This window comes from Holdemania filiformis DSM 12042 (genome assembly GCF_000157995.1).
Taxonomy (GTDB): domain Bacteria; phylum Bacillota_I; class Bacilli_A; order Erysipelotrichales; family Erysipelotrichaceae; genus Holdemania; species Holdemania filiformis.
The window spans coordinates 20592-66818 of the sequence record NZ_GG657561.1 but is presented as its reverse complement, the minus strand read 5'-3'; the positions used below and the strand labels follow the sequence as shown (position 1 = coordinate 66818).

Below are 46227 nucleotides of genomic sequence, written 5' to 3'. Positions count from 1 at the left end.
CGTCGTGCATATCTTATTTAAGATCGTCGGCGTCATCGTTTATCTGCCGCTGCTGAACGTCATGTGCAATTTCATCAAGAAGCTGATTCCGGGCAACGAACCGGAGCGGATTGAAATCAACCTCGACGACATGGACGCCGGGATCGCGCATCAGATGCCGACGGCCGCGCTGGCCATTGCCAAACAGGCCGTTCTGAAAATGAGCACAGTCGTCGATGCCGCGGTCGACAAAGCCCGCGACTTCATGAATACGCGCGGCGGTTCCGATGAGAAGGAACTCGTCAATCAGACCGAGGATTTGATCAATTCCATCGACACCAAGATCACCAATTACCTGATGAGCGTTTCCAAGGAAAACCTGAACGATCGGGATATGCAGGATTTCAACCTGCACCTGCAGGTCATCAAAAACCTGGAGCGCATCGGCGACCTGTCGGTCAACCTCGTCGAATTCTTCGACATGGTGCATGAAGATAAAAACGACTTCAGCGACGGCGCGAAAAAAGACGTGCTGGAAATGTTTGAGCTGTTCAAGCACATGCTGAACACGTCGATTGCAATTTACCGCGATGAAGACTACGCGCAGTATTCCGCGCTGATGGAAGATGAGAATTACATGGATTTGCTGGAATACAAAGCCCGGCAGAAGCATTTCGACCGGATGGCCCGCAACGAATGCGCAACGGCTGTCGGCGGCAGCGTCTACTGCGATATTCTGGGAAACCTGGAACGTATGGCCGACCATTGCTGCAACATCGCCCGCTGTTCAATCGAAGCCTCCTCAAGCAAGGAAGCGCCGGTGCTCGAGCATCACTGATCCCGTCTACAAAACAAACAAAAGAAGCTGCCTTGACCGGATCGCTCCGGAAAATCAGCTTCTTTTTTTCATACCTTTCCAGTTTCTTTTTATAATCGCCAGACCGCTCAGATCCTGCGCTTCCTACAATAAACCGATTATGAATACCGGCCAGAGCGTGCCGTCAGCCATCCAACTGCGGCGCAGAGTCCAAAGCCCGCCGCGATCCAGCCGTACAGATGAAACAGATCGGTATACAGGAAATTCGTGTAGTAATTCCAGGCTGCCCCCTGCAGCTGGTTGACCAGGATGATCAGAACCGGAATTTCAAGCACCGCGATCAGACCGGTCATACCGCAGCTGCGCCCCAGGATATTCAAGGCGGAAGCCGCAGGCGTCTGTTTTTTCTGCCGGCGCACTTCGTGGAGCGTCAACGCCAGCGCGGCCAAGGTGATTCCGGCAGCAATCCCGATAATCTGTCCTGACCGCTGGTTCGCCAACGTATCAGAAACCGTGCTATCCACGGCGATCGGCTGCTTGATGAATGTCATGTCTGGAAATTCCTGACGCAGCTGATAAATCAAGGCGATCCAATCCGACGGCTGTTCCGCAAAGAACCACAGAATTGCGGAAGTCCCGCTTTGTTCCACGCTGTTGTAAAACGGTTCGACCCGAACGTCCGCGCTTTGAATCATCGTCATGTGCGGCGCCGATAAATCCTTCCGGTCAGCCGTATAATAGACCGGCTGCGCCTGGTTGAAACTGATCTGCGGCGTTCCGGAAACCGGAAACAAATCATGCAGCGGATTTTTCATCCCGCCGTAATAAAAGCTCAGCCCGGATTCAGCGTCCGGCTTGACCTCCATTACCGCCAGCTTGCGGGCATTCAGCCGGTCTTCCTCGCTGGCTTCACTTTCCTGACCGACCGCGATCAGTTCCGCGATCCGCTCGCGCTGACGCGCCTGCTGCCCCGCGGTAAACTGAACTTCGTAACAAGCCGACGCATACCCCGCCGACGCCCATTTTAAACGCGGCATTTCCGCCATCATCTGCTTTTGCGCACTGGACTGGAACCCTTCAATCGTCGCAATCAGCGCCAACGTCAGTCCCAGCAGAAAGAGTTTTTTCATGTCTTCACCTCTTGAGTTTACCCTCAGTATAACGAACCCGACCCGCGGATGTCAATGTTCTGCGAAGAAATTCCCGCGAAGACCCGGAAGCCCGTTCCCCGTAAGACATGATCTCAAAATCCCACTTGACGCGGGGTTATCCTTTGCTGAAAGCAAAAAATCCCGCGCTTTAGCGGCCGGGATTCCTTACGGGCCTTCATCCGAAATCAATGTGCTGCCCTTTTACCTGATAGATCAGGTGCTCGCAGATATTTTTAGTATGATCGCCGGCTCGTTCAAAGTTGCGCAGCATCGCGACTAACGGCACGACATGTTCCATCTGCATTCCCTGCATAACGGCGGTTTCAATCTGTCCGGACAACTCGGCAAACTGATCGTTGATCTGTTCGTCCTGCTGCGGAATCCGATACGCCTGCGCGACATCCTCCTTCTGATAGGCGTCCATCGCCGCGTCCAGCATGGCCAGAAACAACCGCCCGATCGCTTCCGCCTGTTCGCCGACAAACGGAGGTTCCGCCGGGCCTTTTTTGATGACGTAGTCCGCGATGTTCTTGGCGTAGTCGCCGATCCGTTCCAAATCCGATGCGATTTTAATCCCGGCGATCACTTTGCGCAGATCCGTGGCCACCGGGGAAAGCAGCGCCAGCACCGTCTGCGCCTGATCGTTGATTTCCTCCTCCAGATGATTGACGAAGTCATCCATGTAGATTAACTGCAGCGCCTTTTCTTTATCGCCGCTTCGAAGAATGTCCAGCGCCAGCTCGTGCATCGTTTTCACCTTGCGGTACATCTGCAGGATCAAAGCCTGGAATGCGGCGAGCGATTCATCCATTTTCATAACTTATTCCTCCTGATTCCTAGCCGAACCGGCCGGTGATATAATCCTCAGTCCGCTGATCCGCCGGTTTGGAAAAGAGCTTGCGGGTCGTGTCGGCCTCTACGATTTCACCGAGCAGAAAGAACGCTGTATCATCGGAAACCCGCGAAGCCTGCTGCATCGAGTGCGTTACGATGACGATCGTATAGGTTGTCTTCAGCTGCTCGATCAGCTCTTCGATCTTCGCCGTGGCAATCGGATCCAGCGCGGAGGTCGGCTCGTCCATCAGAATGACCTCCGGTTCCATCGCGATCGCCCGGGCGATGCACAGCCGCTGCTGCTGACCGCCCGAGAGCGCCAGCGCCGAGTCGTGCAGGCGGTCCCTGACCTCCTCCCACAGCGCCGCCGATTTCAGCGAGTGTTCCACAACGCCGTCCAGCACTTTCTTATCGCGGATTCCCTGACAACGGGGACCGTAAGCGATGTTGTCATAGATCGACATCGGAAACGGGTTTGGCTTCTGAAACACCATTCCAACCTCCGTGCGCAGCTGGACGACATTGGTTTTCGAATCATAAATATTCTCGCCCAACAGGCGGATTTCACCGCTGATCCGGCAATTTTCAATCAGATCGTTCATCCGGTTCAGACACCGCAGAAACGTCGATTTGCCACATCCTGAAGGACCGATCAGCGCGGTGACCCGGTTCTTGCCGATCGTCAGATTCAGCTGTTTCAGCGCCTGTTTTTCACCATAATATAAATTCAAATCTTTTACTTCAAAACAAGTTTCCATAACGATTCCTTTCTAGCGGAAGCTTTTCTGCAGCCGCCGCGAAAGCAGCTTGACCGTCAGATTTAAGATCAGCACAAAGATCAGAATGATGATTGAGATCGCGCAGGCCAGTTCAAAGTTAGGCTGCTCGCCCGACATCACCGACCAGATGTGAACGGCCAGCGAAGTACCTTGCTTTAACAAGCCCGGCTGATCGTTAATAAAGGTGCCCATCGTATAGATCAGCGCCGCCGATTCGCCGACCACCCGGCCGATGCTTAACAGAATCCCGCTGAGAATACCCGGCATCGCGCAGGGCAGCGTGATCTTGAATATCGTCTGAGTCTGGCTTGCACCTAACGACAACGACGCGTCGCGCAGACCCTGAGGTACAACCCGCAGCGCTTCCTCAGTTGAACGGATGATCGTCGGCAAAAGGATGATCGCCATCGTCAGCGCGCCCAGCAGAATATTCGTCGTCTTTGCCCCCATGGCCGCGGTAATCGGAAACAGCACGCTGACGCCCATTAAACCATAAACGATCGAAGGGACGCCGGTCAGCGTTTCAATCCCGGTGCGGATCGCGGCATTCACTTGTTTTTTTTAGCCATTTCGCTTAAATAGACAGCGCTGGCAATGCCGATCGGCAGCGCGATCAGCAGCGATACCAGAATTAAGTACGCGGTGCTCACCAGCGATCCGCGGATGCCCCCGCCCGGTGTCTTGATAAACATCGACGTCAGCTTCGCCGCGGACTGATCCAATGTTTCCGCCACTTCAGCAGCGCTTGCGGAAGCGAGCATACCGGTGAAGTCCGCTGTTCCGGAAGCGTTGGTAAAATCAATTTTTTCCACCTGCAGCCCGGCGCTCATGGCGACCGGTTTCCCCTGGTTCGCCCCGGCGCTGGTATCCACAGCTGATGCCAGCGGCGAATTCTCCGCCACGGTTTCGATCAGGACAAGCTGTTTCTTTTCATGGGAAAGATGGTCGACAAAGCCCACACCCCACTTTTCGCTCCACGCCACCTCAGCACCGAGATTTTCCGGACGCGGATAGCTCCCGGGCTGATTGCTTGTTTCATCCAAAGCCACGATCTTGCTGAGGGACCAGTAATCGCTGCGCAGCAGATCCGCGTTGATCAAGGACAGACCATGACTGAAAATATACACAAACAGACTGGTCAGCACCACAACGGCCAGCGCTGCGCTCAGCACCGTCAGCAGCTGCAGAAAACGATCGCTGATCACACGCGGCATCCGATTGGTTTTCACTGTCCATTCCCCACTTTCTTCTTTACCCAGTTCAGACTGAGATTCGACAAAAGGATTACGACCATCAGCACCAGACCGACGGAGAACCGGATATCGTAATCCAGTCCGGTTGTTTCCTTCAATCCCGCCAGCATCGTCGAGGTCAGCGTGCGAGTGATGTCGAACAGATTGAACGTCGGGCCGAACAGCTTGTTGCCGGCCACCATCGCGACCGCTGTCGCTTCGCCAAACGCCCGGCCCAGCCCCAGAATTGCTCCGGCGAAAATCCCTGACTTAGCGCTGGTCAGGACAACTTTGAAATGGGTCTGCGTCGCCGTTGCTCCCAAGGCCAGCGACCCCAGCTCCAGATCCGGATCGACCGCTTCGATAGCCGTTACCGCCAGCGAGGTGATCGTCGGGAAGATCATGATCGCCAATAACAGAATCACCGCAAGCAGCGAACTGCCCCCGGCTGTACTGACCCCCGCCAGCGACGCCAGCCCTTTCACCAGCGACGTAATCACCCCGGCCGCAAAGACACCGTAGACGACGCTGGGAATCGACGCGAGCAATTCCACCACCGTTTTCATCAGCGGTTTAACCGGCTTGGGTGCGATCTTGACGATGAACAGCGCCGTCAGCACCGCGATGGGAAAGGCCAGCAGCAGCGCTCCAAAAGCGGAGATCAGCGTATTGATCACGATGAATCCAACGCCGTAGACGCCCTGATCCTGCCGCCACAGCGTTCCTAACAGGAAATCTTTCAGCGATACGGAGCCATAGGCATAGCCGGGTAAAAACGGCTGGATTCCTTTCATCAGAATAAACAGCGTGATCAGCACGATACAGCTGCCGGAAATCAGCGCCGCCAGAAAGAAAACGGCTCTGACCGTCCGGTCCGTTCTCTGCTTACGCCGGGCCTGGCCGGGGCGGATTCTCGCTTTCAGATTGCTTTCCATAACCTCATCCTTCCTTCGAAACGAAACCGCTCCGCCGGCAAATCCGCCGGGGAAGCGGTCGCATCCCGTTTACAAATTACTGAATCTGATCCCAGGACGTCACCGTGCCGGTAAAGATATCGTGAACCTGAGCCTGCGTCAGATTGGCAACGGCCGTATTTGCTTCATTGACAATCGTCACCACTGCGTCAATGCAATACTGACCTGAAGCCATCGCCGTTGATGTGTCTTCCTCGCCGCTTTTGAAAGCCCGCGAAGCAAAGCCGATATCCGCGCGGTTAGCACCGTCTTTTTCCGAACCGAGGACGCGCTTGTAGCCGTCGCCCGAACCGGTCTGGTTCATCGTGAACTGGAAGTTACCCGCCAACGGCTGGAACGCTTCCAGCGCGGCTTTCAGCGTTTTCTCCACAGATGTCGAACCACAGGTCGCGATTATGATCGCCGAATTGTCTTCGTTGACGATCGGATGATTCGCCGCCAGTTCCGCCCAGGCTTTCCCCTGGCTCTTATCGACAACGCCGCCGGCCTTTTCCACCACCAGCATGCCTTCTGTGGAATTCTGCAGGAAGTCTAAGAACGCTGCGATCAGCTGTTCTTTCTCCGCACTTTCATAGTCACCGGCCGCCCGGGTTGTGAAGGCAAACGGACGCTGCATGCCATAGGTTCCGTCCAGAACCGTCGCTTCGCTCGGCGCCACGCCTTCAAAGTTCAGCGGCTTCACGCCGTTGGCCGCAAAATCCGTGGACAGCGACACATAACCGATGCCGTTTTCATCCGCTCCAACCTTGGTCGCCATATCCCCGTTGCTGGAAACTTCAATGGCAGAGGACGTCAGCTGTTCCGCAAAATCTCCGGCTTTTTCAAACGCTTCCCGTGTACCGGAAGTCGCGTCGCGGGTATAGACGTTGATGGCTGCCGCTGCGGACGGCGTGGCCGTTCCTCCCTCGGATGGCTCTGTCTTGGGTGCTGTGCTGCAGCCAGCGACAAGCAGCGCTGTCAGTACGAATACAAATAATTTCTTCATTTCAATTCATCCCTTTCTTGAACAGTTCCCAGTTTACTGCGCTACGATTAACAGAAAATGAAGCTTGCGTTAAGAAACGGTTAAAAAATAAATTTTCCGAAACTCTCCCAAGGGGAAAAACAGCTTTCAGTTGGCAGGTTGGCTGCCAAATCATGAATCAAGGCTGAAAAACGAATGTTTTCTATCAGAACATTTCTTTTTTCATTTACATCCACCGCTCCCAGCGGAAAACAAGCACAAAAAAAGCCAGGGAATCCCTGACTGAGGACGATCGTTTCCAGCGGCTTTCAGCTTGAAGCGCCGGCGTTTGTGTTCTGCGGCGAAGGTTCTGGAAGGTGTGGAGAATGTTCCGCAGGCAAAGGGTGATCCGCCGCGTCGGAACGAACCGGCAACCGGATGACGAACTGACTGCCGCAGCCAACCTCGCTGTCAACCTCAATCTCGCCCTGATGCGCGCTCACGATCGCCTTGACGATCGCCAGACCTAAACCGCTGCCCCCGCTGGCCCGGGACCGGGATTTATCCACCCGGTAAAAGCGCTCAAAAATCCGGTCCAGATGTTTGGCGTCAATCCCGCAGCCGTCATCGCTGACCGTCAGCACCAGCCAATGATCCTGGCGCCGCGCCTGCATGCGGATATGCTCAGGCTGGCTGTGCGCCAGCGCATTGTTCAATAAATTGGCCAGCGCCTGATGAATTTTCTGTTCATCCAGCCAGAACGTTTCATGGGTTTGATCCTCCGCCTCCACGATCACGCCCTGACTTTTTGCCTGCGGCGCCGCCTCCTTGATCAGACTGTCAAACAACCCGCTGAGCTCACAGGGCGACAGCTCCAGCGCCAGCGTACTCATGGATAAGCGCGACAGCTTCAACAGATCGGCGACTATCATTTCCAGCCGCTTCGTTTCCTTTTCAATCTGGATATGAAAATCCTTCATCGTCTTGGGATCATCAAAATCATCCCGATTCAGAATTTCAATCATTCCCTTGATCGCCGCAATCGGTGTTTTCAGCTCATGCGACGCATCGGCGATGAAGCGTTTCTGCATTCGTTCCTTTTCCATCGCCTGCGTAATATCCTGAAACACCAACAGACATCCGGTAAACCGGCCGTTCTCCTGAATCGGCACGGACAGGCACTGGAAGTCGACATTGTTATAGCACAGATTGCGCACGATCGCATTCTCACTCAAATACGCTTCCTTCAAAAACAACTGCACCTCGCCGGCGATCCGCTCGTCGCGATATGTGAATTCATCCTCGCCTTCTTCGCTCAGAAACCGGCTGAATCCTTCATTGTATAAAATCAGATGACCATAGGAATCCATCATGGCTAACGGGGAGGGGATATTCGTCAGGATCGTCATGATCTGCTGCTGCTTCAGCGAAGCATCCTTGGCCGAGCTGCGAACCTGCGTTTTTAACGTCTGTTCTTTCGTCCGCATCGTTTCGCGCAGCGTGTCCTGACTGTGCCACAGCAGCGCCATCGCGACCAGTCCGAGCAAGACCAGGGCGCTCCAGGCTTCCAATAAGCCCTGGGCGCAGAACAGCGCCAGACCCGCGACGGTGACGATCAGAATTAGAGCTTCACTCGTTTTCATGCTTGTCCCCGCCGTTTATGCCTGGACTTCGAGTTTATAGCCGATCCCGCGCAGGGAGGCAATCTTCACGCCGCTGCCCTGCAGCTTATTGCGCAGCTTGAAAATGTGGACGTCAACGATCCGGGTATCCCCGTCGTAATCAAAATCCCAGATCTCGTTGAGGATGTTGTCGCGGGATAAAACGATCTGCGGATTGCGCAGCAGATATTCCAGCAGCTCAAATTCCTTTTTCGTCAGGCTGACCGGCTGACCGTTGACCGACACTTCCCGGCTTCCCAGATCCATCGTCAGGCCGCCCATTTCCAGCACCCGCCGGCTTGTTTTGACAATCCGTTTGACATGCGCCTGGATCCGCGCTAAAAGCTCACGTGGGGAAAACGGTTTGGTGATGTAATCGTCGACGCCGGCCTCGAAGGCTTCCAGAATGTCTTCTTCCTCATCCTTCGCCGTCAGCATCATCATGACGCTGTCAATGCCTTTGCCGCGGAACAGCCGCACCAGCTCAATCCCGCTGATTTCCGGCAGCATCCAGTCGATGATCATGATATCAAAGCTTTCGTTCAGCCCCTTTTCCCGGGCGCTGGCGCCGTCCGGGCAGCCGGTGACGTCAAACCCGGCGTTTTTCAAATCGTAGCTGATCAGGTGGCGGATGCTGTCCTCATCCTCAATTAAAAGAATCCGCGGCATGCTCTATTCCCCCTTTTCACCATAGCGGTCAATGATTTTCTGCACCAGCGGATGCCGTACGACATCGTCGCTGGACAGCTGCAGCACACCGATTTCCTCAATCCCTTTCAACAGGCCGACGGCGTCCATCAGACCGCTGCGCTGGGATTTCGGCAGATCCACCTGCGTCACATCGCCGGTGATGATCATCCGCGACTGAAAGCCCAGCCGGGTTAAAAACATTTTCATCTGGGCCGGCGTCGTGTTCTGCGCTTCGTCCAGAATAATCACGGCATCGTCCAGCGTCCGCCCGCGCATATAAGCCAGCGGCGCGATCTCAATCGTACCTTTTTCGATCAGCTTCTCTGTCGTTTCCGCGCCCATCAGATCATGCAGCGCATCATACAGCGGGCGTAAATACGGATCGACTTTTTCCTTCAGATCACCGGGCAGAAATCCCAGACTCTCCCCCGCTTCCACTGCGGGCCGGGTCAGAATGATCCGGTGAATCTCACCTTTCTTCAGCATACTGACGGCGTAGGCCACGGCTAAATAGGTCTTGCCCGTGCCGGCGGGGCCGACCGCGAAGACGATTGTTTTCTTTTCCATCGCTTCGATGAAGCTGCGTTGACCCTCGGTTTTCGGCGATATCGCCTTGCCGCTATGGGTGCGGGCCAGCACCTTGGACTTCAGATCGCCCAGATCGACCGCCTGCTGCTTGCGCTGCGTGCGGACTAAGTATCGGATTTCCTGCTCGCTGATCTGTTGGGAACGCCGGATCATCTTCAGCATTTCCTGCAGAATCTCCGCCACGGCTTCGGGATCCTGGCAGCGGATCGTAAACTGATTGTCGCGGAAGACAATCTCCGCGCCGTACAGTTCGCATAAGCAGTTCAGATTGCGGTCTTGGTAGCCGATCAGTTCAGCCGCTTCCGACGCGCTCAGATGTTCCATCGACAGGACATAGGTCATGGTTTTCCTCCTCGAATTTAAGGTCGTGTCAGATCCTCCAATAACGTATAGTGGATCTTCATCGTTATTGTACCCGCATTCCTGTCAAAAAGTAAAACATTTTCTTTGATAATTTTCTCATCCTCCTGCAGCTGCTCAGCGATCTGACTGCGGCAGTCCATCAACAGACGAAAAAACGCCAGCGCGTCATGCAGCGGAAAATCCGGTGCGTCTGACAGCGAGCTTTCCACGGTATACCAGGTGTAGCCGTAAACCTTACCCTTGACATAGAGCGGCTGAGGCACCTCGAAGGCGTCCTTCAGTTCATTGTCGATCAACAGATCCCCGGGGTGAACGATCTCGTTGATTTTGACCTTTTTCTCCCCGTGCTGAACGTCAAAACGCACGACCATGCCTTCCTTTTGGGCATAGATGGGATCGTTAGTCAGCTGCGGAGTTTCAACGTATTCCTTATCCGTAAACTGAAGCTGAATCCGCGAGCCTGTGCGGGTGACCTCAGTCCAGCCCAGGCGATCCTCAAAGCTTTCCTTGATCAGAAATTCAATCGTTTCCGCCAGATTCTGATCCACGGTGAAAAACGGCGCGGCATAACCGTTCTCCGCCAGCTGCTGCTCGATCTGGCGCTGCAGGGTTGGATCGGTGCCGGTCACACTGACCTGAACGATGCAATGGGAATAAAACATCCACAGCGCTGCCGCCAGCGCGACAGAAAACAACCGCAGCGGCTGATGGAACTGGTGCAGCAAAAAACCAGTGACGCCGCTGGTCCCCAGGCATTCCGCGTCCTGAAACAAGCTGGTAATCCGCCGCCGGCTCGTCACCGGCGACCAGAAAACAAGCCCTTCCGACGTCAGTTTCAGTTCCATGACCTCGATATCCTGGCGCAGGCATTGATTGAGAAAAAACGTCAGCGGTATTTTCAGCCGCCAACAGTCCATGCCGAACAGAAAAGGCAGTCTATTCCGCATCGAACTTCACCCGCCTGATCTGCCCGGAAAGAATGATTTCGTCGGCGCTGAACACCCGGATATGAAGGCCGCTGCCTTCGACGATCATTCTGCCCTGTTTGGACTCGGTAATAATTTGTTCGGGACTGACGAGGATCAGCCGCTCGAAGTCTTCGATCATGGCCTGTTTTTCACTGACTGTGATCATCGCGCACACTCCTTCCTCTGATGTAGGTTATGCGCCAGGACAGGCAAACATGAAAAAAGCGTCCGCAAAGGACGCTGAGAGGTTAAGATCCAGTGAGATCAATAGGACGGCGAGGCGTCCGCCGTTAATTCATCGATTCCGGAGTTGCCAGCGGCGACAGGGCGGCCGCCAGTTCTTCGCTGAGCTGTTCCGTCAGAATCAGATGCTCCACATGAACGATCCGGATCCCCAGCCGCTGGGCCAGATCGGCCAGAATGAATTCATACAGCCCATGGTTGACCTGAAGGCGGGCAGGAATCCCGGCGATCAGGATAAATTCACGCAGCGCCTCTACCAACGCCGTACACAAATCTTCACGTTTGCGGAAGCTGAATTCAATATGCGTCTGATGCCGGTTGGAGCACACCAGCACTAACATCCTGAATGCGACCGCGGTGCCGTGTTCCGCTTCCAGCGGATCGATCAGGCTGACCACATCCAGCTGTGCGGTTTCCCGCGTATGTTTGAGCTGACTGAGCTTATCGGCTGCCGCTTCGTCGATCATACAGGCCGGGCCTTCGATCCGCACAGCGCCCTCTTTCGGCACTAAACGCCAGCTCTGATCGCTTAATTGAGCCGCTTCCACCCATTGTTCATCCGTCGTTTCCGGACCGTTGTACGCTGCGAGGATTTCGCTCAGCGCTTCAACGAGCATGCGGGTTTCCTCAATCCAGCGGGAGGAAGGACGCACCTCCAGCAGACCGCAGTGAATATCGTTGATAAAGACCTGCAGGCCGTCCTGCTGAAATAAAGCGACCTCCGCTTCCTCCGCGCAAAACGGCCGCCACATGATCCGCCGCGACGCCTGAACCGCCATGTGGTAGGAATCCTCCTGGGCCAGCGAATTGCCAACCAGCTGATCCCAGTCGTCATCGCAGATTTCCAGCACTGTTTCTTCCCCCATCTGTAAAAACGAAGCGCACACCGGCGCGTCAAACAGCGGCAGCTCCAATTTGATGTTCATCATTTCCCATTGCTTATCCCGCCACTGCTGATAGACATGCGCTAAGGCCTGCTTAAACTGCTGGAGTGCTTGTGTTGAACTTTGCATTGTGACCGTCCTCCTTGATTTTGATGATATTCTCGATTCTGGTTCAGATCGTTTTTCGATCTGCCTTGATCACACTTTCTTTATTTTAATTCTTTTTCCTTGGATCCCCGGCTGCCAACACTGAGGATTGAATAATCATCCTCCGCTGGCCAATCCACATCATACGAAAAAAGAAGCTTGCGCTTCTTTATTTTGAACGTCTAGCCTTTCTTGCAGCCTCCGACTTCAATTTACGACGGACGCCTGGTTTTACATAAAACTCTCTTTTGCGAGCCTCAGCAAGGGTTCCGTTGCGAGAAACCTGACGCTTGAAACGACGTAATGCGTCATCCAATACTTCGTTCTCTTTTAAGACAACTCTTGGCATACTTACCCTCCCTTCTGATGCAAGCAGATATATTATAACCAAACCATCCGAAAAAAGCAACCTTTTCGGAACGATTTGAGGAATGTTTTTCAAGAATTTTCATTCGTTATTTCTTACAAGTAGACTTAGCCGAGCCAGCTTCAAAATGACAGCGCTTTCAACCAATAAAATTCCACTCTCCGCCCTGGCGATTGACGGATTCTACCAGAGGTCGATTGTAATCTTTCCGCCAATCTTTTATGATAGAGGCAATGACGGAGGACAAAATCATGCAGAATCTGACTGAAGAACGAACCGGACAGCTGATCCGTGAGCTGCGGTTAAAAGCCGGCTGGACACAAAAGGAACTGGGAATGAAAATCGGCATCTCCGACAAAGCCATTTCCAAGTGGGAACGGGGATTGTCCTTTCCGGACATCACACTCTTACCGCGTCTGGCGGAGGTCTTCCATGTGAGCGTCGGCGAGATCATCAGCGGGCAGCAGCTCAGTGAACCCGCATTGAATCCGGAGCAGCTCGATGACGTAGTGGCCGACACGCTGGCCTATTCCCAACGCGACAGCTTTTCCAAAGTCAAGCGAATCTTCTGCCTGATCTTCCTGCCGCTGATCTTTTCCGCCATGTTTCTGTGCGCCGTGATCAATCTGGCGGTCAATCATCAGCTCAGCTGGGCTCTTTATCCGATCGGCGCGCTGGCGATTGTACTCGCACTGACGCTGGCCTTGATTTTGCCAAAACACTGGCGGTTGGAAATTGTGATGGGCACCCTGGAAATTTCATTGATGATCTATCTGGCGATGATCGAACAGCTCAGCGGCACTTCCGGCTGGCTGATTCCGCTGGCTTTGCCCATCAGCCTGGTCGCCGTGGTCTGTCTGTATCTTCTGCTTAAACTGTGGACCTGTCTGAAACGCAAATGGCAGATTCTTGCCGGATCAATGCTGATCCTGGCGCTCGGCCCCGCCCTTTCGATCCAATTCCTCTTAAGCTGCAACGGGATCTCGCGGCCGATGACTTCGGACTGGATTCTCTTAGGCAGCCTGTTGAGCGCTGCGGTCCTCTTTCACTTCATTGATCGGGCGCGACGCTGATTTATTCCAAGCCTTGCGTCAGGAAGCTTCCAGGCAGTCTCGGTCAATCTTGAAAGTCCCAATCTAAAAAAGAGGAAGTTTTCAGCTCCCCCTTCGTTAACCGGCAATGCCGGTTTTTTATTTCTCCTGGCTTACGAAATGCAAGAACAGCGGTTAATAACCCGTGGCTTCCTGTCCTGCTAACAACGCGACACCGCTGGAGGTTCCGATCCGGTCGGCGCCCGCTTCGATCATCGCCTTTAAATCGTCAAAGCAGCGCACGCCGCCGGCCGCTTTCACCTGGCAGACATCGCCGACCGTCTGTTTCATCAAACGCACGTCTTCCACGGTTGCGCCGCTGGTCGAGAATCCCGTCGAGGTTTTTACAAAATCCGCGCCCGCTTCCATGCAGGCCTTGCAGGCAAAAACCTTTTCTTCATCGCTCAGCAGACAGGTTTCAATAATGACTTTCAGCGTATGCGAGCCCGCCGCTTCCCGGACCATCTTGATATCCCGGACAACGCCGTCATGATCGCCGTCCTTCACGCCGCCGATGTTGATGACCATGTCAATTTCATCCGCGCCTTTTTCAATTGCGTCGCGGCATTCAAACGCCTTGGCTTCGCTGGTCATCGCCCCCAGCGGAAAGCCGATAACGGTGCAGACCTTGACGTCGCTGCCTGCCAGCTGCTGCTTGCAGAAGGGAATCCAGCAGGGATTGACGCAGACGGTCGCAAAATCATGTTCGCGGGCTTCGGCGCACAGCTTTTCCAGCTGGCTGCGGGTACTGGCAGGTTTCAACAGGGTGTGATCAATGTACTTATTCAACGGTTTCATCTTCATCTTCCTCCTCCGTTTCAAAATAATACTTGCGCAGGGCGTCGCGGACCGCTGCCGGATCGCTCATCCACGGCTCCCGGCCGAATTCCCGGTAAATAAAGGTTTCGTCGCCCTTGCCCAAAATCAGGATCGTATCTCCGACATTGGCCACTTCCACCGCCTGACGGATCGCGTCATAGCGGCTTTCAATGATAATGCGGTTGGTCTTCTGGATGCCTGCGGCAATTTCTTCAGCGATCTGAATCGGATCCTCGTCGCGCGGATCGTCTTCGGTTAAGATAATCAGGTCGCAGTATTTATCCGCAAGCTGACCGAAAACCGGCCGTTTTTTCGTATCCCGCTTCCCCGCGGAGCCAAACACGGAAATAATTCGTTTCTCCTTCGGCGTGATGGCGGACGCAAACTTGAAGATCTGTTCCAGGCCGTCCGGAGTATGCGCAAAGTCGACGATGATGTTGAATGGCTGACCTTCCTCGATCCGTTCCATCCGGCCTTCGATCTGCGGAATCGTGTTGAGCTGTTCCAGGATCTGTTCGATCGGCAGACCGCCCTCGTGCAGCGCGGCGATCACCGCCAGCAGGTTATACAGATTGAACATTGCGACCAGATTGGTCTGGACTGGATATTCGCTGCCATCATGAACTAAAGTAAAAATCGTTTTATCCGCGTTAAGCTGAATGTCCTTCGCTTCATAATCCGCTTTTTCCAGTACACCGTAGGTAACAACGCGGGCCGGACAGTCGGCGACGATCGCCATGCCGTGAGGATCATCCTTGTTGGTAATCGCTGTGCCATCCGGCTTCAGCTGGTCGAACAGGCGTTTCTTCGCTTCAAAGTAATTCTCCATCGTCCCGTGATAATCGAGATGATCATGCGTCAGATTCGTAAAAATCGCGATGTCGACATCCACGCTGTCCGTGCGGTGCTGTTCCAGACCGATGCTGCTGATCTCCAGCGCACAGGCCTTCATCCCGGCCTGCGCCATGTCGTGCAGAATCTGCTGCAGCGGCACGATGTCCGGCGTCGTCAGTAACGGCGGCAGCTTTGTGTCGCCATACTCGATCGAAATCGTGCCGATATAGCCGCAGGCATAGACCGGATTCAGCAGATTGCGGATCATGCAGGCGATTGACGACTTGCCATTGGTGCCGGTCACGCCGTAAACTACCATTTTCTTTGACGGATAGCCGTAAAAGCAGGCCGCGACCTGATTGAGGGCCGCGGTGACGTCGCGCACCTTGATGTAAACGACATTCGCGTTGTTGCGCTTGATATCTTCGCTGTGAACAACGCAGACCGCGCCGTTTTTTATAGCTGCGTTAACGTAACGGTGACCATCGTGAATCATTCCTTTAATACAGAAGAAGATGGAGTTGGGCAGCACATCCCGGCTGTCCACCATCAGATTTTCAATTTCAATGTCCGGAGCGTTGTCAAACAATGCGGATAATTTCATTTTTCCTGACCTCCTTGCGCCTGCGCTGCCAGCTGATCCCCAAGCATGTGCGTGCAGCGGGCCACAATCCGTTGTCCGCTGGCAAATTCGCCGTCGATCTGAACCGGCAGATACTCACTGCTGTGTCCGAACGCAACGCCGTTTACACAGGTTTCGATAATTACGTCGACATCCTTGCCAATCCAGCTGCTTTTTACCGCATAATAACTGTTGCGGGAGAATTCGCCGACCTGCCGGGCCCGCTGCTTCTTCACCTCTGATGAAATCTGACCGCTCATCCGCTGCGCCGGGGTTCCGGTTTTCGGGGAGAAAGGGAAGACGTGGATGAAGCTGAACTGAATCTGCTTCAGAAAGGCCATCGTCGCGGCAAACTCCGCTTCGCTTTCCTGCGGAAAACCAACGATCAGATCGGTGCTGATTGAAATCCCGTCAATCCGGGTGCGGATTTCTTCGACCCGCGCCATAAACTGCGCCGTCGTATACGGCCGGCCCATCCGTTTCAGCGTCGCGTCGCAGCCTGCCTGCAGCGGAATATGCAGATGCCGGGCGATCTTCGGCTGTGTTTCCATCAGTGTCAGCAGCTCATCAGTGATCTCTGTAATCTCGATCGACGAGATCCGGATTCGTTCCAGCGGTTCGATCTCACACATCCCGCGGATCAAATCGCACAGGCTGGTGTCTCTATCTTTCCCATACCGGCCGGTATGTATCCCGGCCAGAACAATTTCCTTATGCTTCTGCGCCAGCCGCCGCGCTTCCTTCAGCGCTTCGTCCAACGGCAGCGAGCGTTCCCGGCCGCGGGCATACGGGATGATGCAGTAAGCGCAGAACTGGTTGCATCCATCCTGCACCTTTAAGTACGCGCGCGTCTGATGTTCAAATTCATCCAGCGGCAGCATTTCAAACTCGGCAGATGTCCGCACGTCATGCAGCTCGACAATCGGCTCACGGCGCTGGCGCAGCGCTTCGTCGATCAGCTGCGGCAGTTTGTCCTTGCCGCTGGAGCCGACCAGAATATCGATCTTTTCCTGCTCGGCCATCTGATCCGCCTGAATCTGGACGTAACAGCCCACAGCGCATACCAGGGCGTCCGGGTTCTGCCGGCGGGCCTGATGGATTTTCTGCCGGCTCTTGCTGGCGGCGGTATTGGTCACCGCACAGGTAAATATGATGTAAACGTCGGCTTTCTCCTTGAAGTCCACCGTCTGATAGCCGCGCTGCCGCAGCGCCTGAGCGGTGCTTTCCGACTCATAGGCGTTGACCTTGCAGCCCAACGTTGATATTGCGACACTCGCCATGAATTCGTCCCCTTCCATGATGGATATTATACCAAACTTTTAACCCCTGAGGTAGTCTTTTAACGGTCATTCTCACTCCGCCAAAGGAAAAGGCCTTACGGCCTTGAAATGCGGGCGATTTTTGATTTCAGTTTCGGCAGGATATACCCGCTGGCGCAGCACGCATCGCGGATCTGAAGCGGATCCTGGCTCAGCACCGCGGCCGCCAGCGGCGCGCCCTGGGCGGGGTCGAGTTTCTCACCGGTACAGACCAGTGAAAGCGGCAGCTCGGTTTCCGTGCCGTCAAACGCAAAAACTTCCAGGCAGTGCACGCGGCCCTCGTAAACCGCAAAACCCTGATCATTCTGGAAAATCACCTGCGGCGAGGCAAAGCCCGCGTCGTAGGGCAATCGTCCATAGATTAACGGATCAACGATCTTATCCGCAAAGCTTTTGACCATCTTGAAAAACTGCGGCAGCTCCAGCACCGCGGTTTCGTGATCGTACAGCGCATTGATCAGCGGATCGAAGAACGGGATCATCACAAGCTTGTCCTCGACCGTAAACTTCTTCATGTCCGCAATCGCGGCCTGAATTTTTGGCCGTACAAATTCATTGCGTTTGGGATAATCGATGATCTCCCAGATATCCAGCATTTCCGTCCGCGTCTGTTCGTACAGTTCCTCAATCTTCTGTTTGTTTTTCAAGCCTTCTTCCAGAATGCTCAGCGTATACACATCCCGCACCGTTTTTACCGGACGATCCAGCTGATAAGGTTTCAGCCGGGCGTTGATGCGCGCGGTTTCCTTGCGGACCTCATTCAGTTTCAGAAATTCCCGGTCATTGCCTTTGCGCAGAATTTTAATCATTTTCGGATTCATCATTTAACCCTCCAGCACGGCTCCAGCCAGACAGACCGCCGCAACTGCGGCTGTTTCCGCCCGCAGAATCCGCTTGCCCAGCGAGCAGCAGCGATAGCCCTGTGTCTGCAGCCTTTCAATCTCAGCCGGACTGAAACCACCTTCCGGTCCGATCACCAGCGTCACGCTGCGGCCCTTTTCCAGCTGAGCGCTCAGCAACCCGCCGTGCAGAGCTTCATCTTCATACGCCACAAAGTTCTGCTCGCTCCGCCATGCGCCGGCATCGGCCAATTCGATCGGTGCGCACACCTGCGGTCTTTGCGTGCGCTTGCATTGTTGGCTGGCTTCCTGGACAATCTTCTGCCAGCGCTCTAATTTTTTATCCACTTTATCCGATTCCAACTTCACGACCGTGCGGCTGGATTGAAACGGAACAATCCGGCTGACACCCAGCTCCGTGCATTTCTGCAGCAGCCAGTCCCAGCGCTCACCTTTGATCAGACCGGCGACTAACGTCAGCGTTACCGGAAGCTCGCGGTCCTCGTCCAGCAGTTCTGTGATCTGAATCTGACCCGCGCCGTCCAGCACGCCGCAAAAAACGGCGCCTTCCGCGTCGATCACGCGCAGCGTTTCCCCTTCCTTCATCCGCAGGACACGCTGTAAATGATGGCGCTGCTGCGGATCCGGTTCGATCACGCTTCCGACGTGGGTTTTCTGTTGTATAAATATCTGCTGCATGTTATCACCGTGCTTTATTTTACCAGAAAACCTCTCAGAAGGGAATGAAAATCCCGCTTTCATACATTGTTGTTCTTAAAGCAGCATATTTAAAAGTAATTAAAGCAAGTATGTTAAATACTCTTGTAACAAAGATAAATTATTTAGAAATTCTTCCCACTAAATTATAAATGATTCCACAAATGTTAATAAGAACAAAGATATACTAGGTTTTAAATTTCTTACACAAACATAAATAGAAAATAAAAATCAATTTCAATTATCTCCCTAAAGCTAGAAAGAACTGGTCCATCAATTTATTCTCAATAATAATATTTTTACAATTTATTACACTTGCCTCCGTGCTTCTACCATTAAATTATTATAGATTATCCTTTCTGTTACATTCTATTATCTATAACTTAACAGAAGTTGATTAACATAATTGTGCTCTATGGCAATAAAGAGCACCTATTTAGATCATTTAATTTATTCATCATCTACGTCAAACATCAAATCAGCTTAATTTAAATTCCAATTGATTTCAAAGCTTTATTAATTTGCTTTTAAGTCCTTTAAATGTTCATCGTAATCTTTAACAGTATATTTATTTTTGCTAGAGAAGATTTGTTGTAAAATATTTACTATTTCATTTTTATTTTTTTCATAGAAAGCCACGTCTTTATACTGATTTATAAAATTCACGTAACTAACAACATATATTAGTGAATTTTTATTATTTTTAAATGCAAGCTCATCTAATTCATAATCTTCAAAATACAAAGTAAAGCTTTCCTTTAAAAATTTTTTGTTTATACGCTCAGCAACTAATTTCATTGAGTTAGATTCGCTAATTTTAGCGTTTGAGAGTATGAATTTCGGATCAACTTCAACTTTTTGACCATCGAAAATGAAATTTTTATACCGAGCTATAAATTTAGAACTATTAACTTCTAGTTTAATATTTGGGTTTTCATTAAATATCAATGTAAATCTAATACCATTTCTTGCAATTAATTGCATATTCGAGTTTTTTAGTATCGTTTCATACTTGATAATCGCTCTATTTAAAAAATCCGGTTCTTTTATTAAAGAAATTGTATTTGCAGTTATCTTGCCTTCTTTTTTTATCTCAAACAATAAATTAGTGTCGCAATGATTTAAAATCCATTTTGCTACTTTAGGATTTAATCCAAATAGACTTGTATTTGAATAGTTTTTATATTCTTCCATTTTTTCAAAAAAAGATTTTATCTCAGAATGCCGTAAATCAATCAATTCATTTTGAGTTAAACTAGAAATTTTTTTCTTCTCCATCATTTTCATATATTTATCCATCTTCTTTTGTATATTATTAAATGCTCGAGTTAAATCATCTCTTAGTATAACTACTTCATTTTTAATATTTTTAAATCGTTCAAAATCTTTAATATAGCCTGGATCTAATTCTTCTAATAAGTATAAGTTATTATCTAAATAATTATGCTTACTGATTTCTTCTTTATTTTCTCCATTTTCACCTTTAATCTCACGATAGTTTTGAATACATGAACTACCTACTATCAATTCAATGTTTGTTTTACTATTTTTTATTTTAGCAAGAATATCAATTGGGCACTTTCCACAGAGTTGGCAACTCATATTTTTCTTTCTTAAGGGAATATCCCTCAATTGTACCCATTCTTCTTTGGCAGCTTTAAAAACAGAAATAAAGCGATACTCTAGAAAAATTTTGAGCTGTTCAGGCAATTGAGCAAACTGTTTTTCAGTTAATCCTGGTGGCAATGGGCTATGATCTAAGATTGAGCTTATCTCTGGATACTGATCCTTGAGAGAACTATTAAGAAATAATGTTGCATCTTTTCTACTTATCTTCATATTTCTTCACCTCATCCAATATTGTTAGCGATTGAAATACCTTTACAACTTATTTAGTTTAACTGTTATGAAATAATTGTAACACATTTATTAAGTTCACATAAAAAAAGAGAGAATAATATAGTATTTTCTCCCTAAATAATTTACATTCGTTAAGCCATTTTCTCAAGCATTTATATTTTATTTCTTCTCCCGCGGCAGGATCAGGTTCAGCACAATGCCCACGGTCGCCGACAATGCGGTGCCCGACAGGGTGACCAGTTTGCCTAACGGCAGAACGGCGCCGCCCAAGCCGATGACCAGCATGGCCGAAGCGATGATCAGATTGCGCTGCTGTCCAAAATCGACCTGATTGTCGATCAGGACCCGCAGACCGTTGGAAGCGATGACGCCGTACAGAATGATCGACATTCCGCCCAATACGGCGTTGGGAATTGTTGAGATGAACGCCGATACGATCGGGACGCAGCTCAGTACGATCGCGATGCAGGCCGCGCCGACAGTCACGTACACCGAGGATACCTTCGTCATCCCGATGACGCCCGTATTTTCACCATAGGTCGTATTCGCCGGACCGCCCAGCAGTGCCGAAATGGATGTCGCGATACCATCGCCCATCAGCGTCTTATCCAAGCCCGGTTCTTTCAGGAAGTTGCGGCCGCAGATCTTGCCCAGCACGGTGTGATCGCCGATATGCTCGGATATGGTCACCAGCGCCACCGGCAGGATCGCGAACGTTTCCGGTCCGAAATACAGATGATAGCTCTTAAATCCCGGCACGGCAATCGGCAGAATGAATTCCGGCAGCGACAAGAACTTTCCTGACTGCAGAACTTCCTGCAGCGGCGCAAAGTCCACAATGCCTAAAGCCAGCGCAAACACATAGCCACCCAAGATTCCGCACAGAAACGGAATGATTTTGAAAAAGCCTTTTGCTTTCGTGGAGATTAAGGCGGTAAGAATAAACGTGAAGACCGCTGTCAGCATGACTTTCCAATCCCCGCCGGTCACAAAGCCGGCGTTGCCGACCGCATTGGCCGCCAGGCCCAGACCGATAACGGCGATCATCGGACCGATGACAATCGGCGGAAGCAGCTTGTCAATCCAGTCCTTGCCAATGAAACGGACAAGAATCGAAACGACGACATAGACCAGACCGATCAGGATTAACCCGGTCTGCGCCGCGCTGACGTCGCCGCTCATCGCCGCGACCGCAATTTGGACAGCACTGATGTAGGCAAAGGAAGAGCCTAAGTAGACCGGGACTTTAAACCGGGTGATGCAGCTGTAAATAATCGTTCCGATCCCGGACGCAAACAACGCGACGGAAATCGGGAAGCCGGTCAGCACCGGAACCAGGATGGTGGCGCCAAACATCGCAAAGACATGCTGGAAACTTAACAGAATCCATTGAGCTGGTTTTGGTTTTTCGTTGACGTCGAGGATCATTTCTACTCGCTGTGACATAAATACCCCTTTCTGGGCTTAAATAAAAAGCCCTTTTGATTTTGTGCAAAAGGACTTTCCCCATAAATGTGTTCAGCCTTGCGATCTCACTGGATCCGCTTAAAAGCCCCATGCGGTTTTTATTATAGCATAAGCCGCCGGTGATTTCATTAACTTCCGAATAACTTCCAAACAAAAGCCAAAATGACTTTTATGACATTTTCGAACAGTTTAGCCCAAAATTCTCATGAAGCCGTGTCAAACCAGGACAGATCCGTCAGAAGTTTCTGTCAGTCCAGCCGAAGCGGCAAGGATTCTTCCGTGAGTTGCCGGTCAGACCGCTGACTCAATAATCTTCCAGCATAGAATAAAACTCGTTGCGTCCGTCTTTTTTTGCCTGTGTCCTGAATTTCGCGATATCCGCCGAATTCAATTCATAGACAACCATCTCGAAATAACGGATCCGCTGATCATCGTAGGCCTTCTGCGCCAGCGAGAGAACCTGGTCATGCGGAAGATCGTAAATCAGGTTCGCCAGAATATCCAAATTCTGATTCTCATAGGCCCGGTTGGCATACTCTGCCTTTTGTTCACTGGTCAAATCATTGCACAGATTCATAAACACATCCGTGCGATGATCGTTAAAGGCCTGTTCCACCAGCGCCTTCAGAGTTTCGTTATCGACTTGGGAATACAGCCGGTAGAGCACTTCCGTCCGGTTATCGGCATACGCCCGCTCAAGCAGCGTCTTCGCCGTTTCCTTAGAAAAACCCCAGTAAATCCGGTCAAACAGCTCATCCTGCTTTTCATCATAAGCCTGGATCGCCAGCTTATCCATCAGCTCGCTGGGCAGATTATCATCAAAGACAAACAGATAATCCCGATAACGCTGATCGTCGATCACCCGCTGAGCATACGCTGCGACGCTCTCTCTTGGCAAATCATAGAAAGCTTCTTTGAAATATTCGACACGGTTATCGGCATAGGCCTTTTCTGCCAGAGCTTCCCGCTGACTGGTATTCAGCGAACCCACGATTTCTTCAAAGAATTCAAGGCGCTGATCGGCATAAATCCGGTCAGCCCACACGCCGAGCTGATCTGTCGGCAGATCCTGAACCGTTTCTATAAAATATTCCAGCCGGCTGTCCGCATAGGCTTTTTCCGCCCATTCAGACCGCTGCTGGGCCGGCAGGGAAAGCAGCGCGATTTCAAAATAATCAAGCCGGCTATCCGCATAGGCCTGCTGCGCCAACGTCTGAATCTGATCCTGCGGCAGCTTCGGCACCAACAGATCAAACGCGTCCTCATACCGGCTCTGGTAAGCCTGTCTGCTCAAATCAAGAATTTCGGATTCCGGAAGTGCATCGACCAGCACCGCAAAATAATCCATTTCCTTCGCCGCATAGAAGGTGCGGGCCATTTTCACAGCCGCTTCCTCGTTCAGCTGGGCAGCCACGGCTCTAAACTGTGACATTTTCTTTTCCTTATGGAAGCGGACAGCCAGTTCCTCCACGGATTCGGTATAAGGGCCTTCGATCGAGGTCAAAAGCGGCGTACGCGAAGCCAAGGAACTGTTGTTGCGGACTAAGCGCGCATGTTGTTCAGAAACAGCCTGACGAACAGCTTCCATCTGTTCCTCATTGTCCATGACCGCTTTCATGCTTTCGTCAAAGGCGACGCTGATCAGCGAATCCTGATACACGCTGCCCTCTTCCGATCGGTCGGCTCCCGCCCAGTTCAGCGTCACGATGTAGCCCTGTGTATAGACGCTCCCGGAAAAATAGAAGGTTCTCTGGTTTGTCGAGGTCGTCGTGGTCACCACTGGCGCCGCGGCCGGTTTTGGCGTTTTCCAGCTCAGCGCGGAACCGCACAAAATACCGCTGGCAAACAATACAGCTCCGGCAGCCATCGAGATCAACGTCCGCGTCGTTCCTGACTTTTGTTCATTCATAATTGCACTCAGCCTTTCCTTCAGCAAGCTCAAATTTTCATTTAACGTAATCGATACGATAATATCGCCATAGGTTCCCTTATCTTTTAATGAATGGATCAACGTGTCGCCGTAGCAGCGTTTTTCTGAAGCTGAAAGGGAACTCAGCACCTGTTCATCGCAGGCCAGCTCACATAGACTTTCCATATGACGGCCGATCAGGCGGACAGCGGGATTAAACCAATGTATGCAGATCGCCAGCTGGACCAGCCATTTTGTAAAGATATCCCCGCGTTGATAATGCGTGAGTTCATGGCGCAGGATCATCCACATTTCCTCGGGACTGCAATCCTCCGTGGTCAGAATGATCATCGGATGAAAGACGCCCGGCAGCATCGGCGAGACCGCCAGCTTGTTAATCCAGACTGGCAGCGGACGGCGGATGCTCATCTTTTGACGAACCTCGTCCAGACATTGCCGGGTATCCGGACTGGACGCAGGAAAACTGCCGGCTTTAATAAACCGCAGAAATCCTTGATAGCTCGTGATTCGCCTCACCATCAGCACCACGGCAACGCTCAGCCACAGTACCCAGGCAGCCTGGATCAGATCGTCCAGCCAGGCAGGTTGTTGAAACTGCCAGGTTGATTGGGATGGCTCCGGTGTTGATCTGGTTCGGATATCCTGAACCGGATCGCTTTGGGCCTTCTGTTCCGGAAGTTTAGTCTGTTGATCCGCAACAGGATTTCTGATCGTTTCCGGCGCTTTTGCCGCGAGCTGAGTTTGCGGCTGCGGATTCCAGGTTTCCTCAGAAAACAAAGTACCGACAACCCCGGCTACCGGCGATACCGGAATTAAAAGCCGCAGAATCACAAACAACCAGAGTCCGTAACGAAAGCGGAAGCTTAAATGATTTTTCAGCAGCTTTTCCAGCAGTACAACGATGCCGGCCATGCACAATCCGGAAACCGAAACTGAAAGGAAGCTGATCATGAAGGTATTCATTTCAATTTCTCCTTCCCCTGCTCCCAAAATTTTTCCAGTTCTTCAATATCCTTGGATTCCAGGCATTGCTGCCCGAACAGCGACGTCAGCAGCGTGCTGACATTCCCGCCGAACACCTGGTTTACAAACTGAACCGACTGGGTTTTCAAATATTCTTCCTCGCTGATGCGCGCGACATACCGCGCGCCCCGGCCTTCCTTCTGGCTGATCAGCATCCCTTTGTCGATCAGTCTGGAGATAAAGGTTCGCACGGTCGTGCGTTTCCAATCGCGTCCGGTTCGTTCAATCTGGTCCAGCAATTCACTGATCGTCATCGCGCCGCCATGATCCCAGATCAGCTTCATGATTTCCTTTTCGGAATCCGACATCAGTTCCATGGTCTCCCTCCTTTTTATTACATCTTGTAGTCAATTATTATACTACACTTTGTAGTCATTAATTGCAAGCCCTTTTGTTCAATTTCTAACTTATTCTTCCTTTTACAAAAAGTTCAGAACTTTCCTAGTGTTCCCTCTTATCTCGGATATTTCCCCTCGGAATCAGACGAATAAAAAATCCGGCTCAGGCAACATAGCCTCGGTCCGGATTCATCATGATTTCAATTTAGTTTGATTGCCAGCGTTCCTCAAACCATTCCGGCTTTTTTAATTGTTGGAAATCGCCGGATTCAAAAAGCGCATGGAAACGGCAAGCCTGCGAAGAAGTTAACGTTTTCAAGCTGATCGATTTGGTTTCCCGATTCAGAGATTCAGTTAACCCAAAGTGATCCAGAATGGCGGTCACGTCTTCCTTTGTGGGATCAAAGTCGGAAGCCGCAAAGTTAAAGTTATAGAAAACCACACCACCTTCTCCGGAATCCGTGTAATGCACGAGGAAGAAGGATTCGGGATGCTGCTGAATTTCAAAATAATCACCGACGCCTAATTCTTCCAGCCAGTTCTTCTCTTCATCAAGCTTAATGGATTCCAACTGACTTACATTCGTAATGACAAGCATCCGCTGAACTTTGTCTGCTTTTACACTGAGCTTAATCGAACGATCGGGCTGCGTATACCAATAGTATTGGACAGAAGCACATCTGGAGAGAACCAAGCCGCAAAGAAAAATCAGAATTACCGCTGCCCTTCTTCGCCATGGACTTCGTTTCCTCATCGCCCATTTCCCTCCCTTTCATCTGTCGTTAAGTTTGCCGCTTATTCCTTCTTTTGATTTAATGGAATAATTATGACTGAGTTACTTCTGCTTATTTTGATACATTGCCTGATCAGCCAGCGTAAACCAGGTTTCCCAATCCTGGATTTCCGGCTTGTATTCTACAATGCCGACACTGATCGACATGTGATAATTCCGCGCGGCTTCGCTGAATTGAAGCTGCGCCATTTCCTGGCGGAATGTCTGGATCACCTGTGCCGCCTGATCCTGATTTAAACCGTTAAACGCAATCAGAAATTCGTCGCCGCCCACCCGGCATGCCCAGCCGTTATGACTTTCTGCACAGGCCTTCAAGGCTTCTGACAAGGCCAGAATCACCCGATCCCCCATCAGATGGCCATACGTATCATTCACTGCCTTGAACTGGTCAATATCAAGCAGCGCGATCGTCAGTGGTTTTTCTTCCTTCCATTCTGAAATATCCCGTTTCAGCTCATGCTCCATGAAGCGTTTATTATACAGACCTGTATAAGAATCATGAGTGGACAGCTCATTCATCTTGTAGATAATGTCCGTCAACATCACGTTGTTTTTATGATCAGGATCTGTAAACAATAAGTTATCGGTCACCTCACGGATTAATTCCATTGCGTAATGATCGCCCAATTCCCGAAGTGGAACCGACTCAATCAAAAAAATCCGGTTGTCCTGCGTTGTTTCCATTTTGATGATCGGACGGTTTTCATCTACGGCTAAACGGGATACGCAATTCCGGCAGGCGCAATTCCGGCTCCATACCTGAAAGCAATGCTCGCCGTTCGCTACCAGCTGCGACTTTTTCCATTCATGGACCTCATACGTGTTCACGTCCACAATCCGGTAATATTCAAACAAAGGATGCGTCTGAATTTGTTTTTGTATAAACTGATCCGCCTTCTCCAAATCAAACATCATTTTTACTTCCTTTCCATGACGCTGGATCGACCTGTCTTTCTTTACTTTCCAGCATCCCGTCCACTATGAATCCATTTATTCCTTCTCATCTCATAGTTTATGCGAATGACCTGCCGCAGTCTTCGATAACGTTTTTAATCCTTATCTGGCCACATGGTCAAATTATAATACCTCTTGAGTTTCATTATACCATTAAATTTATCGTGAAAGTTAAAAATTAATTCTTAATTTCCTCTGACTTAGGATAAAGAAAAAGGATGAGTGCTTTATGCGCTTCATCCTGATTTTCTATGTTTAGCTGGCGGAATAGATCTCGATGACAATTTCCGTCGATGTTTCAATTTCTGCGCCTAAATCCACAGAAACTGATTTTACAACGCCGTTGATACCATCTTTATTGTCTACTTCCCCGGTCACCTTCACAAATTTCAAATTGTTAAATCCTGCATTGTTGAATGCATTCTGAATTTTTGCTTTGCAGTCATCATAACTCGTACCATTATAAACCGTTAATGGAGCGTCCGGAACCTTCGCGGTTGTAACCGGCTTCGGTCCTTTTGACAATGTCAATGTAATTTCAGTTCCCGAAGAAACAACAGTACCGGCGCCAACCGACTGATCGACAACCTGCCCTGCAGGAACGTCGCTGTAATCTGACTGATAAACCTGCTTAATCGTCACGCCGTCGACAGAACAGCTGTTCGTGGAACATGGCGCGGTGCCTCCAACGTAGTTTTTAACCGTGATTCCTTTACCTTTAGAAACCTTACAGGTAACCGTTTTACCCGAAATGGAACAGCCGAAGGTATTGCCGGAGGCAACGCTGTCGTTAAACTCGCTGGCACCTTCTGAGAAACTCCAGCCTGCGCCGGAATTATTGGCATTTTCAATAATCTTCCGGGCTTCCGCGACCGATTTGTTTTCAAAGTCGCCGGCTGCCGGACTGAACTGACCTAACGACACTTTATACCAAACCGTAGATCCTGCGGCTTTCTTGCCGGTTTCATTCTCAAGAATCGTTCCGGCAGCCTTATCCGAATATGCCGTTGAACGGGTGCCCAGACTTAAGCCTAAGCCACTGATATATTTCTTGAATTCATCTTCGCTTACGCCTGCTTTGTTCTCAACGGTAATTGATTTTCCCTTGGAAATCTGGAAGTTAACCGTTGTTCCCGGAGCCAGGTAAGTTCCTGAATCATAACCCTGGGAAACAATCGTTCCCACCGGCTCTGTGCTCTCTACTTCACTGTACGTGAACGTCAGATTCGCTTCAGAATTGTTCACTTTCTTCTTGAAGCTTTCAGCATCTTCTTTCTTCTTGCCGATAAACGATTCCAGCTTGATCTTGCCCAGTGAAACCTTCACTTTCACCGTGCTTCCCTGCTTAACGTCGCCCTTTTCCGGCGTGTTGGAAATGACGTAGCCGTATTCGATAGATCCGCTGTACGCTTCGCTGAACTCGCCGACCAGACCGTTGTCATTCAGCCACTTCTTCGCTTCATCCTTGCTCATTTTCGCTAACGATTTCATCGTTACCGTTTTCCCTAACGACATTGTTACGGTGATCTTATCGCCGGTCTTGATCGTTTCACCAGCCTTTGGATCCTGCGAAATCACTTTGTCTTTCGCAATCTTATCACTGGCTTCTTCCTTCCAGTTGATCGTCACTTTATTGGCCTTCGCCCAGTTTGTGATCTTCGCTTTTGTATAATCGCTGAAATCCGGGACGATGATCTGCTCACCCGTTCCGTCTTCGCCCTGGGAAATCGTAAACACCAGCATCGTGCTGCGCTTGACGACGGTATCGGTCACATTAACCTTAATGAATTTGCCCTTCTCGATCTTTTCATCAACAGCGTATTCATACGTGACATCCAATAATTTATTCGTTTCCACGAATTTCTCAATTTCTTCTTCTGTCATGCCCTTGAAATCCGGCAGCGTTACTTCGACATCCGGATCCGGACCTTTCGAGAATACAACCGTCAGAACGCTGTCTTTGTTCAGCTTCTGTTCTGAGGCAATACTCTGCGAAATCAGCTTATCCTTATCCACGGTATCGCTGTATTCGTATTCGACGACCAATTGACTGTCACCCAGCTTTTTCTCAGTCGCCCACTTTTTGATTTCTTCCACGGTCTTTCCTGAGAAATCTTCTACCTGTATCGCTTTGCCAGGCAGCGTCAACAAAATAACGACGGCCGCAATCGTCGCAACGGCTAAGATGCCGACAGCACTGAGCAGCGCGATCGTCTTTTTATTCGTAAAATCTATATTCATATTGCCCTCCTGTACTTTAACAAGTATAACATATTTCCCATCCCTAAAAAACGGCGATTGTAGACTTTCTTTGGAAGTTACTGGTCTGAATTCTTACAAATTTTTGAAGCTATGAAAAGATTTTCGTGTTATGATAAAAATCATCACGAGGAGGAATGAATATGGAAACTGAACAGCTGATTCAGCCGGTGGCGGCTTCACTAAACGTAGAGCCGTCCCAGGTGCGAAATACATTAAAGCTTTTAGAAGAAGGCAACACAGTTCCTTTTATCGCGCGTTACCGCAAAGAAATGACAAAGGGACTGGATGAAGAACAAATTTTATTCATTCAGCAGCAGGTCCAGTATTTAAGCAATCTGGAAAAACGCAAAGAAGACGTATTGCGGATTATCGAAACTCAGGGCAAGCTGACGGAGGAACTGCGTCAACAGGTTTTAGCCTGCACCAAGCTTTCGCAGGTTGACGATATTTACCGACCATATCAACAAAAACGCAAAACCCGCGCGACGGATGCCGCAGCCAAGGGGCTGACGCCGCTGGCGGATTGGATCGCTTTCTGTCCGCGGTCGGGCGATCCGGCGCTTCAGGCTGAAAAATATCTGAACGATCAGATCCCGACAGTGGAGGAAGCGCTGCAAGGGGCAAAGGATATCCTGGCTGAGCGAATCAGCGACCAGGCAAAGCTGCGCTGGAAGATCAAGGAACAAATTGAAAAATACGGCTTTATTCTCTGTAAAGAAAAGAAAAAGCACGAAGACGAAAACAAAGTTTATAAGATGTATTATGATTACAAAGAAAAGATCAGTACGCTGGCAAATCATCGGGTTATGGCGATCGACCGGGCTGAGAAAGAAAAAGTCATCACGGTGACCCTGGACTACAACCAGACGTTTCTGATCAACTATGCTATCCGCGGTGTGACGCATGACCGCACAACCGTCTGCCAGAGTCTGATTGAGGAAGCGGCGCAGGACGGGTTAAAGCGGCTGGCATTCCCTAGCGTTGAACGTGAAGTCCGCGGGGAACTCAGCGAAAAAGCGCAGGCGCAGTCGATTGAGATTTTCTCAATGAATGTTGAGCGTCTGCTTCTGCAGCCGCCGCTGGAAGGCAAAATGATCCTCGGCGTCGATCCGGCGTTTAGGACCGGCTGTAAGCTGGCTGTCATCGATTCTACGGGTAAGATGCTGAAAATCGACGTTTTCTATCCGCATCCGCCGGTAAATAAAAAAGCTGAGGCCAAAGCTAAACTTCTGTCGATTCTGAAAGAATATCCAATCGAAGTCATCGCAATCGGCAACGGTACAGCCAGCCGGGAGACCGAAAGCTTCATTGCCGAGATCATTCAGAAAGAAAATCTGAACGTCGATTACACGCTCGTTTCCGAGGCCGGCGCTTCGGTATATTCCGCCAGTGAATTAGCGCGGAAGGAATTCCCGGATCTGCACGTTGAGCAGCGCTCCGCCGTTTCGATCGCAAGACGAATCCTGGATCCCTTGTCTGAGCTGATTAAAATTGATCCGAAAAGCATCGGCGTAGGTCAGTATCAGCATGATCTGCCCGCAAAGGCTTTAAATGAGCGATTAGATTTCGCAATCTTGAAAAGCGTCAACCGCGTCGGCGTCGACGTCAACACGGCTTCCAGCGAGCTTTTATGTCATGTTTCAGGTCTGACAAAAGCCTCCGCCAATGCGATTGTAACCTACCGCAACGAACATGGCCGCTTTGAAAACCGGCGGCAGTTATTGGAAGTGCCGAAGTTAGGCGCCAAGTCTTTCCAGCAGGCAGCGGGCTTTCTGCGGATTCACGACGGAGAGGAACCGCTGGATCAAACGCCGATCCATCCGGAAAGCTACCAGGCCGCTCACCGCTTATGTCAGCTGTTCGGCATCAGCCAGTTAGGCAGTGATGAATGCCGAGAGAAACTGAGCCAGTTAAATCTGGAAAAAACCGCAGAACAGCTGGACACGGACGTATATACGCTGCAGGACATGATTGAAGCGATTTCCCAGCCACTGCGCGATTACCGTGAACAATTTGACGGACCAATGCTGCGGCATGACGTCCTCACGCTGGAAGATCTGCATCCGGGCGATGAGTTGGAAGGTGTCGTTCGCAACGTCGTTGATTTCGGCGCTTTCGTCGATATCGGCCTGCACGAGGATGGCCTGGTCCATGTTTCCAAGATGGTGCAGGGCCGGATCTCCCACCCCAGCGAAGTTGTATCCATCGGCGACATCCTTAAGGTCTGGGTTTACGGGATCGATGCTGAACGTCACCGGGTTCAGCTGACCATGATTGATCCGCATCATTAATCAACAGAACTGTCTTGGTTTCCTTAAGGGATTCAAGACAGTTCTTTTTTTCAGCCACAAACTAATTTAGCTTGTTTTTTCCATTGTCCAAACGCTTTCGCTTGACGCGGGCAACAATCTTAGATAAGATATATACAGACCAACCGTCGGTTTATAAGGAGGGGCTATGGCAAGAAATAAACACCCGGAACAAACGTTAGAAAAAATCGTCGTTACCGCGGCCAGACTTTTTGTTGAAAAGGGCTATGAACAGACCAGTGTTCAAGACATTCTTGACGCAACCGGATTATCCAAGGGCGGACTTTATCATCATTTCAAATCCAAGGAACAGATCCTGGACGCAGTGATGCAGCGGCGAATCCAGTACGTGAACAAACGGTTTCAGGAACTGATCCGCAATACGCCTGGTAAAAACGCCAAAGAAAAACTGAAGAAAATACTGGGGCAGCTGGCAGCGGACGCTGAAACGCATGCGCTGGATCAAGCTTTAGCATCCCAGCTCGATCCGCATTTTGTCGTCAACGGAATCCAAACCTGTGTTGGACAGGATGCACCGATCGTTGCCGGACTCATCCGCGAAGGCAACCGCGACGGCTCGCTGCACGTCCAACAGCCTGAGCTTTGCGCAGAAATCTTCTTAATGCTGCTGAACTACTGGGCCAATCCCGTATTATTTCATCGAAACAGTGAAGAAACTGAAATTCGGCTGCGCTATCTGCGATCAGTGATGATCCAGCTAGGCTTAGATTTAATTGATGATTCGCTAATCGCTGATTTGATCCAAGCCTATGTCCAGTAATCGGATTTTCCCATAAAATTCAATCCAATTAAACTTAGTAGCAGGCTGTAAGCAACAGCCTGTTTCTTACCAAATATAAAGACCGACGGTCGGTTTTATATCTTAAAATCAATCTTCTCCGCTTCAATCCAATCCAAGAACGACCGTTTAAAAACAAAAAATCAGGAGGTATTTATGAATCAAGAAAAATCATCGGTCACTGTCAAAAATTCTATCCCCTCGCCAACCGATCTGACGCAGGCCGCCGTGGCGCGAACACAAAAAGCATCTGCGAAAACATCCGCAATGACTCAAACTCTGATCGAGAAATCAAAAGCGCTGCGTACCCCTTCCCCGGCCGCGGATAAAATCGGAACGACGATCGGCGGAATCGCCAGTGTAGGTCTTCTTGTAGGCGGAGTAACTCAATTGATTCTAGGTTATTCTTTAACCGGTATCGGTACAGTAACCTTCGGGGCCGTCGCCTTGTTGTCCAACCGTTACCATTATCATAAAATCAAGACACGGGAATAAGCGATTATTCCTTTGCAAAAGACAGAAAAAGCCCTGGAGATATGCGCTATCGATATCATACGACTTCTCATAATAAAAAAATGCAGTTTCAGATTTTGCTCTGTTTCTGCATTTTTTTATTTATTCAGCAGGTGTTTCGTCTTCGTTGTTTTCCCCGCCCGGTGTAGCACTCGGGGTTGGAACAACCAGCGAACTTGGCCGCGGAACTTCGACCGGCTGATCTTCAACCGGCAGCTCGGATGCCTGCACGGCATTCGCTGGCGGTGTATCGCCTTTATCGTCACCGCCGTCAGTGTTCGGCCCATTCTGTGTGATGCTCAGCACCATCCGATAGCGAACCGGAGAAATGAACAAGGCATAACTGCGATCGTCCACAGTAACTGTTTCAATCGCTCGTGAGTAAATATCCGTCATTTCATAAATATCCCGGTATCCTTCCGCACTGATATCCAAATATAGCCGGTAATCTCCTTCCGGCAGCTGACTTAAATCCGCAGCACTGGTAAAGCAGGCATTCTTCATACTGAATTTCGATCCCAGCATCTCCGCATAGTCAACCGAGCAAGCCTGATTTTGCGCTTCCAATGGATAAGACACGCCATTTTCATCGACGGCGATCAAGGCATGGGAAGCTTGCGTTTCTGCTTTGAACTGTGCGTTGTAAATCCAAGCCATACCGTTGAGATTCAGACGGCCGCCTTCCAGCGAAAGCTTCGTGTAGTCAAACGCCGAATTACGTTTTGTTGGTTTGTTAATCAGCGAGTAATCCAGATCAGATTTTTCAATGTTGATCTCATATCGATAGTTATACAGCTGATTTTGCACGATCTGCACACGATATTCACCCAACGTCTTCATTTCCGGCAGGAAATTGGAATCAAAGCTGGTCAGATTCGCGTACATTTTCACATCGCCGTTGCGGATTTGGATTTTAACTGAATAGCTGCCCGGCGTCAACGCCGCCAGATCGACAGAAGCGCTGAAATTGATCTTACTGTAAGTAAATCCATCATATAAATTGATCGGATTTGGCGCCAGCGACGTGACCGCTTCAATCGTTGTAACTTCATTGGTTTCCAGATTCGTCAGAAGCAATTGATGTGAAACCTCGGAATCCTCCTTGAAGTCATATCCATTGATAAACGCTGTGCCTTCGATAAGCAGCGTATGCTCATCTGCATATTCAAATTTGGACAGTGCCTGGCGCACGGTACTCTTAAGATGATCGCCTGAATCGCCGCCCTCTTCGCTGCCGCTCAACTTCACCGACATGAACAGGACATTATCTTTCACGCTGAAGCTGAAGGTCTTATTGCCGACTTTCTTCGTTTCCGGCAGTGTTTCCAGCGCGCCGATGTAGAAACTGTTGTTGTAATCGCTCAGCTCGCTGTATTCCGTACAGATTTCAAAGAAGTAACTGCCTTCCGCCAGGGTCGTGAAGTCCAGCGCCTCCGTTTTAAAGCTGACCTGTTCCTTCTCAGAGACGGTACTTGTCAACTCAAATTCTTTTGTATCGTAATACTGGTTATAAACGACCAGCTTCTGCGTCACTTTATTGGAATCTGTGACGTAAATCCCCGGACGGTAGGCCTGACCGTTCACAGCGATCAGATTGTCTTTCCACGCCATTGCAGCTACTTTTTGGACTGCATCCCCGGTCGGCACTTTACCGATCTGACTGTTGTCAAAGATTCCCGCGGACAGCTTGGAAATCTTTGAACTTTGCAGATAACCAACGCTGTTCTGCCAGTTATAAGCTTCATAACCGTTGCCCTTATGCGGGACCAGCGCTCCATCCGAACGAACGCCGTTAGTCGTCGGGAAACCAGTCCAGCCATTGCTCTCCGACTGCAGAATTACAGTGAAATCATTCTGATAGGTTGCGCCATAGCGCGTTGTATACAGCGTCTGTGAATTGGCGTCGGCATAACGCTTAACCGCGGCGTCGTATTGATTGATAACCCCCAGCGAATAGGTGCCGTAATCCGTCAGCGAACCATTGTTGCCGGAAACATATTTATCGACCTGATAAGCCAGTGCCGCAATCTTTAATCCCCAATATGGGTCAGACGCGTATTTGACGTTAAACCCGCTGCCCTTATTGCCCAAATGAGAGCCGAAGAATCGGGCGTCGTTAATATCCAGATACCCGCGCAGATTCACCGCCATGTGCTGCGTGACCGCGGATTCAATGTTGTCATATTTATCAGCGCTGCCGCTTGGATTGGAATCCACAGCGTTCCAGCCGAACAGATTGTTTTTATTGATCGCAATGGAAGAACGGCCCCAGCCGGATTCCAAAAGCCCCATACAGAAGGCCAAAAGCGCATTGACACCGTAAGTTTCCTGCGCGTTGACAAAGAACCAGCCGGAATTCACCATCTTGGATTGATTGCTCTGAAGATGGTCATAATCATAAGCCACTTCGTTATAACCGCGGCTATTCAAAAAGCCGTTCAGCTGATCGCCGTTGAATTTCGTGCGGCTGCGCAGCGGCAGAAATTCGTAATAGTTATAATACTTCGCCGGACTGCCTTCAACCATCACCGGATTCTGGAAATACCGGTCCGTATACAAAGCATGCATATCATTGGTGTAATAAACTGCGCCGACGTTCATCCAGCTTTCAGCCGGTCCAATTGTCTGCGAATAATCCTGCGGCGTATCCGACTTGGCCCAATACGACCAGCAGTGATAGATCAGTTCTTTATAATTCCCGTTTTGCACAACCTCATAATAGCTTTGCCGCGGCCGCACCCAGAACGGTGATTCCCACGGACTGCCGTCGTTGTTGCCGCCTAACAAAATCCGCATGTTGTTGGTCAGGAATTTCGTCGGAATCAGATCGACCTGGTCCAGATTGGTATACCCGTCAAAACCAGTCAGATTCACGGCGATCTGGCCGGAACCATTGCCCGTATTGTAAGAATAAGTTCCTTTATAGATCATTTCACGGTGACTGGTGACATAAGTTATCTTTTCATTAGTTGTCGTCGACTGATACTGTGTAATATCCATCGTCGCGTAGGCTCGCCGCGAGCTGCCGTCGGCATACCCGCGCCGGTAAGAATAGCTGGCCGCTACGCCTGAGGTCATCGCAATAATTTTTGTCGGTGATTTGCTGGAACTATGCCGGACGACGGCGTCGTTGCCATGCGCGTACATTTCATTTTTGGCCTGCGTAAAGTCATTGTAGCAGCCAATCGTGCTGAAACCACCATTATCCGTAACATAAGCGACCTCGAAATTGCCGCAGCCCATCGGATAGGTTTCATCCGCTTTCACATCGATTTTCCCGTTAGCCGAGGGATAACCCTGAACCAACGTGACGGCCATTGCCAAAGCCAAGGCCATTTTCCAGATTTGTTTCATCGTCTTCCCCCTTCGTTATAAACTGACGGTAATTTCAATCCAGTTTTCCTGTCCCTTGATCTTCAGCTTCAGCTTGCCTTGATAAGTGATCGGTTCCTTCTCCGGATTATACGTAATGAAGAATAAAACGCCGCTGTCTTTTTCCTTGATCGTTTTACCCAGGATGTTATCGTATTTTTCTGAATGGAAATTCGAGGAAAGCGCCTGGAATGTATTCCCGCTGCCCTCGACCTGATAAACCGCGTCTTCAACGACCAGCTCATCGCCCCAAAGGCTGACCGCGTCCAGCCGGAACACATAAACTTCAGCCGTTGACGGCAGACCCGCAGTCTCCACGCTGCCATCATCAAAGGTTCGATACATCTCTTCGCTGGCGATCTGGAAAGCGACGCCGACCTGCATCTGGTATGTCTTGCCGTCAGTGATCACGTCTTCCGCGACGTACCCCAGCATCTCGCGGGTCCCCGTCGCTTCTTTCAGATTTAACTGGATCGGCGCGTTATCGCCGAAATCAACGTTAATCGCCGCCGACTGCGCCGTTTTATCCTTGATCGGCACAAAGATATTGGCGACATAGCTGTTTTCCTTGGACACCAATTCAAACCAGACATTCTGCTTGCCGATATATAAACCATTCTTATCCAGCTGATCCAGATAGCTGTCGATGTCATTCAGCTTGACGCCTTCGGACGTTGCGAAATGCTCAAGCGAAATATTAATCGGTTCTTCCGCCTTCACCCGGATCTTCGCGATCGCAAACTGGAAATCCAGTTCATCGAAGCGATAGACCGTCGCGTTGACCAGATCGACCTCGACGGCGTCCAGTCCCTGCGTTTCCTGCGGTTTTTCCTGACCGCCTTGTTCGACCATCACCGGCTTTTCCGTTTCTTCAGGCAGCTGCGACCCAGAACGATCTTTCACGATCATTCCGAAGTAAATTGCCGCTGCGGCAAAGAGAATCAAGACGACAGCCAGGCCGCCGGCCAGCAGCATCGTCGTTTTATTCTTCATTTTTCTCATAAGTAACATTACCCCAGTCTAATGGTATTCTACCATAAACCGGGGCGCGTTAAAACCTGTTTTTCCTTACCAATATTAACCTTTCATCAAATCGACAAATAAATGCCGGCACAAGAAGATCACCGTCAGGATCGTCAGATAATCGGCGCAGGGCTGCGCCATGAAGATGCCCAGCTTGCCCAGCAGCGTCGGCAGAACCCAGATGATCGGAATATAAAACAAACCCTGGCGGGCAATCGACAGAAAGAACGCCGAACGCTTCTCTCCCAGCGCCTGCAGCAGCACCGCCGCGATATTATAAGCTCCGACGACCGGCATCGAGACCGCATAGCCATAAAGCATCATTCGGCCCATTTCGATAACCGCCGCCTCGCGGGAGAAGATCTGCACGATCTGCGGCGCCAGCGTAAGATAGAAGACTGCCGCAAAACAGCCGTATACCGTTACCCATGTCAAGGCACTTTTCAGCGCCTGCTTCAGCCGCGGCCGGTTGCCGGCACCGTAATTATACGCCGCAAACGGCTGGAACCCCTGCGCGAAGCCGATGATCGCAAACATGACTAAATTCAGACATTTCTTGGCGATACCGATCCCCGCCAGAAAATCAGTTCCATACACGCTGGCCTGCATTGCCAGACAGCTGTAAGTGACGCTCGGCAGCGCCTGCCGGGCAAACACCGCCACCCCCAAGCTCAGAATCTCCTGCACCGCTGCCTTATCCAGCATCCATACCCGCGGATTCCAGCGCACAGCTTCAGCTTTAAACAACAACCTCCCCAACAACATGACCAACGACAGACACTGGGCCGCAGCCGTTGCCCACGCCGCGCCGGCGATCCCTAAATTCAGGCCCCAGTCGAACATAAAAATCGGATCAAGGATCAGATTCGCCACCACCCCGGCAAAGATCGCGGCCATGGGAAAATTCACGTCGCCTTCCGCCCGCAGCAGATGGACGATTGTCAGCTTGATAATCTGCGAAAACGCAAAGACCAGTAAAATCGTCACATACTGCGCCGCATACATCGTGACATCACCTTCCGCCCCAAACATGCCCAACAACGGACCTAGGAAAGTAATAAACAAAATGGGCAGCACGATGGAGATCAAAACGACCAGCGTCATCGTCGTCTGAACAATCCGGCTGACCTGATCCCGATGGCCCGCCCCCAGCTGCCGCGAAATATAGCTGCCGGCGCTGACGCCGATCGACTCGCCGAACGCGTGCGTCAGCATCATGATCGGCATCGCGACCGTCGTCGCCGCGATCATCGCCGTGTTGTGCAACTGGCCGATGAAAAACGTATCCGCGATATTATAGATGGTTGTGACCATCGAGGCCAGGATGGAAGGAACAGCCAGGCGGATTAAAGCCTGCTTTACCGGCATGGAATCGAGAATCAACGATCGGTCGGCATTTTTATTCATCGTCATAATATCATCACCGAATTAATTATCAGGCAATCACTTCAGAAAGTCAAACTTTGTCGAAACTTCCGGGATAAACTTTTGAATACTAATTTACTCCTATAAACTATTGTGATAAGATATTCACAGATAAATTATTTTACTATGGTAAATATTTTATCTAATTGAATTATTAGGAGGAAGGAGAACTTATGAGTTACAAAAAAGGAATTTCCCGTCGTGATTTCATTAAAGGCGCCGCTGCCAGTGCGTTTGGCGTCGCCGCCGCAGGTCTGTTAGCCGGCTGCAGCACGGAATCCACGACCCCTACCGCATCCCCGGATGCCTCGGCCGCACCGTCCGCATCCACCGGCCGGATCACCGGCTACTCCGGTCCCGGCGACTGGCTCGGTGAAGCCCCAGTCATCAGCGATTACGCTAAGGAAGTCGATGTCGACGTCGTCGTTGTCGGCGGCGGTCACGCCGGCGTCCAAGCAGCTTTAGCCGCTGCAGAAGCGGGATTGAAAGTCGCGGTCTTAGAGCGGATGGAGGAAGACCTGTTTACCTGGTATGGCGAAGATATCGGCGCGTTCAACTCCAAGCTTCAGCAGGATATCGGCTTCGGCACCTATGATCTGGGCGAAGTCGTCAACGAATTCGTCACCCGTTCCGGCGGACGCTGCTTCCCGGCGATCGTTAAGTCTTACGTCCACAATTCCGGTCCAACCCTCGATCACATGCTGGAAGTCGCCAAGGAAATGGGCGTTGATCCGAAGGCCTATACCTATGATAATACGCCGGAAGGCTGGCTGATCATGCAGGCCAACATGGATTACGAGAAAATTCAGGCCGGCAACGACATGTACGACTGCCTGCGCTACGATTACCCGATGACTCCGGGCACCAAAACCTGGGCGGCCACCGCGCAGTTTATGGGTCAGTACAACGAACAGCCGATCCAGGGCGTCGCGGCAAACTCAGTGCTGCCGTTGATCAATCAGGCCTGCATCGACAAGGCAAAGCAGTTAGGCGCCGAGTGGTATTACGGCACGGAAGCGGTCGTCCTGCTGCAAAATGAAGCGAAAGACATCATTGGCGTAGCGGGCAAAGTTAGCGACGGCAGCTATATTCAATTCAACACGGCCAAGGGCGTGATCCTGTGCGGCGGCGATTATGCCGGCAACGCGGATATGTGCTGGGCCTTATTGAACGAATACATGGAACGCTTTGAACGGGCTGGCGGCGAACAGCCGGACTTCTTCTCCTTCATGGGCGGACGCAAGGGCGAAGCGGTCAAGATGGGCTGCTGGGCCGGCGGCATGATCGAACCGGCGCCGCGCGGAAGCATGCTTTTAGGCGGCGGTCCGAGCGGTCCTTGGGGCTGCAACGCGATGCTGTGGCTCAACAGCGAAGGTGAGCGCTTTACCAATGAAGGCAACCTCTCCGCGGCGCAAACTGCCTGTGCCCGTCAGCCGGAAGGCACCTTGTGCTTAGTTACCGATAAGAAATGGCTGAAATCGGTTTGTGCTTCGGGTCTGGAACATGGCGGACCGAATGCCGGCCGGCCACAATATTACATTGATCTGATCAACGATATGGATGCGCTGGTCAGCGGACCGGAAGGCGGCACTATCCGCGGCTGCACCGTTGCTGAACGCATGGAATCCACGGTCATCAAGGCGGACACGCTGGAGGAGCTGGCAGACTACTTAGGCTATGCCGGAGCGGCGAAAGAAACCTTTCTGGCCTCGATCGAAGCCTACAACCAGCTTTGTTACGCCGGGAAAGACACCGATTACGGCAAAGACGCATCCTGCATGATTCCAGTCGACGAAGCTCCGTTCTACGCCGTCAAGAGCGAGAAGAACGACAAGCCGACGCCGATGATGGTCACCATGTCCGGGCTGGTTACCGATAAACGCCAGAACGTGCTGGACATGAGCGGCAAGAAGATCAAAGGGCTGTATGCCGCGGGCAACTGCTTAGGCGGACGCTACGGTTTAGGCTACTCCACTCCATGCGCAGGCAACTCGATTGGCATGGCGGTGACGCATGGCCGCCTGGCAGGTCAGTTCATCAGCGAGGAATAAGATCTGGGCGACGGAACACCGTGAACGGTTCCGCCGTCTTTTTTATACAAAAAAGCCAGAAGCTGTGAAACGGGAATCCCGCCGCAGCCGCTGGCTTTTCTGCTTTATCGCTCTGGCTTAAATTCACTAAAAACTGTCCACAGCCTTGGCAGCCGCCTTCGCTTTTATCATCAGAAGATCTTCATCGCATTCCTGCGGTGTCCATTCAATTTCAAGATCACAGCGAACACCGGAAGCCTGATCCGCAGCCCAGGCTTTGCGGCGGCTGATCGGATAATCCAGCTGAAACATATCGTCAAAGACGACGGAGATCAGATTGCACGTTTGATAGCGGCCGCTGCTTTGTCTTCCGACAAGCGTGCAGCGGGGTGAACGGGAGGCGAGATCGGCCAGTTCTTCCGCAACCCCGGCGGTAAACAGATCGGTGATCAGCACTGTTCTGCGCTCTGGGTGAATCGGCTGAATCAAAGCATCTTCCTCCGCGCCCCAGTCCGCTTCCGTTTCCAGAACCCAGCCCAGACCCGCTTTCGCTTCCAGTTCTTCGATCATTTCGTAAGCGATGGGAGCCAGATCCGGGTCCGCGGTCATCGTCTTCAGCTGGGCAATCCGGCGGCGGCAGTTTTTCTCCGTATACAGGGTCAAAAGCCCCTGTCCTTCCATGACCTCGCACACCGGGACGGATTTGTCCAAAACATAGGGAAGCAGGCAGAACATCGACGATTCCCAGCCTTCCTCACAGCGTCTGAGATCCAGAATCATCGAGTCCGCCTCTCTGAGCAGCGCTTTATTTTCTTCCACCAGATATTCCAGCGTTTCGTCAATCCGCTCGATTCTCAACACCGCAATCCCTTTATCTACGATAATCGTATTCGTTTTTGATATTTCTGTCTTGGCAAAGTGGCGCAGCGGGAGATCCCAGGTCTGTCCGTTCCGGCGCACCGTGATCTGATCGGCCATTTTCAGAAAGCCCGTCCAGATCTGGCGGTCATTCTGATCAGAATAAAACACTCGTTTCTTCAATGTTTCCGTATAAAAACGCAGCGGCTGACCGTTGATCGCGATGATCTCATCCTTCGGCCGCAGCTGGTCTTCCTCGCGTACTTCGCTGACGATCAGAACCTCACCGCTTCGTCTTGTAAAAAAGCCGTTAGTGAACGGTTGGTAATCGGCGTCAGGACGACGTGAGAAACGCAGGTTGCGGTCGTCGGTTTCCGCAAGATATTGATTAACCTGACGATAGAACAAATCCGCATCCAGTTCTTTTTTCATAAACGCCGTGCCGATGGTATGGACATAGGGCCGCGGATCATGGTGCTCCTGGCCCATCGCAAAGCCGGCGTAATCTTCTTTGATCGTATGGACAATTTCCTGAAATAACTGATCGTATCGGGGCATAAAACTCCTCCTTTGCCGCTGGTGTCATTGTACCATAGTCCGCTTCGGGCAACAAGGTTTACTCTAGTAAATTATTTGTCTCAGCCCCTTGTTTTTCTCTCCCCCTTTTGAATTAAAAATAAAAGCTTGCTTACTGCGGCAATCATCGCTCTCTTTGTAAAGTAAAAACGGTCAAATAGACCGTCGTCTTTGGCAGGCTTGAAATAACCTTGATTTTTAGTCCTGACTCCGGAAATTTTAAACGAGCTGTTCTTTGCGACAGCTCTGATCCGCCCCCTTCTCCCCCGGCTATCTACACAATCCTGCTCATTTCAAGCCTGCTCTTTTCCAGAATGCTTTTATTAGGTTTCAGTGCCGGTATTGATGAAAAAACATTGCAGCAGCTCTTGCTTCAGCTGCTGAATCTCCTTGTTTGCGCGCTGCCGGGGATGGATCAGAAGATTAATCTGACAGGTCGTATTCTGATCCAGCACAGGAATCACCTTGTAGGCGCCCACGGACTCCATCGGATAACACAAATTATTGGAAATCCCGATCGCTTTCCTGTCTTGATAGCCTAACAGCGTCGCGGTTAAATTTACGGTATTCAGTATAATTCGTGGCTTAAACCCGCGGCTTTGACAGGCTTGCATCAGAATATCGTAATTTCGGAAATAACGGTTCACCGTAATGATCTCCTGATCGGCTAAATCCTGGATCCGCAGGCTTTTTCTTTCCCAGAGACTGTTTTCAGGATGGACTAAAGCTGCCAATGTTCCCTGAAGCAGCACTGTGCACTCAAAACGCACATCATTCACGGGTCCGAACGTGATCGCGATATCCAGTTCCCCGCTTTCAATCTTTTCCTCACAATAAGAATCCCAGGCGTCGATCATGACGACGTTGTTATGTTTTCTCAAAAATAAATCAAGCTGACTGCGGAAATTGGCAAACGGCGTGTCAACGCCCATCGCGACGCCGATATGGAAAAAATGATTCCGGCGCCGCTGGATCTGATGTAAGGAAAGCTGGAGCGTTTCCCATTCGCTGACGATCAGCTTTGCGGTAGGATACAATTCCTCACCGTATTCCGTCAGCTTATATCCGCTGCCCGACTTCTCAAACAACGAACAATTCAACTCGGTTTCCAAGCTTTTAAGCGACTTTGATAGTCCCTGATAGGAGATATACAGTTCATTGGCTGCCTTGGACAGACTTTGCTGATCGGCAACCTTAATAAAATATTTCAGCTCATTGATATTCATGATTTCATTGTAACAAGAAAACGGCGCGAAAGCAAAGCGCCGTTTTCTGTTATTCTCCGCAGGCGGCCGCGGCCGCGTTGCGGGCCATGTGAATCGAATTGCCAATCGCTAAGCCACAGCTTGGATACACGTTGGCAAACACGCCGGTCAGCGCGACTTCTCCCGCCGCGTACAGACCGGAAATTACCTGATTCTCCTGATTCAGGACATGCCCGGTTTCGTCAATAACCAACCCTCCGAAAGTCGCCGCCGCAACCGGATAGCGGGCAAAGGCATAGTAGGTATCGCCTTCGACTGGAATCAGATAGTCGGAAGGTTTGCCAAAATCATCGTCCGTTCCTTTTTCGCATAACTCGTTGTAGCGTGCAACGGTCGCTTTCAGCGTTTTCGGATCAGCTTTGATCAATGCCGCCAGCTCTTCCAGACTGGATGCTTTGACCGCATTTTCCAGCGTGACGCCATACTGGACAGTAGGATAGCTTTCCGCGCAAACGCCGTCCCGCGTCGCTGTAATATAGTAATTCACCGCATTGTTTTCACGCTTAAAGGCTTCTGCGGAAACAGATTGATAACTGTGTTCGTTCGCCAGCCGGTTTCCCTTCATGTCGACCACCAGTCCAGAGGCGGTACTGCCGGTTTCACCAGTATTGAAGTCGACATACTGCAGCTGCATGCCGTCGGACTCAAAGATCTGTGCGCCGACCTTGCCGGCCATCGTCAGACCATCGCCGGTGCTGCTGGCGGCAGAGTTGAAAATTGGATTAAACGTCGCGAACCGCGCTGTCATCTCTGGGTTTGAGCCATAGCCGCCTGTTGTCAGAATCACCGCTTTGGCTTTCACCGTTACGGTTTCGCCCGCCTGATTCACCGCCTGAACGCCGATGACTTCTCCCTGTTCATTCGTCAGAAGTGTTTCTGCGCGAGTCTCCAGCAGTAAAGTTCCGCCCTTTTCCAGCATTGACTTTGTCAGCGGCACGGTAATCCCGCCGCCAATCCCGGAAGCAATTTCATTCTTCGGGCTTGTCAAATGCAGGCGGTTCGGCGTCAGCGTCGGCTGGGCGGTGGTCACATAGGTAACGGCAACGCCGTTATCGGCCAGATAATCCAAGTCCTTGCCGATACCATAGGCATAGTCATGAATCATCTTTTCATTCAACAGATGGTCCTCATCATAGCTCATTAAAAACTGATAAAGCTCCTCAGCGCTGTCTTCCACGCCGTTTGCCTTCTGCGCCGCTGTCTCGGCAGCGAAAATATTGCCGCCGCTTTGCACGGTGGATCCCCCGGTGATTCCCATTTTTTCAACCAAGAGCACTGATTTTCCTTCATCCAGCGCCGTATTGGCTGCCGTAAGTCCCGCAGCTCCCCCGCCGACGACCGCGATATCTACGGTATATTCGCTTTCCGTCGGATTCGCAATCGGTGCCGGTTCGCTGAACGCCGTTTCCTCAGCCCCGGCCTGAGTGAGACAGTCCCGGACGCCGGCCTTAATCGCGGAAGACGTCACAGTCGCCGCCGAGACGTTATCAACGCTGACTGTCTGATGTTTTACGATCCGCTCCGGCAAGACTTCAACCGGCGTCATCACGGATCCATAGCCAATGCCAAACGTTTCTGTGTGCTCGATCACCCTGACTTCCTTGATCGACGTTTCATCAACGGTCGTTTCAATTGTCATTTCACCATTGTGACCTGTGACAACTGCGGAATAGGTTCCAGCGTTTAAATGAACCGCTGTTTCCTTTTCCCCGTTTTTCTTGCTTACCGCCTGGCGCACGGCCGACTGGATCGCTTTGGACGTCATCGTCGCCCCGGCGACAACGTCCACATCCGCGCTGTTGGCTGCGACAATTTTCTCCGGCAGTTCTTCGGCTGCCCGGGATCCGACGCCTTCGGTTTCATCCGGCGCCTTAACTTCAACCGCGGTAATCTTGTCGGCTTTGAACGTAACCTTAGCAGTCACGGTTCCGCCGTATCCCTGCGCTGAGCCTTCGAAGGTTTCTTCCTTGGCTGACGAACACGCTGTGAGCGACACGGCCATCAATAAAGACAGAATACTAATGATCAATTTTTTCATTTTCCTTCCCTCCGTCTTCATGATAACATTTTCACATGATATTATCCATCAACGAAAAGTTCAATTTCTTAAACTATCTGATGAACCGACGATCCTCAGGTGCTGCTCCCCCCTATTCCTCCCCAATTTTTCTGACCTCCCTTCAGACCTGCCGATCGACTTCACTGCCAATTATCAAAAAAAAGCGGCCGCTTTGACCGCTTCTTCGCTTCTGTCTTGTTATTCGGTGATGCCGTCCGGATTCTGCTGCTGGAAATGCCAGGAATCCTGACACATTTCGTCAATGCCATACTGAGCGCTCCAGCCCAGCAGTTTCTTCGCCTTGGTCGTATCAGCGTAGCAGGTTGCGATATCCCCCGGCCGGCGCGGCATGATCTTGAACGGAATTTCTTTGCCGCTCGCTTTGGCGAAGGCGTCCTTGACCTGCAGCACGGAATAGCCGTGGCCGGTTCCCAGGTTGACTGCTTCCACACCCTTGTTTTTCAGTACATATTCCACAGCTTTGATGTGGCCCAGCGCCAGATCGACGAC

At 50.9% G+C, this 46227-nt stretch carries 39 protein-coding genes; 6 read left to right on the top strand and 33 right to left on the bottom strand.

What is annotated here, in order from left to right; genetic code table 11:
• A partial coding sequence (locus tag HOLDEFILI_RS12970; RefSeq protein WP_006060211.1) for a PhoU domain-containing protein occupies window positions 1-817 on the top strand: 817 nt, incomplete at its 5' end.
• Window positions 818-954: 137 nt separating this feature from the next.
• Here HOLDEFILI_RS12970 and HOLDEFILI_RS12965 read toward each other — a convergent pair.
• The 14 genes from HOLDEFILI_RS12965 to rpsU all read right to left on the bottom strand — a co-directional run bounded on the left by HOLDEFILI_RS12965 (window position 955) and on the right by rpsU (window position 12602).
• A complete protein-coding gene (locus HOLDEFILI_RS12965) occupies window positions 955-1926 on the bottom strand; it encodes a hypothetical protein (protein WP_006060210.1) in 972 nt (323 codons plus the stop codon).
• 196 nt (window positions 1927-2122) lie between these two features.
• Window positions 2123-2764, bottom strand: a complete 642-nt coding sequence (gene phoU / locus HOLDEFILI_RS12960; protein WP_006060209.1) for a phosphate signaling complex protein PhoU — start codon at window positions 2762-2764, stop codon at window positions 2123-2125.
• A gap of 19 nt (window positions 2765-2783) precedes the next feature.
• On the bottom strand, window positions 2784-3539 hold the full coding sequence (pstB, locus tag HOLDEFILI_RS12955; RefSeq protein ID WP_006060208.1) for a phosphate ABC transporter ATP-binding protein PstB: 756 nt from the start codon (window positions 3537-3539) through the stop codon (window positions 2784-2786).
• Window positions 3540-3551: 12 nt separating this feature from the next.
• Complete coding sequence (locus tag HOLDEFILI_RS20280; protein WP_006060207.1) at window positions 3552-4112, bottom strand: PstA family ABC transporter permease; 561 nt, start codon at window positions 4110-4112, stop codon at window positions 3552-3554.
• Complete coding sequence (locus tag HOLDEFILI_RS20275; protein WP_244264331.1) at window positions 4109-4789, bottom strand: hypothetical protein; 681 nt, start codon at window positions 4787-4789, stop codon at window positions 4109-4111. Before HOLDEFILI_RS20275 ends, HOLDEFILI_RS20280 begins: the two co-directional genes overlap by 4 nt.
• Entirely contained in the window at window positions 4786-5727 is a 942-nt protein-coding gene (gene pstC, locus HOLDEFILI_RS12945; protein ID WP_006060205.1) for a phosphate ABC transporter permease subunit PstC, read from the bottom strand. The genes HOLDEFILI_RS20275 and pstC overlap by 4 nt, the downstream gene beginning before the upstream one ends.
• A gap of 76 nt (window positions 5728-5803) precedes the next feature.
• The gene (locus tag HOLDEFILI_RS12940; protein ID WP_006060204.1) at window positions 5804-6751 is read right to left on the bottom strand and encodes a substrate-binding domain-containing protein; all 948 of its coding nucleotides are present in this window, start codon (window positions 6749-6751) and stop codon (window positions 5804-5806) included.
• A gap of 287 nt (window positions 6752-7038) precedes the next feature.
• The gene (locus tag HOLDEFILI_RS12935; protein WP_006060202.1) at window positions 7039-8352 is read right to left on the bottom strand and encodes a sensor histidine kinase; all 1314 of its coding nucleotides are present in this window, start codon (window positions 8350-8352) and stop codon (window positions 7039-7041) included.
• Window positions 8353-8367: 15 nt separating this feature from the next.
• A complete protein-coding gene (locus HOLDEFILI_RS12930; protein ID WP_006060201.1) occupies window positions 8368-9039 on the bottom strand; it encodes a response regulator transcription factor in 672 nt (223 codons plus the stop codon).
• Window positions 9040-9042: 3 nt separating this feature from the next.
• A complete protein-coding gene (locus tag HOLDEFILI_RS12925; RefSeq protein WP_006060200.1) occupies window positions 9043-9990 on the bottom strand; it encodes a PhoH family protein in 948 nt (315 codons plus the stop codon).
• A gap of 17 nt (window positions 9991-10007) precedes the next feature.
• The gene (locus HOLDEFILI_RS12920) at window positions 10008-10958 is read right to left on the bottom strand and encodes a sporulation protein YqfD (RefSeq protein ID WP_006060199.1); all 951 of its coding nucleotides are present in this window, start codon (window positions 10956-10958) and stop codon (window positions 10008-10010) included.
• Window positions 10948-11145 (bottom strand): YabP/YqfC family sporulation protein, encoded by a 198-nt coding sequence (locus tag HOLDEFILI_RS12915; RefSeq protein WP_006060198.1) that lies wholly within the window; start codon window positions 11143-11145, stop codon window positions 10948-10950. The genes HOLDEFILI_RS12920 and HOLDEFILI_RS12915 overlap by 11 nt, the downstream gene beginning before the upstream one ends.
• Window positions 11146-11269: 124 nt before the next feature.
• On the bottom strand, window positions 11270-12235 hold the full coding sequence (locus HOLDEFILI_RS12910) for a DUF6930 domain-containing protein (RefSeq protein WP_006060197.1): 966 nt from the start codon (window positions 12233-12235) through the stop codon (window positions 11270-11272).
• Window positions 12236-12422: 187 nt separating this feature from the next.
• Window positions 12423-12602, bottom strand: a complete 180-nt coding sequence (rpsU, locus tag HOLDEFILI_RS12905) for a 30S ribosomal protein S21 (RefSeq protein WP_020223152.1) — start codon at window positions 12600-12602, stop codon at window positions 12423-12425.
• A gap of 269 nt (window positions 12603-12871) precedes the next feature.
• Between rpsU and HOLDEFILI_RS18520 the strand changes: the two genes are divergently transcribed.
• Window positions 12872-13693, top strand: a complete 822-nt coding sequence (locus HOLDEFILI_RS18520; protein WP_050766989.1) for a helix-turn-helix domain-containing protein — start codon at window positions 12872-12874, stop codon at window positions 13691-13693.
• 153 nt (window positions 13694-13846) lie between these two features.
• On the opposite strand, the gene deoC is transcribed toward HOLDEFILI_RS18520, so the two are convergent.
• The 12 genes from deoC to HOLDEFILI_RS12840 form a co-directional block, all read right to left on the bottom strand.
• A complete protein-coding gene (gene deoC, locus HOLDEFILI_RS12895) occupies window positions 13847-14515 on the bottom strand; it encodes a deoxyribose-phosphate aldolase (protein WP_006060193.1) in 669 nt (222 codons plus the stop codon).
• Window positions 14493-15968: a UDP-N-acetylmuramoyl-L-alanyl-D-glutamate--2,6-diaminopimelate ligase gene (locus tag HOLDEFILI_RS12890; protein ID WP_006060192.1), complete on the bottom strand. Its 1476-nt coding sequence runs from the start codon at window positions 15966-15968 to the stop codon at window positions 14493-14495. Before HOLDEFILI_RS12890 ends, deoC begins: the two co-directional genes overlap by 23 nt.
• Window positions 15965-17266 carry a tRNA (N(6)-L-threonylcarbamoyladenosine(37)-C(2))-methylthiotransferase MtaB gene (gene mtaB / locus HOLDEFILI_RS12885; protein WP_167317152.1) on the bottom strand — a complete coding sequence of 434 codons (1302 nt, stop codon included), beginning with the start codon at window positions 17264-17266 and terminating at the stop codon, window positions 15965-15967. The genes HOLDEFILI_RS12890 and mtaB overlap by 4 nt, the downstream gene beginning before the upstream one ends.
• 95 nt (window positions 17267-17361) lie before the next feature.
• A complete protein-coding gene (locus tag HOLDEFILI_RS12880; RefSeq protein ID WP_156788943.1) occupies window positions 17362-18126 on the bottom strand; it encodes a hypothetical protein in 765 nt (254 codons plus the stop codon).
• 3 nt (window positions 18127-18129) lie between these two features.
• Window positions 18130-18843 (bottom strand): 16S rRNA (uracil(1498)-N(3))-methyltransferase, encoded by a 714-nt coding sequence (locus HOLDEFILI_RS12875; RefSeq protein WP_039865017.1) that lies wholly within the window; start codon window positions 18841-18843, stop codon window positions 18130-18132.
• A gap of 534 nt (window positions 18844-19377) precedes the next feature.
• A complete protein-coding gene (locus tag HOLDEFILI_RS12870; RefSeq protein WP_006060187.1) occupies window positions 19378-20700 on the bottom strand; it encodes a hypothetical protein in 1323 nt (440 codons plus the stop codon).
• 180 nt (window positions 20701-20880) lie between these two features.
• Window positions 20881-22167 carry a uracil-xanthine permease family protein gene (locus HOLDEFILI_RS12865; protein ID WP_006060186.1) on the bottom strand — a complete coding sequence of 429 codons (1287 nt, stop codon included), beginning with the start codon at window positions 22165-22167 and terminating at the stop codon, window positions 20881-20883.
• Between the two features lie 325 nt (window positions 22168-22492).
• On the bottom strand, window positions 22493-25081 hold the full coding sequence (locus HOLDEFILI_RS12860) for a M56 family metallopeptidase (RefSeq protein WP_006060185.1): 2589 nt from the start codon (window positions 25079-25081) through the stop codon (window positions 22493-22495).
• Window positions 25078-25458, bottom strand: a complete 381-nt coding sequence (locus HOLDEFILI_RS12855) for a BlaI/MecI/CopY family transcriptional regulator (protein WP_006060184.1) — start codon at window positions 25456-25458, stop codon at window positions 25078-25080. Before HOLDEFILI_RS12855 ends, HOLDEFILI_RS12860 begins: the two co-directional genes overlap by 4 nt.
• Window positions 25459-25684: 226 nt before the next feature.
• Window positions 25685-26233 carry a hypothetical protein gene (locus tag HOLDEFILI_RS12850; protein WP_006060183.1) on the bottom strand — a complete coding sequence of 183 codons (549 nt, stop codon included), beginning with the start codon at window positions 26231-26233 and terminating at the stop codon, window positions 25685-25687.
• Window positions 26234-26314: 81 nt separating this feature from the next.
• Complete coding sequence (locus HOLDEFILI_RS20385) at window positions 26315-27184, bottom strand: GGDEF domain-containing protein (protein WP_208854976.1); 870 nt, start codon at window positions 27182-27184, stop codon at window positions 26315-26317.
• Window positions 27185-27481: 297 nt separating this feature from the next.
• Window positions 27482-29467, bottom strand: coding sequence for a PASTA domain-containing protein (locus tag HOLDEFILI_RS12840; RefSeq protein ID WP_006060181.1), 1986 nt, complete (start codon window positions 29465-29467; stop codon window positions 27482-27484).
• A gap of 155 nt (window positions 29468-29622) precedes the next feature.
• Between HOLDEFILI_RS12840 and HOLDEFILI_RS12835 the strand changes: the two genes are divergently transcribed.
• The 3 genes from HOLDEFILI_RS12835 (at window position 29623) to HOLDEFILI_RS12825 (ending at window position 33091) form a co-directional block, all read left to right on the top strand.
• Complete coding sequence (locus tag HOLDEFILI_RS12835) at window positions 29623-31779, top strand: Tex family protein (protein ID WP_006060180.1); 2157 nt, start codon at window positions 29623-29625, stop codon at window positions 31777-31779.
• Window positions 31780-31945: 166 nt separating this feature from the next.
• Window positions 31946-32578, top strand: coding sequence for a TetR/AcrR family transcriptional regulator (locus tag HOLDEFILI_RS12830; protein ID WP_006060179.1), 633 nt, complete (start codon window positions 31946-31948; stop codon window positions 32576-32578).
• Between the two features lie 174 nt (window positions 32579-32752).
• The gene (locus tag HOLDEFILI_RS12825; RefSeq protein ID WP_006060178.1) at window positions 32753-33091 is read left to right on the top strand and encodes a hypothetical protein; all 339 of its coding nucleotides are present in this window, start codon (window positions 32753-32755) and stop codon (window positions 33089-33091) included.
• A gap of 120 nt (window positions 33092-33211) precedes the next feature.
• On the opposite strand, the gene HOLDEFILI_RS12820 is transcribed toward HOLDEFILI_RS12825, so the two are convergent.
• The 3 genes from HOLDEFILI_RS12820 to HOLDEFILI_RS12810 all read right to left on the bottom strand — a co-directional run bounded on the left by HOLDEFILI_RS12820 (window position 33212) and on the right by HOLDEFILI_RS12810 (window position 38917).
• Window positions 33212-36463, bottom strand: a complete 3252-nt coding sequence (locus HOLDEFILI_RS12820) for a glucosaminidase domain-containing protein (RefSeq protein ID WP_006060177.1) — start codon at window positions 36461-36463, stop codon at window positions 33212-33214.
• Between the two features lie 15 nt (window positions 36464-36478).
• Window positions 36479-37483 (bottom strand): hypothetical protein, encoded by a 1005-nt coding sequence (locus tag HOLDEFILI_RS12815; protein ID WP_156788942.1) that lies wholly within the window; start codon window positions 37481-37483, stop codon window positions 36479-36481.
• 75 nt (window positions 37484-37558) lie between these two features.
• Window positions 37559-38917, bottom strand: a complete 1359-nt coding sequence (locus tag HOLDEFILI_RS12810; RefSeq protein ID WP_006060175.1) for an MATE family efflux transporter — start codon at window positions 38915-38917, stop codon at window positions 37559-37561.
• Between the two features lie 185 nt (window positions 38918-39102).
• Here HOLDEFILI_RS12810 and HOLDEFILI_RS12805 point away from each other — a divergent pair, with 185 nt between their 5' ends.
• Window positions 39103-40980 carry an FAD-binding protein gene (locus HOLDEFILI_RS12805; RefSeq protein WP_006060174.1) on the top strand — a complete coding sequence of 626 codons (1878 nt, stop codon included), beginning with the start codon at window positions 39103-39105 and terminating at the stop codon, window positions 40978-40980.
• A gap of 126 nt (window positions 40981-41106) precedes the next feature.
• Here HOLDEFILI_RS12805 and HOLDEFILI_RS12800 read toward each other — a convergent pair whose 3' ends face one another.
• From HOLDEFILI_RS12800 to HOLDEFILI_RS12785, 4 genes are all read right to left on the bottom strand, one after another.
• On the bottom strand, window positions 41107-42375 hold the full coding sequence (locus HOLDEFILI_RS12800; RefSeq protein WP_006060172.1) for a S41 family peptidase: 1269 nt from the start codon (window positions 42373-42375) through the stop codon (window positions 41107-41109).
• 341 nt (window positions 42376-42716) lie between these two features.
• On the bottom strand, window positions 42717-43619 hold the full coding sequence (locus HOLDEFILI_RS12795) for a LysR family transcriptional regulator (protein ID WP_006060171.1): 903 nt from the start codon (window positions 43617-43619) through the stop codon (window positions 42717-42719).
• A 49-nt stretch (window positions 43620-43668) separates the two neighbouring features.
• A complete protein-coding gene (locus tag HOLDEFILI_RS12790) occupies window positions 43669-45696 on the bottom strand; it encodes an FAD-dependent oxidoreductase (protein ID WP_050766988.1) in 2028 nt (675 codons plus the stop codon).
• Window positions 45697-45915: 219 nt separating this feature from the next.
• Window positions 45916-46227: GDP-mannose 4,6-dehydratase (locus HOLDEFILI_RS12785; protein ID WP_006060168.1), on the bottom strand; the 312-nt coding region annotated here is incomplete at its 5' end.

Bases quoted from the DNA above. Each gene is read 5' to 3' on its own strand.
- HOLDEFILI_RS12860 (WP_006060185.1), bottom strand. From the start codon at position 25,081: ATGAATACCTTCATGATCAGCTTCCTTTCAGTTTCGGTTTCCGGATTG.
- HOLDEFILI_RS12855 (WP_006060184.1), bottom strand. From the start codon at position 25,458: ATGGAACTGATGTCGGATTCCGAAAAGGAAATCATGAAGCTGATCTGG.
- HOLDEFILI_RS12795 (WP_006060171.1), bottom strand. From the start codon at position 43,619: ATGAATATCAATGAGCTGAAATATTTTATTAAGGTTGCCGATCAGCAA.
- HOLDEFILI_RS12965 (WP_006060210.1), bottom strand. From the start codon at position 1,926: ATGAAAAAACTCTTTCTGCTGGGACTGACGTTGGCGCTGATTGCGACG.
- HOLDEFILI_RS12925 (WP_006060200.1), bottom strand. From the start codon at position 9,990: ATGACCTATGTCCTGTCGATGGAACATCTGAGCGCGTCGGAAGCGGCT.
- HOLDEFILI_RS12940 (WP_006060204.1), bottom strand. From the start codon at position 6,751: ATGAAGAAATTATTTGTATTCGTACTGACAGCGCTGCTTGTCGCTGGC.
- HOLDEFILI_RS12840 (WP_006060181.1), bottom strand. From the start codon at position 29,467: ATGAATATAGATTTTACGAATAAAAAGACGATCGCGCTGCTCAGTGCT.
- HOLDEFILI_RS12835 (WP_006060180.1), top strand. From the start codon at position 29,623: ATGAATATGGAAACTGAACAGCTGATTCAGCCGGTGGCGGCTTCACTA.
- HOLDEFILI_RS12790 (WP_050766988.1), bottom strand. From the start codon at position 45,696: ATGAAAAAATTGATCATTAGTATTCTGTCTTTATTGATGGCCGTGTCG.
- deoC (WP_006060193.1), bottom strand. From the start codon at position 14,515: ATGAAGATGAAACCGTTGAATAAGTACATTGATCACACCCTGTTGAAA.
- HOLDEFILI_RS12875 (WP_039865017.1), bottom strand. From the start codon at position 18,843: ATGCAGCAGATATTTATACAACAGAAAACCCACGTCGGAAGCGTGATC.
- HOLDEFILI_RS12805 (WP_006060174.1), top strand. From the start codon at position 39,103: ATGAGTTACAAAAAAGGAATTTCCCGTCGTGATTTCATTAAAGGCGCC.
- HOLDEFILI_RS12870 (WP_006060187.1), bottom strand. From the start codon at position 20,700: ATGAAGATAAGTAGAAAAGATGCAACATTATTTCTTAATAGTTCTCTC.
- HOLDEFILI_RS12915 (WP_006060198.1), bottom strand. From the start codon at position 11,145: ATGATCACAGTCAGTGAAAAACAGGCCATGATCGAAGACTTCGAGCGG.
- HOLDEFILI_RS18520 (WP_050766989.1), top strand. From the start codon at position 12,872: ATGCAGAATCTGACTGAAGAACGAACCGGACAGCTGATCCGTGAGCTG.
- HOLDEFILI_RS12820 (WP_006060177.1), bottom strand. From the start codon at position 36,463: ATGAAACAAATCTGGAAAATGGCCTTGGCTTTGGCAATGGCCGTCACG.
- rpsU (WP_020223152.1), bottom strand. From the start codon at position 12,602: ATGCCAAGAGTTGTCTTAAAAGAGAACGAAGTATTGGATGACGCATTA.
- HOLDEFILI_RS12815 (WP_156788942.1), bottom strand. From the start codon at position 37,483: ATGAGAAAAATGAAGAATAAAACGACGATGCTGCTGGCCGGCGGCCTG.
- HOLDEFILI_RS12910 (WP_006060197.1), bottom strand. From the start codon at position 12,235: ATGCAAAGTTCAACACAAGCACTCCAGCAGTTTAAGCAGGCCTTAGCG.
- HOLDEFILI_RS20385 (WP_208854976.1), bottom strand. From the start codon at position 27,184: ATGTTTGATTTGGAGAAGGCGGATCAGTTTATACAAAAACAAATTCAG.
- pstB (WP_006060208.1), bottom strand. From the start codon at position 3,539: ATGGAAACTTGTTTTGAAGTAAAAGATTTGAATTTATATTATGGTGAA.
- HOLDEFILI_RS12890 (WP_006060192.1), bottom strand. From the start codon at position 15,968: ATGAAATTATCCGCATTGTTTGACAACGCTCCGGACATTGAAATTGAA.
- HOLDEFILI_RS12880 (WP_156788943.1), bottom strand. From the start codon at position 18,126: ATGAATCCGAAAATGATTAAAATTCTGCGCAAAGGCAATGACCGGGAA.
- HOLDEFILI_RS12800 (WP_006060172.1), bottom strand. From the start codon at position 42,375: ATGCCCCGATACGATCAGTTATTTCAGGAAATTGTCCATACGATCAAA.
- HOLDEFILI_RS12830 (WP_006060179.1), top strand. From the start codon at position 31,946: ATGGCAAGAAATAAACACCCGGAACAAACGTTAGAAAAAATCGTCGTT.
- mtaB (WP_167317152.1), bottom strand. From the start codon at position 17,266: ATGGCGAGTGTCGCAATATCAACGTTGGGCTGCAAGGTCAACGCCTAT.
- HOLDEFILI_RS12865 (WP_006060186.1), bottom strand. From the start codon at position 22,167: ATGTCACAGCGAGTAGAAATGATCCTCGACGTCAACGAAAAACCAAAA.
- HOLDEFILI_RS12825 (WP_006060178.1), top strand. From the start codon at position 32,753: ATGAATCAAGAAAAATCATCGGTCACTGTCAAAAATTCTATCCCCTCG.
- pstC (WP_006060205.1), bottom strand. From the start codon at position 5,727: ATGGAAAGCAATCTGAAAGCGAGAATCCGCCCCGGCCAGGCCCGGCGT.
- HOLDEFILI_RS12920 (WP_006060199.1), bottom strand. From the start codon at position 10,958: ATGCGGAATAGACTGCCTTTTCTGTTCGGCATGGACTGTTGGCGGCTG.
- HOLDEFILI_RS12930 (WP_006060201.1), bottom strand. From the start codon at position 9,039: ATGCCGCGGATTCTTTTAATTGAGGATGAGGACAGCATCCGCCACCTG.
- HOLDEFILI_RS12810 (WP_006060175.1), bottom strand. From the start codon at position 38,917: ATGACGATGAATAAAAATGCCGACCGATCGTTGATTCTCGATTCCATG.
- HOLDEFILI_RS12935 (WP_006060202.1), bottom strand. From the start codon at position 8,352: ATGAAAACGAGTGAAGCTCTAATTCTGATCGTCACCGTCGCGGGTCTG.
- phoU (WP_006060209.1), bottom strand. From the start codon at position 2,764: ATGAAAATGGATGAATCGCTCGCCGCATTCCAGGCTTTGATCCTGCAG.
- HOLDEFILI_RS12850 (WP_006060183.1), bottom strand. From the start codon at position 26,233: ATGAGGAAACGAAGTCCATGGCGAAGAAGGGCAGCGGTAATTCTGATT.